Source organism: Sphingorhabdus rigui (assembly GCF_014196595.1).
Lineage (GTDB): Bacteria > Pseudomonadota > Alphaproteobacteria > Sphingomonadales > Sphingomonadaceae > Sphingorhabdus_B > Sphingorhabdus_B rigui.
The window spans coordinates 1,450,864-1,507,992 of the sequence record NZ_JACIEA010000001.1; the positions used below are offsets into that span (position 1 = coordinate 1,450,864).

Sequence of the window (57,129 nt, forward strand, 5' to 3'; positions counted from 1 at the left end):
GACACCACCGAGCGCCCGGAAGGCGTCACAGCGGGCACAGCCAAGCTAATCGGCACCGATAAAGACCGCATCATTGCCGAAATTTTCACGCTTTTAGACGATGATGCCGCTTATGCAGCCATGGCCCGTGCGCACAACCCATTTGGGGATGGTCAAGCCAGCAAGCGCATAGCGGAAATCATCGATCATACCCGTCGTCGAGCAGCCTGACATACGCGCGTTCGGCTGAACATGCCGACGCAAGACTTGTTCCTGTCATGATAAAGGCATAAGGCGCAAGCAATCGGCAGTCGCCTCCAAAAGGGTATCGTAATGAAAATCGCAATGATCGGTTCGGGCTATGTTGGCCTTGTATCTGGCGCATGTTTTGCAGATTTCGGGCATGAAGTTGTCTGCGTCGACAAGGATGAGGGCAAGATATCGCGCCTGAACGCCAATATCATGCCGATTTACGAACCGGGGCTTGATGCTTTGGTCAAGACCAATGTCGATGCCGGCCGTTTGAGCTTTTCAACCGATGTCATGCAATCGGTCAAAGGGTGCGGTGCGATCTTCATCGCCGTTGGCACACCGTCACGCCGCGGCGATGGCCATGCGGACTTGAGCTATGTCTATGCCGCAGCCGAAGAGCTGGCGCGTGCAATTGATCCCGGCACGGTTGTTGTGACGAAGTCCACGGTTCCTGTGGGCACCGGCGACGAGGTTGAGCGCATCATTCGGCAAACCAGCCCTGACCTTGAATTTGCCGTTGTTTCAAACCCGGAATTCCTGCGCGAAGGCGCAGCCATTGGCGACTTCAAACGCCCCGACCGCATTGTTGTGGGCAGCGATGTCGAATGGGCCCGCGATGTCATGCGTGCGATTTACCGTCCCTTGTTCCTGAATGAATCGCCCTTGCTGTTCACCAGCCGCCGTTCGTCAGAGCTGATCAAATATGCCGCAAACGCATTTCTCGCGACGAAGATCACTTTCATCAACGAAATGGCGGATTTGTGCGAGAAACTGGGTGCTGATGTGCAAGACGTCTCGCGCGGCATTGGCTTGGATAACCGCATTGGGCCAAAGTTCCTGCATGCGGGGCCGGGCTATGGCGGCAGCTGCTTTCCAAAAGACACGCTGGCCTTGCTCAAGACCGCACAGGACAATGAAACCCCGGTCCGCGTGGTTGAAGCCGTCGTTCAGGCCAATGACCTTCGAAAGCGAGCGATGGGCCGCAAGATCATCAATGCCTTGGGCGGTGATGTGCGCGGCATGAAGATCGGGTTGCTTGGTCTGACCTTCAAACCCAATACCGACGATATGCGCGATGCGCCGTCGATTGCGATTATCCAGACGCTACTGGATGCCGGGGCCATTGTGCACGCCCATGATCCCGAAGGCATGGAGGAAGCCGCAAAGATCTTGCCCGACGTGGTCATGACCGACAGCGCGTACAGCGCCGCGCAAGACGCGCATGCCGTTGCCTTGGTGACCGAGTGGGACGCCTATCGCGCGTTGGACCTCAAAAAGCTCCATGCCGCGATGGCAGGCGACGTGCTGGTCGACCTGCGCAACATCTATCGTCCGGAAGAAGCGCAGGCCGCAGGGTTCAATTATGTCAGTGTCGGCCGCTAAGCCAACGGACTTAATTTACCTGCCGGTCATATCCGGCCCAATAAGGTGCGCGTAAATCCTTACGCAAAATCTTGCCCGATGCGTTGCGCGGCAGGGCTTCGATGACATCCACCGAGCGCGGTACCTTGAACCCTGCGATACGTTCGCGGGCCCAGTTCATCACGCTCTCAACATCAATCTGCGTGCCGGGTTTGGGCACACAAACAGCTTTCACCGCCTCGCCCCATTTGGCATCGGGTACACCAATGACGGCGACTTCCAGAACATCGGGGTGGCCGTAAATCGCGCTCTCGACCTCAGCAGGGTAAACATTTTCGCCACCGGTGATGATCATGTCTTTGACGCGGTCGTGAATGTATAAATAGCCGTCTTCATCCAGATATCCGGCATCGCCCGTTTTAATCCAGCCGCCGTCGGCGACGGTGCCTTTGGTTGCATCGGGCAAATTCCAATAGCCGATCATATTGTTCGAAGACCGCGTCCACACTTCACCGACCGCTCCCACCGGCATGTCATTGCCCGCGCCATCAACAATGCGCAGATCAACGCCGGGCAACGGCTTTCCGGCCGAGCGCATCCGCTTGTTGCCATTGGGGTCATGGTCTTCGGGCGGCAGCATGCAGATTGTGCCTGTTGTTTCGGTCATGCCATAGACTTGAATGAACTGCGCGTTGAACACATCCATGGATTGTCGCAGCAGCTCGAGCGGAATCGGCGCCGCACCGTAGAGAATATATTTCAGGCGGCTGTAATCCACCGAGCGGCAACGCGGGTGATTGACCATCATTTGCAAGGCGGCAGGCACAATGAACAACCGCGTCGCGCCGCCTTTTTCAATCGCATCAAAAACCGCATCCGGCGAAAATTCAGCCTGAACCAACCCTGGCAAGCCAGACGCAAGCGCCATGATGCCGAGCCCCGTCCCGCCAATATGCGCGCAAGGCATGGCGATAAGGACGACTTCATCATCCTCCCATTTGGTATAGGCATGTTCGGAATCGGCAGAATGCTTGCGCAGGGCAAACAGGTTGCGGTTCGACAGCACGGCGCCCTTGGGATTACCCGTCGTCCCTGATGTGTAAAGCTGCAGCGCGGCATCATCGGCGCCAGCAGGTTCAAACGCAGCGCGTGGTGTCGCATCGATCATCCGTCGCGCATCATCTTCTGCGATAACATGCTCAACACCCGGAACGTCTTTGGCAAGTGCCTGAACGCCCGCGTCAAACCCCTGCCCCGCGAACAAAACGCGCGCGCCGGTGTCTTTCGCAATATATGCCCATTCGGCAGGAGCCAACCGCCAGCCAATCGGCACCATGACGATGCCAACGCGTGCCGCCCCGTAAAACAGCGAAAAATACAGGTCGCTATTTTTGCCAATCCACGCAATGCGGTCGCCTTTTTTAAGCCCCATAGCCATCAGCATCGACGCGATTTTCGCGGTGTGCTCTTCGAGCCCGGCATATGTAAAAGCGCGGTCATCTTGCGACAGAGCGGGCCCATCGGGGCGGTCCTTTGCCCAAAGGGTTAGAAAACCGTCAAAGGTCAATATGTCGAAGTCGGCCACCGCCATGTCATCTCTCCCAAGATCGGGCCGCGTTTGGCAGCAACCCTGATGTATTTTGTCGAGAGATTATAGCCAGTTGTCAACAAACTCATTATGTCTTGGTTTCCCCCTTTGAATGCGCGGATTAAGGAGAAGCCAAAGTTTATCGGCGACTTGACTGGCTAAGCCCGGAATAGCAGCAGCAGATTGTTGGCAGGCATTTCGACGATCTGGTCGAGGCGCAAGCCATTCTCGCTTGCGGTTTCGTTGATATTCTCCACCGACCGCAAACCCCATTCGGGGTTTTGTTGGCGCAATGACGCATCAAATGCAGCATTGCTCTCCGCAAGGGGAACACCGCGCTGACGGAATGGCCCATAGATGCACAGCGGTTCGGGCGGTCCAAGCGTTCGCGCTGCATTGCGCAGCAATCCGACGGTGGCCGCCCATGGGCTGATATGCACCATATTGATGCACAGCACCGCATTGGCATGCGTCATGGGCCAATCGGATGCCGCGTCCAGCAACATCGCAGGTAGGACATTCGCCGCATTCTCGTCCGCACGCCACGCGTCAATCGACGCCACCGCAATGGGATCGGGGTCGGTCGGCTGCCATGTCAAGGCGGGGAACAGCTTGGCAAAGTGCACCACATGTTCGCCCGTGCCGCTCGCGATTTCCAGCACGAGCCCGCGTTCAGGTAGCAGTTTGGCAAGTGCTTGCGCAATCGCATCGCGATTACGCACGGTCGCTGGCGCGTGCCGCTTTACCTCGGGGCCGCGTTCAAACACAAAAGGCTGCGGCGTGGTCACTCCGCCGCAACTGCCTGTTCGGGTTCGCGCCACACGAGCACGGGTTTACGCGCAGCTTGGGTTTCATCCAAGCGACGGCGTGGCGCGTGATGTGGCGCGGATTTCAGCATCGGGTCCCCTGCCTTCGCCCGTTGCACGACCGAGCGCATCGCACCAATAAACTGGTCAAGCGTGGCCTTGCTCTCGGTTTCGGTCGGCTCGATCAACATGGCACCATGCACGACGAGTGGGAAATAGACCGTCATCGGGTGATAGCCTTCGTCAATCAGGCCCTTGGCGATATCGAGCGTTGAAAAGCCCTCGGCTAAGCCATTGTCGCTAAACAATGCCTCATGCATGCACGGACCGCTATGCGCAAAGGGCGCCTCAAGCACATCCTCAAGACTGCGCAAGATATAATTGGCGTTCAACACTGCATCTTCGGCAACCTGACGCAAACCATCGGCACCATGCGACATGATGTAGGACAGCGCGCGCGTGAACATGCCCATTTGACCATGGAAGGCAACCATGCGGCCGAACGTGGACTCATGGTGCTCGCCAGCGGTCTCTTCCTCAACAAGGACATAACGCTCGCCGTCCTTGTCAACGAAAGGCAACGGCGCAAAAGGCGCTAGCGCTTCGGACAGCACAACGGGGCCGGAACCGGGTCCGCCACCACCGTGCGGCGTCGAGAATGTCTTGTGCAGGTTGATGTGCATGGCATCGACGCCCAAGTCACCGGGACGCACGCGGCCGACGATGGCGTTGAAGTTCGCGCCGTCGCAATAGACATAGCCGCCAGCAGCATGGACTGCGTCCGAAATCTCGCGCAAGTCGCGTTCGAACAGACCGCAGGTGTTGGGATTGGTAATCATCACGCCCGCAACATCTGGACCCAGCCGCGCCTTCAGCGCAGCCAAATCAACGCGGCCTTCCGACGTTGCCGGGATATTTTCGACCGCATAGCCAGCAAAGGCAGCGGTGGCCGGGTTGGTGCCATGCGCGCTTTCAGGGCAGAGGATGACCGAGCGGGCATCGCCACGCGCGGTCAAAGCAGCGCGGATGGCAAGGATACCGCACAATTCGCCATGCGCACCTGCCTTGGGTGACATCGCAACGGCTTTCATCCCCGTCAGCGTGACCAGCCAATGCGCCAGTTCGTGAATGACGCCCAATGCGCCCTGTACCGTTTCAACGGGCTGCAACGGGTGGACATCGGCAAAGCCCTCCATCCGCGCGACTTTTTCGTTGAGCCGCGGGTTATGCTTCATGGTGCAGCTGCCCAGCGGGAAGAAGCCCAGGTCGATGGCATAATTCTGACGGCTGAGGCGGGTGTAATGCCGCACCGTTTCGGGTTCCGACAGGCCGGGAAGGCCGATGTCGCGATGGCGGGCCAAATTGCCAAGGCGCGACGTGACCTTCGGCGCGTCGGCCAGATCAACGCCCGTTGTTCCGGTCGTGCCGATTTCGAAAATCAACGCCTCTTCTAGCATCAGCGCCTTGTTGCCGGTATATGTCGCGGGGCCGGTCTCGCCCGCACTGCCCATTTCGGGCTTCCAACCGCTTTGATTGATCGTACTCATGCCAAGACCTCCTGCAATGCGGCGGCAAATGTTTCCACATCCTCCATGGTCGCGGCTTCGGTCACCGCGACCACCAGACCATTGGCGAGCGCATCCACATCGGGATATAAGCGGCCTAAGGAAACACCGCCCAAGACTTTCCGGTCGGCCAATGCCCGCACGACGGGGCGTGCTTCCTTCGGCAGCTTCAACGTAAATTCGTTGAAAAATGTGTCGTTGATGCATTCAACGCCAGCGATTTGCGAAAGCCGGTCGGCGGCTTGGACGGCAAGACCGTGGTTGAGTTCCGCCAATCCGCGCAGCCCTTTTTCACCCAGCAATGTCAGATGAATGCTGAAGGCCAATGCGCAAAGACCTGAATTCGTACAAATATTTGACGTCGCCTTTTCGCGGCGAATATGCTGTTCACGCGTGGACAGCGTCAGCACGAAACCGCGCTTGCCCTCGGCATCCACAGTCTCACCACATAAGCGACCGGGCATTTGGCGAACGAATTTCTCCTTGCACGCAAACAGCCCGACATAAGGCCCGCCGAACTGAAGACCGACGCCAAGCGACTGCCCCTCACCCACAACAATGTCCGCGCCCATGTCCCCCGGCGCCTTGATGGCACCCAATGCGACGGGTTCGGTGACCACAGCAATCAACAGCGCGCCATTTTCATGCGCCTTGGCCGCAATCGCGGACAGATCTTCAATACGGCCAAGAATATCGGGATATTGCACAACAACGCAGCTTGTCTCGCCGTCGATGGCATTCAGCAAGCGTGCGCTATCGGTGGCAGGCGAAAGCTGCGGCAAGGCAGTGTCCAGCGTATCGCCGGTATATTGCGCCATCGTCTTTGCAACGCTGACATAATGCGGGTGCAGCCCCGACGAGAGTACCGCTTTGCTGCGCTTCGTGATGCGGCCCGCCATGCCAATGGCTTCCCAACATGCGGTCGAACCATCGTACATCGATGCGTTGGCCACATCGCAGCCAAACAGCCGCGCAACCTGCGTCTGGAATTCGAAGAGCATCTGCAGCGTGCCCTGCGCGATTTCGGGCTGATACGGCGTATAGGCCGTCAGGAATTCGCCGCGCTGGATGATATGGTCAACACTTGCCGGGACATGGTGCTTGTACGCGCCTGCCCCCAAAAAGAACGGCGTGTGCGACGCGGTCATATTTTGCCGGGCGAGATTGGAAAAATGCCGCTCAACCGCCATTTCGCTGGCGTGGTTGGGCAAGCCATGGATCGGCCCGTCCAGCTGCGCCTCCGCAGGCACATCGGCGAACAAATCATCAATCGATTTGGCCCCAATGACACCAAGCATGGCCTGACGGTCGGATGGGGTGAGCGGCAAATAACGCATGTCTGTCAGCTTTCTTTCTACTGGGTCATCCCCGACTTGATCGGGGATCCATGGTCTGAAGTGGCCGTTTAAACGCCTGTTGCAGGCCATGGATTCCCGCTTTCGCGGGAATGACAAATATCCCTACAGCCCGTCGACAAATGCCTTGTACGCGGCCGCGTCCATCAGGCTGTCGAGCTCGCTGGTGTCGCTGAGCGTGATCTTGAAGAACCAGCCTTCGCCTTCCGGGTCGCTGTTCACGAGTGCGGGGTCGCCTTCCAAGGCGTCATTGCCCTCAATCACGGTGCCGCTGACGGGTGCGTAGACATCCGACGCGGCCTTGACCGATTCCACAACCGCAGCATCGCCGCCTTTTTTCAGCGTCGCGCCAGTCGCGGGGACTTCAGCGAACACGATGTCGCCCAACTGGCTTTGTGCATAGTCCGTAATGCCAACAGTGGCGCTGTCGCCGTCGACTTCGATCCACTCATGATCTTCGGTGAAATAACGGGTCATGTCTGCGCTCCTTTGCGATGATAATGATGTGGGATGAAGGGTAAGGATGAAACCGTGACGGACACACGCTTGCCGCGCACCTCCGCCTCAAGCATGCTGCCGGTGGCGTTATGGCCAGCGTCAATATAGCCCATGGCAATCGGCGCGCCGACGCTTGGACCAAAGCCGCCCGACGTAATGACGCCAACCTGCGTATCGCCTGCAAAAACGGGTGCGCCTTCGCGCACGGGCATTTTGCCCTCGACCGAAAGCCCGACAAGCTTGCGTGCGGGGCCATTGGCCAAGCCATTTAGGATGCGATCCGACCCGAAAAACCCGCCCTCGGCACGGCGGCGCTTCGACACGGCGAATGCTGCGCTCGCCTCGACAGGGTCGATGTCGGGGTTCATGTCATGGCCGTACAGCGGCAAGCCTGCCTCAAGCCGCAAGGAATCGCGTGCGCCAAGGCCAATGGGCTTTACTTCAGGTTGCGCACAGATTTGGTCCGCAAGTGCCTTTGCATGGGCCGCAGGCACCGAAATTTCGAAGCCATCTTCGCCAGTGTACCCCGAACGGCTGATCCACAGCGGCTCCGGATCGGTCTTGGGTCCCCAGAAGAAGGAACCGGCCTCCATGAAATAGAGCGCGTCAACACCGGGCACCACGCGGACAAGCGCGTCCACGGCCTTTGGACCTTGTAACGCCAGCAATGCGCGGTCATCCATATGGTTGATGGTAATCTCATCGGGCAAATGCTCCCGCAAATAGCCCATATCGTCCCATTTCACCGCGCCATTGACGACCACATACAGCCCCATAGGCACGGCCGTAATCATCATGTCGTCCAGAATGCCGCCATCTTCACCCAGAAGCAGCGAGTAACGCATCTTGCCCTCTTTAAGCGCAGATATGTCACCGGGGACCATCGCCTCAAGCGCTTCGGCCGCGCCTTCACCGGTCAGCATCAGCTGCCCCATATGGCTGACATCGAACAGCCCCGCATTCTCGCGGGTCCAAATATGTTCGGCCATGATTCCTTCATATTGGATCGGCATGTGATAGCCGGCAAACTCGACCATACGCGCGCCCTTGTCGCGGTGCCATGCGTCGAGCGGCAGCTCCAATATTTCGATGGGTTCTAGTTCGAATTCGTCTTCTTCACTCATATCAGTCCGTTCAAGAGTCGCAGCGACCGACGCCGGTTGGCGCATAGTCTGCTGCCCCCTCTGTCACGGGTACCTGAGAGCTTTATCCGCCTTGGTTGCCATCAACGATGGCAAAGGCAGGTTACACCTTCGGTGGCATGTCGTTGCAAATGGCAAAGACATGCGCTTTCCAGAGTGTCGCAAAAGCCGAAGCGGTCCTTTTGCCTGAGAGATTCCGGGGCGGTTGCTCCTTCGGCGGCCCCTTAAAGGGACGCTCTCCCGCTTCGTCAGCGACGAATCCGCATTGGCCTTACCGCCTTGGAGAGTCAACCAGCCAGCGCGTTTATCGATTCATTTTCGTGGATAAACACGCCATCGTCGCCCGATTTTGCCAAGTTGGCGATGGCCTTTGCGACTTTGCCCGACGGCGTGGACGCAAATTTCCGCATCGGTCCAAACATCAAAATGTCCACAAATGGCGACAGCAATATGCCCAATGCCTCGCCCGGACGGCGGTCGTCACGCTGCCCACCCGTCAGCAGACTGGGCCGCATGATATCAAGGCGTTGGAAGCCGATGTTACGCAGCCCCTGCTCCATGTCCGCTTTCGTTCGCAAATAGAAATTGCTGCTCGCGGGCATCGCGCCGACGGATGATATCGTAATGAAATGCCGTGCGCCGGCATCATGGCTTTCCTGCGCAAAGGCGAGCACCAGATCATGGTCAACGGCCTTAAAGGCTTCGCGCGATCCGGCTGTGCGTATCGTCGTCCCCAAACCGGAAATGGCGACGTCCGGCTTTATGCTTGCCACAATCGCTGGCCAGTCGGCGGTTGGCGCGACATGCTCCTTTATGTCCGGAGCCAATGTGTGCGATGGGCGGCGCGACACGAGGTGGACCGCAAACCCGGCGCGCGCCAACATGTCCGCCGCCTGTTTGCCCACTAGGCCTGAACCGCCCGCGATGACTATCTTGCGGCTCATGCGATGGTTCCACAGATTTCGCGGTGCCGATCGGTTGCATAACGGTCGGTCATGCCCGCAAGAAAATCCCCGATATGGCGGCTGCGCTGCGGTTCTTCGCTGGGCAGGCTGTCACGCCATTCATCCGGCAATAATGCAGGATCGTCGCGGTAGGCGGCAAACAGTTCACGCACAATTTTGGTTGCCTCTTCTGCCGCCGCCAATTGCGTCGGATGGTGGTACAGCTTTTCATACATGAATGATTTAAGTTGCCGTTCGCGCGCCGCCATTTCTGCCGAAAACCCACCAATCATGATACCGGCTTTACGGACGTCATCAGCGGTTTTGATACCCGCCTGCGCGATTCTGGCGCGTGTTGATTCAATCACATCATTGACCATCACGCCAATCTGCTGGCGCGTCAGCTCACCGATCAGGCGGCGCTGCGGCACGTCTGGATAGCGGTCCAAAATCGCTTCCCAACGCTGTGCTACGAACGGCAGATCCAGCAGCTGTTCGATGTCCAGCAACCCTGCCCTGATGCCATCGTCAATGTCATGATTATCATATGCGATATCGTCGCTGATCGCCGCAATCTGCGCCTCAAGTGATGGCCAGTCGGTCAGGCTCAGGTCGAACTGCGCGTTGACTTCGGACAATGCCCAGCCCGGACGGGCAACGGGTCCATTATGCTTTGCCAGCCCTTCCAGCAATTCCCAGCTGAGGTTCAGGCCCGGCCATGACGGATAAGGCGATTCCAGCTGCGTCAGCGTGCGCAACGTCTGCGCATTATGGTCAAACCCGCCAAATGGCTTCATCGTCGCCTCAAGTGCGTCTTCGCCCGCATGGCCAAAGGGCGGATGCCCGATATCGTGCGCCAGACATAATGCCTCGGTCAGGTCTTCATTCAGGCCAAGCGCGCGGGCAATGGTGCGGCCAATTTGCGCGACTTCAAGGCTGTGCGTCAGGCGCACACGATAATGGTCGCCGTCGGGCGAGATGAACACCTGCGTTTTGTGGCGAAGCCGCCGGAACGCAATCGAATGAATGATGCGATCACGGTCACGCTGGAATATATCACGCGGGCCGCGAATATCGCGATCGGGCTCGGAATAAAATCGGCCGCGGCTGTGGCCGGGAAGTGATGCGTAGGAAGCCAGTTGCGACATGCAGCGCTTATGCAACCAAGGCGCCGCGACAGGAAGCTGCTATTTTACGTTTAAGGCATTCACTGGAACGCCAATCTCGCTTTTCCACATAAATGCGTCGCCGCCCGCTTTCTTGAACTCGCCTTCCCATTTTTTGGCGGCCTTCACATCCGGGAACGGGCCAACCAGCAGTCGTGCGGTCTTGCCCCATGGAGATGTCCACGGCTTCTGCGCCTTGAACAATATAGGGTTGTTCTTCGTCAATTTGCGATAGTCGAAACCAAGCCCACTGGCTTCGCCCGTTGCGATTTGCACCCAGATGCGCGCTGGATTTGCAGCCTCTAACTTGGCTTTGGCGGCAGCCTTCGGGTCAATTTTGGCGGCTTTGCTGGCGTCTGCCGCTGCCTTGGGTGTCACGGGTTTAAGCTTTTTCAAATCGACCGGAACTTCCGAAGGCCGTTGCTCACTCTCCGGAATTTCGATGGCGCCAACAATGGCATCCAGACTGAAGCCCGCCGAGGCAGTGGAAGCAGGTACAGCTGTTGGTGCCGCGATGATTTTAGCGGGAGCGGGTTGCGGGGGCGTTGCCGCCGCAAGCGATACCGGTTCTTGCGCGGTTGGCGTCGTCCCCGCGACCGTTGCTGCCAGATCAACCTTTGCAACAACAGGATCAGGCCGGGGCGTTGTTGGAACCGCGGCCTGAACTTCGGTACGTTCCTGCGTTTTTCGGTCCGGCTTGCTCTGTGGCTTTGCTTCGCTTTTTGCGTCGCGCGCTGCTGTCGGCTTTGTTCCCAGCGGCGCGCCTGATGGAATGAGGCGGTTTTGGTTGGGGGCGACGGCAGGCTGCTGCGCGGTTGCGGCGACACGGCGAACCTGTTCGCTGTCACGCCCGACCGATTGGCTGGTTGGAAAATGCCCCAGATGAATGGCGGCCGCCTGCTGCGCGCCGGTTAAATTTGGCATCAAGCGGAAGAACCGCTCCATCTTTTGCGCCGATGCTGCGTCCATGAAGCCCTGCGCAACCTTGTTGGATTCGCGCAAGTCACCACGCGCGGCCAACATAAAAGCCCGGGCGCGCCATGCCGTCGGACTGTTGCGCTGCAAGAGCGGCACAAGCATCGCGTCGGCCTGTTCCTTTTGCCCCGCAAGCGAGAGAGACACGGCCTGACGGATGATGATATCATCAGATGATGCCGCGGTCCGCGCCAGTTGATAATCCTGTTGTGCACGGCCGAAATTGCCCAGCAAATCAAACGCCAGCGCGCGGTCGGCGGCAATCGAACGTTCGTTCGCACCCAACCGAACGGCATCATCAAACAGGCGCAAAGCCTCAAACGGGTTTTCTGTCCGCACCGTTGCTATGGCCAGGCCGGACACGATCCGGCTGTTATTAGGGCGTATCGCATTGGCGCGCGTGAAGAAATTGAGCGCGGCATTGGCATCACCCAGCAACAAAGAGGCATTGCCGGCATCCGCCAAGGCATCTGCATCGCTTGGGTTAAAAGAAATGCGCCGCATCGCGGCCCGCAGTTCCACCGCGCCAGCGGGCTCGGCAACATTTGGCACGACCGCCGGCGTTTGCCGATCAAGCGCCTCCAGCGCGCTTTCATCAACGGCCTGTGCATGCACGGCAGGTGACAGACCACCTGCCGAAAATAGCAGCGCGCTGCCGAATCCAAGGCTACGTAATATTGTCACATCCATGTTTTTCTATGTAGCTGCCGACTGCCGAACACAAAGCGCATTCACGCTTTGGTCCGACAAACGGTTGCATAGAAACGACAAGATGACGGTGCGCTTGCCGCGCGTCTTATGAGTTGTTCTGACGGTCAAGAAAGCTTGGGAAGCCTATACCATTTGCACCTTCATTGCCCTTTTCCGCGTCGTCTTCGGAACGGGTGAGACCACGCGACAGGTTGGACATGCGTTCAAACAATGTACCGCCTGTTGGAATGCGGGGTGCAGCGCGTTCGGGTGGCTCAGTCACGTCGACCGGCGCCGCAGATGCGAAGCCTTCGGTCACAGGCGTATCGAGGTCAAGTGCGTCGGCATTCGCCCAAGAGTCCGTGGGGCTGGCATTATAATCAGCATGTGCTGCTGCCGCTTCTTCTTCAGCTTCGCCTGAATCCCTGACCGCAAAATCGCTACCAAGGACCAAGCTGTCATCGTCTGCTTCATTTTCGAATTCAGCTGGAGCCGTTTCTTCGGCTGTTGATGTGTCAGCTGCACTTTCAAACAATGAAGTTGCCGCAGGTGCGGCCTCGACAACAGGCTCAGCCGCAGGACGGCTGAACGAGAATGGCGTTCTTTGTGACGCCGTCGTCGGTGTAAAACCTTCGTTATCGATGCCTGTTGCGACAACCGAAACGCGAATTTTGCCGTTCAGATTTTCATTGAATGCCGAACCCCAGATGATGTTTGCATCGGGGTCAACCAGCTCACGGATATGGTTGGCAGCTTCGTCAACTTCCATCAGGCGCATATCTTCGCCACCGGTAATCGATACGATGACGCCCTTTGCGCCCTGCATCGACACGCCGTCGAGCAATGGGTTGGCAATGGCTTTTTCCGCAGCTTCGAGCGCGCGGCCGTCGCCTTCAGCTTCACCAGTGCCCATCATTGCCTTGCCCATTTCGTGCATGACTGAACGGACGTCGGCAAAATCGAGGTTGATGAGGCCAGGCATAACCATCAGGTCCGTTATGCCACGGACGCCCTGCTGCAACACTTCATCAGCAAGCTGGAACGCTTCCTTGAAAGTGGTGTTCGGGTTGGCCACCAGGAACAAATTCTGGTTCGGAATAACGATCAGCGTATCGACATGTTGCTGCAGTTCGATGATACCCGATTCTGCGGACCGCATGCGGCGCGAACCTTCAAACATGAACGGCTTGGTCACGACACCGACCGTCAAAATATTCATTTCGCGCGCGACCTTGGCGATAACCGGCGCAGCACCCGTTCCGGTGCCGCCGCCCATGCCAGCCGCGATGAAGCACATGTGGCAACCGGTCAGCGCCACTTTCACTTGCTCAAGCGTTTCTTCAGCCGCAGCACGGCCAACTTCGGGGCGTGAACCTGCACCAAGGCCCTGCGTGATTTCAGGTCCAAGCTGAATGCGATATTCGGCAGGCGACGCGTTCAGCGCCTGTGCGTCGGTGTTGGCAACAACGAAGTCGACGCCTTCTACCCTTGCGCTGATCATGTTAGCGACGGCGTTACCGCCTGCACCACCAACACCAATAACTGCAATTTTTGGCTTCAACTCGTCAACCATTGGTGGACCGATATTGATGCTCATAACTTTATCCCCCTAGCCTCTGTGGCTTGTTCGAAATTTTCACGCTTTTGACACAAAAGGACAAAGTGCACACTCAAAAATTACCGCTTTTGCACAGGTTTCTGTCAGAAATTCTCTCGTACCGCGCGTTTTATCCGTTCGATTAACCCCGGCATCGTCCCGGCCATCTGTTCGACACGCAAATCATAACCTGATTTCAGGTCAACACGTTCCGACGCGGCGTAATGAATCAATCCGACGAGCGTTGAAAATGCAGGTCCCGAATGTGCCTCGGGAATACTATTAAGGCCCGAAGGACGGCCAATGCGGACCGTGCGACCCAACGCGCCTTGCATATGTTCCGCCGCGCCCTTCAACTCGGCACCGCCGCCGGTCAACACCACCTGATGCCCAGATGGGCCGGAGAAACCCAAAGTTTTAAGCGCTTGTGCGATTTCGGTAACGATAGAGTCCACGCGCTGACAGACCACGGCATTCAACTGAGCCTTGGTGATGCGTGGTGCATTAGGGCCTGCTTCAATGCCGTTTTCATCAGGACCAATGTCGAGCACTTCCTGGTGATCGCGCGGGCTGGTTAAGGCAGAGCCGTGGAAGCATTTCAGCCGTTCGGCCTGTGCCCGGCGAATACCAAAGGCCGATGCGATGTCGTCGGTGATATCAGACGCGCCCTTTTGAATGGTTTCAAGCCCAACGAGCATGCCGCCGATGAAAACCGACACATTGGTCACCGCAGCGCCAAATTCGACAAGGGCGACACCAAGCTCACGTTCTTCCGCCGTCAGACATGCAAGGCCAGTGGCCACGGGACCAACGACGAGCGACTCAACATCAAGATGCGCCGCGCGTACCGTCATATCCATGTTCCGAACAGGCGACTGGTCCGCCAGAACGACATGGACATCGACCCCAAGGCGGTCGGCGTGCAGCCCAAGCGGATTCGCAACGCCGCCTACGCCATCCAGCGAATATAATGTTGGCTGAATATGAAGCGCAATTTTGCCGCCGGTCTGAATGTTCGCACGTCCAGCCTGCAGCAATTCGTCGACATCTTCCTGCGTGATGCGATCGCCACCCAGTTCAATTTCAACAGGCGCGAGCAAGCTATCAAGCCCGCCGGCCGACATGCCCACCCACACGCGGTCGATGTTCAGCCCGGCAATCCGCTCGGCCTGTTCAACGGCATGGCGCACGGACAATTCCGCTTGTTCGACATCCGCAATACAGCCGCGCGTGACGCCCCGGCTTTCGCGTTGGCCGGTACCCAACACCAACAGTTCGCCGCTATCGGTTTGCCCGACGATTAATGCCGAAACTTTCGAAGAGCCAATATCAATGGCCGAAATCAGTTTTTCAACGCGTGCAGCTTTCATACTTCTCTTCCACTCGTTGTCGACGTTATGCCGCCGCTCTCTACTTTAACAGGTTCGACCTTTGGCGCCTTGCGAAAATATGCACGTTCGGGATCGCGCAGGTCGAAATGGATCAAGTCGCGGCCAAGGAGCCGGTGGATACCATCCATCCGCGCAAAATTGAGCAACGCCTCGGCCGCTGCCTTTTCACCTTCGGGCAATGCCAATGTTTCACCGCTTTGAAACTGCAAATCCCAGCGGCGGTTGCCTACCCATGTTGCGCCAATGACTTGTGCTTTCAGTGCGGAGGCATTGTCGAGCAGGGTGTTGAGCGCGACAGCATGCCGGTTCGCATCAATGCCATTCAATGTCGGCAAATCGCCACCTTCGCCCGCCGCCACATTTTGCAGGACAATTCCGTTGGCATCGATCAGCGAATATTTGCCGTTGCGTTGCCAAATCGCCGCGGGTTTGCGTTCAACGATTTCGACCGCAAGCGTATCGGGCAAACGGCGCGCCACGCGGGCGTCTTTGATCCAGCCATATTTCAGTAAGTCTGCGCGGACCTTGTCGATGTCGACCAATGGCATCGCACGGTCTTTTTCGGCAAGGACAAGTTGATAGACCCGAACTTGGTCCACACGTTCCATACCGGTGACTTCAACGCGCTGCACCTGAAAGCCGGCCTTTGCGGCGAGCGCTGCATATTGCTGATACGCCGCGGCGGTGACGCCGGCATATTGGGCAATGGCAAATAGCAGCACCGCAAGCGCGGTTACAAAAATCCATGTGAGTGCGCGCTGCACATCTTCTTCCGAAATCGGCAGGATCCGCATGATCCGGTCAACCCAGGATATTTGCAGCACTTTTTTGCGCGGGTTCGGCGAAGCGGCCTTGCGCTTTGCAGCGGGTTTTCGTGCAGCGGCCGCCATTATGCCAACGCCTCTTTCACGATCATGTCGACCAATTGTTCATAGCTGATGCCAACGTGCCGCGCCTGTTCAGGCACGAGGCTCAACGGCGTCATTCCGGGCTGCGTGTTGGTTTCCAGCACGAACACGCCGTTTTTGCCCAATTCATCGTCCCAACGGAAATCGGTGCGCGATGCCCCTTTGCAGCCAAGTAACCGGTGCGCATCCAATGCGACATCCAACATATATTGCGCAATATCCTCGGGGATTTCAGCCGGACAAATATGCTCAGTCAGGCCATCGGTATATTTGGCATCAAAATCGTAAAAGCCACCCTTTGGCTTTAACTCGGTAACGCACAGCGCCTTGCCACCCAGCACCGCCACCGTCAGTTCGCGGCCCTTGATAAAGGGTTCGGCCAGCAATGTTGCAAATTCCTGCCAAGGCCCCTTGGCATCGCGCGAGATGGGGTTTCCGTAATTGCTGTTTTCGGTGACAATCGCCACGCCAACCGAGCTGCCTTCATTGACGGGCTTCAACACATAAGGCCGCGGCAATGGGTCGGCGGAGAACAGGCTTTCGCTATCCACCATCGTACCCTTTGGCATCGGAATGCCGGCGGGCACCAACCGCTGCTTCGTCAATTCCTTGTCGATGGCAATCACCGACGTCACCATGCCGCTATGGGTATATTTAATGCCCATCAGGTCGAGCATGCCCTGCACCGACCCATCTTCGCCCGGAACGCCATGCAGCGCGTTAAACACCACATCGGGGCGAAGCGCGGCCAGAACCTGCGCAACATTGCGGTCCATATCGACACGGCTGACCTTATAGCCCACTTTCTCAAGCGCATCGGCGACGCCATTGCCGCTCATCAACGACACAGGCCGTTCGTTTGACCAGCCACCCATCAGTACCGCTACGTGGATCTGCTCACTCATTTTGTTTCACCCACGCGTTGTATTTCCCAATGCAGGTCAATGCCTGACTTCGCCTTTACGCGCTGGCGAACTTCATCGCCCAACGCCTCAATATCGGCGCTTGTCGCATCGCCTGTGTTAATCAAAAAGTTGGTATGCTTTTCCGACACCTGCGCGCCGCCGATTTGCAATCCGCGGCATCCGGCTTCGTCAACCAACTGCCATGCTTTATGTCCATCTGGATTTTTGAATGTCGACCCACCCGTTTTTGAACGCAGCGGCTGCGATGCTTCGCGCGCGGCGCTGATCCGGTCCATCTCGGCCTGAATGGCGTCTGCGGCGCCCGGCACACCGCGAAAGCGCGCACCGACCACAATGGCACCATCGGGAAGCTGTGAATGGCGATAGCTATAATGCAGCTCATCAACCGACAGGGTCGCAAGCGCGCCATCGCGCATCACGACATCGCAATCGACCAATATATCCTTCACCTCGCCGCCATAAGCGCCGCCGTTCATGCGGACAAAGCCGCCGACTGTCCCGGGAATAGACCGCAGAAATTCAAGCCCCGAAATGCCATTGTCCCGCGCGGTTGACGATACCAATATGCCCGACGCCCCGGCCCCGCAATTCAGCGTGACGGCGTCAACGGATGTTACTTTGGCAAAGGCTTTGCCAAGGCGAACGACAACGCCTTTTACGCCGCCATCACGCACAATCAGGTTGGAGCCAAGGCCAAGCGCCATGACGGGCACATTTGGATCAAGCTGACGCAGAAATTCTTGCAGGTCGTTGATGTCTTTGGGTTCGAAAAGATATTGCGCGCTGCCGCCCGATTTGAACCACACCAATGGCGCAAGCGGCGCGTCAGGCGTCAACTTGCCTTCAACCTTTGGAAGGATGTTCACGCTCATGCACGGGCTGCCTTAATGGCGTCCGCAAGTCCCGCTGCCCATTTGGTGATGTCGCCCGCGCCAAGGCAGACAACCATGTCATTTTCCTGCACCGTTTCTGCAAGCTTCTCTGCAAGCGCCTGCGCATCGGCGATGGTCGCCGCCGAACGATGCCCGCGCGCCTTTATACCGTTCACGAGCGCGTCGGAATCGACGCCATCAATGGGCGCTTCGCCTGCTGCGTAGACGGGCGAAATGAAAACCATGTCGGCGTCGTTAAACGCCTGTTGGAAATCATCCATATGGTCGCGCAGGCGGGTGAAGCGATGCGGTTGCGCCACCGCAATCACGCGGCCCTGTGCACCTTCGCGTGCTGCAGACAGAACCGCGCGGATTTCAACGGGGTGATGACCATAATCGTCGATTATGGTCACACCATCGACTTCGCCAACCTTGGTAAAGCGTCGTTTGACACCACCGAATTTGTCAAAGCCGTGCGCGACCGCTTCATCGCTCATGCCCATTTCAAGGCCGACGGCGATGGCAGACAAAGCATTCTGCACATTATGCCGTCCGGGCATTGGCAAGATGACGCCCTCTATCGTGCGTTGCGATCCGTCGCGCGCGCGGACAACGACATCGAAGCGGTTGCCACCGGGGAACGGCGTAACATTTTCGCCGCGAATATCGGCCTGCGCCGAAAAACCGTAAGTGATAATCCGGCGATCGCGGATCTTGGGCAAAATTGCCTGAACCTCTGGATGGTCGAGGCACATGATTGCCGCGCCATAAAAAGGCACGTTTTCGACAAATTCGACAAAGGCCCGTTTGATGGCATCAAAATCGCCATAATGGTCAAGATGCTCTGGATCGATGTTGGTGACAACCGCCAGCGTCCCGTCGAGGCGCAGGAAGCTGCCGTCGCTTTCGTCGGCCTCAACCACCATCCAGTCACTCGCACCCAGACGCGCGTTTGAACCATAGCTGTTGATGATGCCGCCGTTAATCACGGTGGGGTCAATGCCGCCATGATCAAGCATCGCTGCAATCATAGACGTCGTCGTTGTCTTGCCATGCGTCCCTGCCACGGCAACAGTGTTCTTCAACCGCATCAGCTCGGCCAGCATTTCTGCGCGGCGCACCAGTGGAATGCGGCGTTCAAGCGCAGCATCGCGTTCGGGATTGCCTTTTTTGACCGCAGTCGACGTCACCACAACAGCCGCATCGCCAAGATTATCCGCGCTATGTCCGATCATCACCTTGATCCCGCGCTTGCGCAGGCCATCGACAACATAGCTGTCGGCAATGTCGCTGCCCTGCACCTGATAGCCAAGATTGTGCATGACCTCGGCAATGCCGGACATCCCGATGCCGCCAATGCCGACAAAGTGGACGATGCCAATATCCGTTGGGACGCCCTTCATGATATGCTCTTTCGTGCGAGTGCAGGTGCGGCACCGAATGATGCCGATGTTTCGGGCTTTGTGGTCAGACCGTGCATGATTGGCGCGCGGCCAAAGGATTCCACAAGGTCGGCCAAATCGGAAACCGCGTTGGGACGGCCACAGCTTTTGGCCGCCTTTGCCGCATTTTCGAGCGCGCCGGGTTCAAGCGCAATTTTCTGTATTTGCTTGGCGAGCTCAACCGCGGTGAAGGCGGGCTGCGCAATTGCGCGCGCGCCGCCGGCTGCGACCATTTCTTTGACGTTGTAGCTTTGGTGATTATCGGTCGCGCTTGGCAGTGGTACCAAAATTGCGGGACGTCCGGCGCAGGTCAGTTCGGACACCGTTGATGCCCCAGCACGCCCGATGACCATATGCGCCCAGCCCAAACGTTCGGGCAGGTCCGGCAGATAGGTTGCAAGCTCTGCCGGAATATCATGTGCGGCATATGCCTGACGGACCGTCTCAATATCTTCTTCGCGGCACTGCTGCGTTACCTGAAGACGGCGGCGCAAATTCAACGGCAATCGCGCAAGGCCATCGGGGACAATGTCGGACAATATGGTCGCGCCTTGGCTTCCCCCCGTCACAAGCACGCGAAAAATGCCATCGGCCAAAAGCGGGGGATAGGGCTCATCACGCAGCGCCAAGACTTCTTCGCGCACCGGATTTCCAACCAGATGCACCTTGCTGGCGTAACGCGGCGACAGGCGCAGCACGTCGGGATAGGCCGTCGCAATAGCGTTCACTTGCCGCGCGGTGAATCGGTTCACACGGCCGAGCACGGCATTTTGTTCGTGAATGATCGTGGGAATTTTTTCGGCAAATGCGCCCAACAAGGCCGGGAATGCCGGATATCCGCCAAAGCCAACAACAGCCGTTGGTTCAAAGCTGGCGTACAAGCGCCGCGCCATCGTGCGACCTTCCGCGATAGCCCGAATGCCGGGCAACCAGCTGCGCGGGCTTTTCGTGAGACGACCTGCGGGTAAAATGTGCGTCGCGATCTGTTCGGGGCAGCCCGGAATTTTCGCACCGCGCGCGTCGGTTATCAACGCAACATGGTGGCCTCTGTTCAGAAGCTCCTGACCCAGCGCGAACGCAGGGATAAGATGCCCCCCTGTCCCGCCAGCGGCCAACACATAATGCCGAGAAATCGTCATGGCCGCTATCCCTTCACCATATACAGCGACCGGTCAAGATATGGGTTTCGCTTCGTCAGCGCGAGGATAAGACCGCAGGTCATCGACAGCGCCAAAATGGACGATCCACCGTAACTGATAAATGGCAAGGTCATGCCCTTTGACGGGAAAACGCCAAGGTTCACGGCCATATTGATCATCGCCTGGCCAATGAATTGCGCGCCAAGCCCGGTGACGGCCAGAACCACAAACTGGTCCTTTTCATCGAGCAGGCGAATGATGATGCGGACCAATATGGCGAAATACAAAATCGCGATAACCATGCACGCCAGCAGACCGAATTCTTCACCGATGACCGAGAAGATATAATCGGTATGCCCTTCAGGCAGCGAATATTTCTTGATGCCAAGGCCGGGGCCAAGACCAAAGAAACCACCGTTGGTCAAAGTCGCCAACGCCATCTTGTCATGCGTCAGGCCTTCGGTTCCAAAAATCCACGCATCGATACGCTGCGTTGCGACCGGATAGAAATTATAGGCCAGCACGATAAACACCACGCCGCTGATGATTAACCCCCACAGCCGTGATGCCGGGACGCCGGACACCATCATCAACGCAAACCAAGTGCCCATGAACAAAATGGTCTGGCCAAGGTCAGGCTGCATCAACAAGAGGAAGCAGACGAAACCCGTCACGATGCTGCTTAAGACGAGCACCGGCAAGGATGGGTCTTTCAGACGCCAGCTGATAATCCATGCCATTGCAACGGCGTAAAAGGGTTTTAGAAATTCAGATGGTTGAAGCCCCGCAAAACCCGCACCAATCCAGCGTTGCGACCCGTTCACCTCGCGGCCCATGATCGGCACAAGCGCCAGCAGCACGAAGAATATGCAAAAGCCAAAGACCGCAAAGCGGCGCGCCTGTTCGCGCGGATACATCGACACGAGAAGCATCAACGGCACCCCGAAAATGACCCACATCAATTGCCGGTAAAAGAAGTGTAATGATGACAATTGCGTTGTAGACGACGACAGGCGCTGCGCACCCGCAGGCGACCCCGCGGCAACAGCCAACAACCCTATCGCGATCAACACCATCATGAGCGACAGCAGCACGCGGTCGAGTTCCCAGAACCATACACCAAGCGGCGATCGGTCGCCGCGGCCAAGGCGGTTCGCAAAACCGATTTTGCCGGTCTTTGCCGCCAGCACCCAAGGAACTTCTTTACGTTCGCCGTTCATAGCGCCTCAACAATCGCCCGGAACGCGTCACCGCGCGCCTCAAAATCTTTAAACTGGTCGAACGACGCGCAAGCGGGCGACAGCATGATGACATCGCCGGGTTGGGCTTGGGCAGCGGCGGAACAGACCGCCGTGCCCATCATTTCGCTACGCTCGACCGGCATGTGCGGTGACAGCAGCTCGTTAAACAATGGTCCGGCCTCACCAATGGTATAGGCTTTCACGACATGGCCGAAATTGGGAATACACTCATCCAGATTATCTGATTTCGGCAAACCGCCGACGATCCAGTGGACGCGTGGATAGGCCGCGAGCGCGGGTGCAGTCGATGCTGCATTGGTGGCTTTGCTGTCATTGACGAACAAGACGCCATTGCGTTCGGCAACGACCTCCATACGGTGCGCAAGACCCTGAAATGTCGCCATTGCCGGGCGCCATTGCGCCTCCGTCACACCAAGCGATTCCACAATCGCGATGGCGACGGCAATATTCTGAAGATTATGGGGGCCTTGCAACGAAGGCCAATCCGCTTGCCCCGCGACCAACGCCGGGTCTGCCAGATGGACCAATTCGGCGCCGCGCCGCGCCAGCACATCGCGATAGACCTGCTCGGTATCAGCATCGCCTTTACCAAAGACGGAATGTGTATTTCCGGTCTGCATGTCGAACAGCCGCGCCTTGGACGCGACATAGCCTGCATAACCATCATAGCGATCCAAATGATCGGGCGACAGATTAATCAGCGCGGCCGCATCGCACGACAGGGAACGCGTAATGTCAATCTGGTAGCTGGAAAGTTCCAACACATATACGCCGCCTGCTGGCAACGGCATCTGCGACAAAATTGGCAAGCCAATGTTTCCGCCCATGCGAACGGGCAGCCCAGCGCTTTCCAACACATGGTGAACCAAGGCCGTCGTCGTCGATTTCCCATTGGTGCCGGTAATGCCAACAACATGGTGCGGCGGCAGGCTTGCCCGCGCCATTGCGAATAATTCGATATCGCCGATTAACGGCAGCCCCTCGGCCTTTGCCTTGTCCGCTATGGGATGGCGGTTGATGGGCACGCCGGGCGACACAACAATCGCATCATAGCCCGAAAGGTCCGCCAACAATGGATCAGCAATATGTGCGATATCGGCGATTTTGGCGCGCGCGCCTTCGTCATTATCCCATGCAAGGATTTCCGCCCCGCCCGCAACAAGCGACCGCGCAGCCGCAAGGCCGGAGCGCGCAAGCCCCAGTATCGCAAACTTACGGTCTTTGAAGGCGGGGGTCGTAATCATCTGAGCTTGAGCGTTGATAGCCCTGCAAGCGCAAGCACGAAAGCGACAATCCAGAAACGGATAACAACGGTCGGCTCCGACCAGCCAAGCTGTTCAAAATGGTGGTGGATGGGCGCCATGCGGAAAATACGCTTTCCGGTGCGTTTGAACCAGAATACCTGAATGATGACCGACAGCGCCTCGATCACGAAAAGCCCGCCGATGATGGCGAGCACGAATTCATGATGTGCGACAACCGCGATCGCGCCCAATGTGCCGCCCAAGGCAAGGCTGCCGGTATCGCCCATGAACACCGCAGCAGGCGGCGCGTTGAACCACAGGAACGCCAAACCAGCGCCAACAATTGCGCCGCACAACATCGCAAGATCGCCAGCGCCCAAGTAAAAGGGGATGCCCAAATAGGCCGCATATTTAGCGTTACCCACCATATAGACGATCAGCATGAATGCGACTGACGCGATAATCACGGGCATAGTGGCCAAGCCGTCAAGCCCATCGGTCAGGTTCACCGCATTGCCAAAGGAGACGATGACAAACGCGCCAAACGGCACATACCACCAACCCAGATCGACAACGGGGCCATTGACGAAGGGCAGATATAACATACCGCCCGATTGCGAGACGATCAGAGATACCGCAACGCCCGCAATCGCAAACTCCATCAGCAGCCGGACCCTGCCCGAAACGCCCTTGTGACTGCGCTTTTTGACCTTGTCATAATCGTCGAGGAACCCGACGGTGCCAAAGCCTGCGGTGACCAACAGACACGCCCAAACATAGACATTGGTCAGGTCCATCCACAGCAGCATCGAGACACCGACCGACACCAAAATCATCAAGCCACCCATGGTCGGGGTGCCGACCTTGGCGAGGTGCGATTGCGGACCGTCGCTGCGAATGGGCTGGCCCTTGCCCTGACGGACACGCAGCATGCTGATGAAGCGCGGACCGATGAGCAGACCGATGACAAGCGCGGTGGCAACGGCTGCCCCCGAACGGAAACTGAGATAGCGGATAAGGTTCAAAATACCCGGGAAACCAAGATATTCAGCCAATATATACAGCATTAGTTTTTCCCACCCGTCAGCGCGCTGACGATGGAGGAAAGTCCCATGCTATTGGAACCTTTGACCAAAACCGTGTCTGATGCGCAAAGATAATTTTGCAGAAGGGCCAATGCCTCCTGCGCGGTCGCGCAATGCGCGAAATTGGCTGGTCCCTCAACCCCTGCTTTCAACTCTTCGGCGAGAATTTCCATCTCTTGACCGACAAGCAGTGCAAAATCCACCTTTGCGGCGGCCAAGGGTGCGGCGAGTGCGCTGTGATATTGCGCACTTTTTGCGCCGAGTTCCTTCATCGAGCCCAAAACAGCAATCCGGCGGCCACCGGATGCTTGTCCCAACTGGCCGATCGTCGCCAGCATCGATGCAGGGTTGGCGTTGTAGCTTTCGTCAATAAGATGGCCCGTACCGTCGCCAATGCGGATAACATGGCGCGCGCCGCGCCCGGCAAGGCCGCCCATTTCCGCCATGGCAAGGCCAGCCGAAGCCAGATCGCCGCCTGCTGCGCAAACCGCGGCCAAAACCGCCATGCTGTTGCCAATCCAATGCGCGCCGGGCTGCGACAGCGTGAAGGACAGCATATTCTCGCGCACTTTCGCGGTGATCAGCGTGCCGCCCTCTGCAGGCATATGGTCGACCACGCGGACATCGGCATCCCCGCTAAAGCCAAAGGATAGGATATTGCCGGTATATTTTTCCGCCGCGGCACGAAGCCGCGCATAATGCGGACTATCGGCGGGCAGGATGGCCGTGCCACCTTCGGCCAAGCCTTCAAATATCTCGGCCTTGGCATCTGCAATGGCGCCCTCGTCCTTGAAAAATTCGATATGCGCCGGGGCAATGGTGGTGATAATCGCGACGTCGGGACGCACAATTTTGCTGAGCGCCCGCATTTCACCGGCGTGGTTCATGCCCATCTCGAAAATACCGAAATCGCAGTCTGCGGGCATGCGCGCAAGGCTGAGCGGGACGCCGACATGGTTGTTATAGCTTTTGACCGACCGGTGCGCGCGCCCGCGTGAATAGCGGTCCAGTGCGGCATAGAGCGCCTCTTTCGTCCCCGTTTTACCCGCAGAACCCGTTACCCCGATAATCTTGGCCTTGGTACGTGCGCGTGACGCATGGCCGAGCGCCTCAAGCGCCTGCATCGTGTCGCTGACCAGAATATGCGGAAACGGCACAGGCTGCGACACAATCGCGCCGGCTGCACCATTGGCAAATGCTGTTTCGACAAACCGATGCCCGTCCGTTTCCGCACCCTTGAGCGCAAAGAACAAATCCCCTGCCCCGATTTCACGGGAGTCGAACGCAACGCCGTGGACATCAAAATGTCCGGCAGCGGTCCCGCCGGTCGCGGCCAGCAATTCTTCAAAAGTCCACAAGGGCGTCATGCTGCACATTCCCGCGCGACTTCGACATCGTCAAACGGCAACACGCGGCCCATGATGATTTGTCCTTGTTCGTGCCCCTTGCCCGCGATCAGGACGATATCATCAGGTTCGGCATGTTCGATGGCAAAGGCAATGGCATAGCGCCGGTCGCCAATTTCATGTGCCCCGGGCGCGCCCGCCATGATGTCCGCGCGAATAAGCGATGGATCTTCGCTGCGTGGATTATCGTCGGTCACGATCACGACGTCGGAATCCGCAACCGCAACCGCACCCATTTCCGGACGCTTGCCCGTATCGCGGTCACCACCTGCACCAAAGACGGTAATCAGCTTGCCCTTTGTATGCGGACGCAATGCCGCGATTGCGGCGCGCAGGCCATCGGGCGTGTGGGCATAATCGACATAAACGGGTGCACCGCTTTTGGTGATAACGGCGCGCTCCAGTCGGCCACGGACGGGCTGCAACCGCGCGAGATGCGACAGCAGGCTTTCCACGTCGCCGCCACTCGCCATCACGACGCCCGCGGCGACAAGCGCGTTTGCGGCTTGATACGCCCCAATCAGCGGCAGTTTCACTTTGTACACATCGCCCTGAATACGCAGCTCAAGCGTCTGGCCCAGCTGCGTGGCTTCGCGCGAGAGCAACTGCACACCCTTGCCCTTTTCGCCGACGGTAATCATCCGCAGGTCGCGTTTGCGCGCCCGTGCAATGACTTGGTCCGACCAGACATCATCTGCCCAGATAACGGCGCAGCCATTTTCATCGACAACCTCGTCAAACAAACGCATCTTCGCGTCGAAATAGCTTTCCATTGTGCCATGATAATCAAGATGATCGCGGCTCAAATTCGTGAATGCGGCGACCGAAACCCGAACGCCTTCGCTGCGATATTGCGACAGGCCGTGGCTGGATGCTTCAAATATCGCGTGGCTTATGCCTTCGCGGGCCAGACCGGACATGTTCGCAAGAAAGGTCACAATATCAGGCGTTGTCAGACCCGTTGTCGTTTGGTCCGACGCCGTTGTGATGCCCAATGTGCCGATCGACGCTGCATTATGCCCCGCCATCCGCCACAGCTGGCGGGTGAGTTCAGCGGTCGATGTCTTGCCATTTGTGCCCGTGACGGCGGCAATCTGTCCGGGAAAGGGACGGAAATAATTGGCGGCCAATTGCGCAAAGGCGCGGCGTGGTTCCGCATCGGCGATATGCAATGCGCCTGTGACCTGTGCCTCCGGACGCGCGACGACAGCCACCGCACCCGCGGCAATCGCGGCATCAATGAAATCTTCGCCATTGAAACTGGCACCCTGAAAGGCACCAAAAACCGTTCCGGGCGCAATCTTCCGATGGTCGATGGCAAAGCCGGTCACTGTTCTGTCGGCACATGCCGGATCGGCATCGCTTACCAATTGCCCGAGCTTCACTATTGCTCTCCCTTCGCCTTCCACAATAAAGGCATGAGTTCCGATACATCAACATCGCGTTTCACGTCAGGGATAATTCCCATCAATGGACCGATGCGTGTAATCGTCTTTCGCACCACCGGCGCTGCGGTAAAGCCTGCCGTCCGTTGAAAGCTGGATGCTTCGGTGCCCTGTGGCTCATCCAGCATCGCAAGCACAACATAACGCGGGTTATCCATCGGGAATGCAGAGGCAAAGGTAGAGACAACCAGATTGCGGCTATAACCGCCAACGCCGGGCTTTTCGGCCGAACCTGTCTTGCCGCCCACGCGATAGCCCAAGGCGTCGGCTTGGTTGCCCGTGCCGTCAACGACGATCATCCGCATCAATTGCCGCATCCGCGCGCTGGTCGCCGCGGTAAAGACGCGCTTGCCGGGAATCTTGGCATCCGATTTCATCTTGAACATCGTGGCCGGGCGGTAAATGCCGCCATTGACCATCGCCGCATAAGCGCTGGCCAAATGCATGGGTGTAACCGCGATACCATGTCCGAAACCAACGGTCATATTGGTCAGACGATCCCATGATTTGGGATAGAGCGGTCTTGCCTTTTCTGCGAGTTCGATGTCCGGACGCACGTCAAAATGCAAATTACGCAACATGGCATCCATTCGGGCCGCACCCAATGTGTCGGCAATTTGCGCGGTCACAATATTCGAACTGTGGATCAATGCCTCCGGCGTGTTCATCCAGCGGCCCGACGGATGCGAATCCCGGATCTTGAACCGCCCGAATTGAAGCGGCTTGGTCGCATCATACCGTACCGACAGGTCGCGCACTGTGCCTGCGTCCAACGCAGCAGCCACGGTCAGCGGCTTAAAGGTAGAGCCGAGTTCATACACGCGGTTGGTGACGTTGTTCGTTTGCCGCGAAATGGGGTAGCGGCCATCGACGATTGGTTGTCCAAGGTCGGGAATATTTGCGAACGACGGCCGGTTGGGGTTGAACGACGGCAATGTTGCCATGGCGATGACTTCACCCGTCGCAACATCCAATATGACGCCAGCGCCACCTTTTGCGTTCGTTGCAGCCATGCCCGAAGCAAGCTCGCTTTCAAGCGCGGCCTGCACGCGGACATCCAACGCCAAATTCAGCGGGGTCGACCGCTTCGAAGGGTCGCGCAGGTAATCGTTCATGACCCGCTCCATCCCCATCGCGCCGCGGCCATCGCGGTTTACGAAACCGAGGACGTGCGCCGCCATGTCGTGCTGCGGGTACAGACGCGTTGCCTCACGCGGGAATTCAATGGCAATCTCGCCAAGGTCGTGGACTTGCTTGACTTGCTCGGGCAGCGCGCGCTTGCGCAGATAGCCGGGCTTGTCCGCAGTCAACTTGGCATAAAATTCTGCCGCCGGTGTATCGGGGAAGATAGCAGCCAGCTGGTTGGCCAATTGCTTGCGGTCGCCCAATAGGTCAGCAGGCTTCACCCAAATGGCGTAGCCATAGATGCTGCGCGCCAAAGGAACGCCGTTGCGGTCAACAATATCGCCACGCTCGGGCACATATTCCGTGCTGGTTGCGCCATAAGCCCGCGAGCTTTCAAACAAGGCGAGCGTCGCCAAGCGCCCGATGAGCAAGACGACGAACATGCCAAAAGCGGCGAGTAAAACCAGCAGCCGCCAAAAACCGTGCGCTGCAAATGGAGGCGTACCGACGCCGCTTTTCCGGGTCGTGGTGCGGGCCGTTTGCGGCGTCATTAACGGCGGCGTTCTTTAGCAGCTTTTGCCGAAATATCGCGCAACAGGTCGTCGGACAAAAGCTTTTCATCCATCCGCGCCAAACGCTCGGTGCGGCTCTGCTCAACTTTCGGAGCCTCTACTTTCGCGGGCGCACGCTTTACTGGGTTGGCAAAGATTTTAACGTCGTTGGCCGCAAGTTTCGTGGCAGCAGCCTTAGTTGCCACGGCCTTGGTGGCCACGGCCTTTGGCGCGGCTTGCTTTGGCGCTTCAACAACAGCTTCCTTTACAACCTCAGGCTCGGCAACAACTTGTGGCGCCGGGACATCTGCCGCGGCCATCATGACTGGCTTAGCATCAGGAAGATCGCCGGTCAGGCTAGCAAGCGCGGCTTCGCCATTTACAAATTGTTCAGCCGATGGGGGCTGATAACCGTACAAAAGTTCGTTCCACTCTTCCAACTGCTGCAAGCTGGCGCGGGTGCGGATTTCCGCCTGAAGGAAGCTGATTTCACGCTTCGTATCCATTATTTCACGGTCAACCGCGACAAGGTCAGTGTGCATCGCCGCAACGTTGAGCGACAGAGGGTACAGCAGGATCGCAACCATGAATACCAGCGCAAGCCAGCCCAGGTTTCTAAGTCTTTTCATGGCGAGACTCATGCTGCCAGTCCTCCTGTTGCCCATGCGGGTGCGTGTGTACGGGTTGCCGATCGCAAGGTGGCGGAACGCGACCTTGGATTGCGGGTAAGTTCGGCTTCTGAAGGGCGAATGGCTTTATCCGCCTTTTCAAAGGTAGGTTGCGGTCCGGCGCTGCCGACCATCGGCACATGACGTGAGCCAGCGCTTTCTGCGCCACTGCGGCGACGCAAGAATTGCTTCACGATGCGATCTTCAAGGCTGTGAAAGGTGACGACAGCAAGACGACCGCCTGGCTTGAGCATCCGCTCGGCAGCTTCCAATCCGTCGGTCAATTCATCCAGCTCGCGGTTCACATGAATGCGGATCGCCTGAAAAGCCCGGGTGGCAGGGTCTTTTGGCGCGCCGGGCTTGTGACCAACTGCCTTACGAACGATGGCCGCGAGTTGCGCAGTGGTTTCAATGGGCCGTGCCGCAACAATCGCACGGGCGATGCGCCGCGAGCGGTGCTCTTCGCCATAGCGATAGATGATATCGGCAATGTCGGCTTCGTCGGCTTCGTTGACAAAGTCAGCGGCAGACATGCCGTCCTGTGCCATGCGCATATCGAGCGGGCCATCTTTTTGAAACGAAAAGCCACGCTCCGCGCGGTCGAGCTGCATCGACGACACACCGATGTCGAGAACGACGCCATCGACCGACATTATGTCGTCCGCCATCAAAACGTCGTCCATGATAGAAAAGCAGGCCGGGTAAAGACGCAAGGCGCCCCCACTGCGGCCTGCAAGGTCCGCACCTTCTGATAGTGCATCAGGATCGCGGTCAAACGCATAAACGCGCGCACCGCCAGCCAGTATCGCTTGGCTGTATCCGCCTGCACCAAAGGTACCATCCACGATCTCATCGCCAGGGGTGATGGCTAGAGAGTGAATCACTTCATCCAGTAAGACTGGAATATGGGGGGCCGGCGCGCTCATTTGTCGCGCTTGCCTTGGGACAGCCAATAATTGAGCTCGTCCTTGACGGGGTTGAATGCCGCTGGCGCTTCCTTCAGGAAAACGTCAGGGTTCCAAAGCATGAAATGCGTGGTTGCACCGAAGAAAAATGCGCGGTCGTCAATGCGGCCAAAATGCTTGAGCATCGGCGACAGCACGAAACGGCCGCTGGCTTCAAAAGCGGTTTCAAAGATGGAGGATGCAGATACGCCAGCCAGTTCGCGATCAAAGTCTGTGCCGCGGTTAACGGCGCTTTGCCATTGCGCCTCAATATCTGCGCGCAGCTTAAGACGTTCGGCGCTGCCAAAACCGATGAGGCAAGGAAGGCTGCTGTGGCGCGAAATGCATACGCTGTTGCTGCCGCTGGATTGCAATACGCTGTCGCGGATCTCGGCGGGTATAGTCGTGCGGCCCTTGGCGTCGACACCCGACACCCCCGAACCTGCATAGACCACCAACGCTGACACCGTCCGAAACACCCCTGTAAAAAAGGGCGCAGAACGACAATCATGGCAAAGCCCTTTGCCATGCGGACGCCGTAACGACCGATATTATCAGTTATCCACCCCTTGGATGACTTTGCATAGCAAGGGATTTTATGGATGAAAAGAGGGATTTTATGGGAAAATTAGGGTGTTAAATATTAATATACTGAAAACATTATATAATTTTTTTCCTCATATAAAAATAATGTGCGAAATGAACATAAATCCTTGGGCAGACATGGGTGTGCAGCATGGATTTTCCGCAGATTTCCGGTGCCAAGCCCATTTCTACCCCGAATGTCCCACAAAATCCCCGGATATGGAATCGCTTTCGTGCAATCGCGCCAGCAATGATTCCACCCACGCCAAATTGCCGAATTCATCGCCACCGGTCAGCACGCGCATGCCCCGTCCCTCCCAATAGACCGTATCGAGCAAATCGGCGTCCGCGACGAGCAAAGCGCGGCCTTTGCCAATCTTGCAATCCGCCAACAGGCCGCCCTCCTCTAACGCACATCGCGCTGAACCGCCGCGACCGATCTTTAGCCACTCGCCGGGCGTCTGCGTGCGGATGCTCAGCTGGCCAATCTTGCGGATAGCCATCGGCTCCGCATCGGCGATGGGCAGCACAAGCTCAAGCCCCCAATGCGCAAATAAGGGCGATAGCATCGATGTGAACAACGGCCTGCGCTTGTCGCCCAATGGATAAAGGCTCCCCCACTGCAGCGCAGGATCAGCGAGGATCAAAACACGCCCGCCCTTGCGCACCCAACTATCCAGTTGGACAAGTTCGGCCGGGCTAAATGCCCGCGGCTGCGCCAACAACAGCAGGCGCCGTTCTGCAAGGTCGCGCACATCATCGAGCGGCTGCACATCATAGCTTTGGCCAAGCCGCGCGAACGCGGGGTGCGGTTGCGCGTCGTCGGCAAGATCCGCCTCAACGCCGCCCTCGCTCCATTGCAGCGGCAACGTCGTCATCAATCCCAAACTGGGTTTCGGGCCATCGGGCGCAGGCTGGATAAAGGCATAAGCCAGCAGCGACGACATGAGCACCAGAACAACGGCGAGCAGCAGCAAAAGCGGGCGCCTTTTGCCGCCGAAATGCGCGCTCACGTTCGTCATAATGGCTACTGCGGTCGGCCGCGCGGTGGTGTGGCGCTCTTCGGCGGCGTCGCGCTTTCATTCTTGGCCACCGGGGTCACGCCCAGTTCAGCCAGCGGCTCATCCGGCGTTTGTTTCTTTATTTCGGTTATTGGGGTCGCCTCCATTGCACCCGGCACCTGCGCACTGTCGCTGACGCGATCAAGAACCATCGTCGCCAAGGTCACAAACAGGAGCACGACGACCAAGCCAACCACGCCGACCTGAATACGCTGAATTGCGGATTGCTTTTGCTCAACCAACTGCGATCTCCTGTAAACCGTCGTGCGCGTTATTGCGCCGCGCTGTCCATTTGCCAAGGCATAGGGTCTAGATTTTTGCTGCGCATCCATTCCGGATTGTAAATCGTCGACAGATAACGGAAACCCGTGTCGCACAAGATCGTCGCGATGCGCGCATGGGGGCCAAGCAGTTTGCCCAAGGCGACAGCACCGGCAACGTTAATGCCGGACGACAGTCCAAGGCAAAGCCCCTCCTCCGCCAACAAACGCCGGACCCATATCATGCCCTCTTCGTCCGATATGCGGAACTGCGTATCAATCGGCGCGCCATCCAGATTGGCGGTGATGCGTCCCTGCCCAATGCCTTCGGCAACCGACGTGCCTTCCGCGCTTAGTTCGCCATTGGCATAATAATTATACAATGATGCACCATGCGGGTCGGTCAAGGCGATGGTGACATTTTCATCCTTCGCCTTCAGGCCGAGCCCGACCCCAGCGATGGTGCCGCCGGTCCCAGCGGCACAGGTAAAGCCATCAACCCGGCCCTCCATTTGCGCCCAGATTTCTTCGGCCGTGGTTTCGATATGCGCGCGGCGGTTGGCGATATTATCAAACTGGTTCGCCCACACCGCATTGTCGGTCTCTTCGGCCAAACGGCGCGAGGTGTGCACGAAATGCCCGGGGTTCGAATACGGCGCAGCAGGGACAAGCACGAGCTCCGCGCCAAGCGCGCGCAACGTGTCTTTTTTCTCCTGGCTTTGCGTTTCGGGCATGACGATGATCGTTTTGTACCCCAGCGCATTGGCAACGAGCGCAAGGCCAATACCGGTATTGCCCGCCGTCCCTTCCACAATCGTGCCGCCGGGCTGCAACAGCCCCTGCCGTTCGGCATCGCGCACAATATATAATGCAGCGCGATCTTTTACCGACGCGCCGGGATTGGCAAATTCGCACTTGCCAAAAATGTCGCAACCCGCCGCATCGCTTGGGCCTTTCAGGCGAACGAGCGGTGTGTTGCCGATTAAATCCAATGTCGAAGTAAGCATGTTCATAGCCGAGATAGTTAGTCGCGTTGTTGGCCGTCCGCAACCCGGTGTCGCGTAAAGGGCAGTCTTCGGCGCGCCATTAAGACCACATGACATCGCGCGCGCCGCCGAACGAGAATTGGGTATTGATATATTATATCATATTGTGTAAGCAGTCGCTTCATTGTTTCATATCCGACAGGATGAACGTAATCTCATGAAAATCCCCCGCTTTCACGTTTTCGCCGCTAGCATGACAGCATTGTCGGTTGCGCTATCTGTGCCTGCTTATGCCCAGCAAACGGGCAGCACCGGCGCTTCAGAAGCCGCGCCGCAGACAGATGATTTTCACGGCAGTGAAGAAATCGTTGTCACCGCACCTTATGTTGAGCGGCTCGATATTCTGTCCGGAACCTCTGCGGTGACAGGGGACCTATTGGCTGAGAAAACCCGCGCGCAATTGGGTGACATCCTTTCCAGCCTGCCCGGCGTATCGGCCACCAGCTTTTCACCCGGCGCATCGCGGCCGGTGCTGCGCGGATATCAGGGCAACCGCGTCGCCGTGCTCACCGACGGCATTGGCAATATTGACGCGTCCAACACCTCTGCCGACCATGCAGTCACCATCGATACCCTGACCGTTGAGCGCATCGAAGTGCTCCGCGGTCCTGCGGTCCTTTTATTTGGTGGCCAAGCCGTTGGCGGCGCGGTCAACGCGCTCGACAAGCGCATTCCGCGTTCGATCCCCGATGAAGCCGTCCATGTCGATGCGCTTGCGGGCTATGGCAGCGCGGCGCGCGATTGGTCCGGCGGGGCATCGGTTGACGTGCCGCTGACCGACCGTGTCGTCGTCCATGCAGATGGCAGCTATCGCAACAGCGACGATCTGCGCACCGGCGGCAATATCCTTTCGCCTAGCTTGCGCGCCGAGGTGCTGGATTTCGCGGCGGAAGAAGCCAGTGAAGGCAATCTCGACGAGGCCGCCGAAGCACGCGCGCTGGCCGACCAACGCGGCCGCATTCCCAACAGCGCGGTGAAAAGCTGGACCGCAGCGGGCGGCATCGCCTTCATCGACGATGGCGGCAATATGGGCCTGTCCTACAGCATTTATGACACCAATTACGGCATCCCCGCCCGCCCCGGAACGGCGCATGCGCATGATGGCGGTGCAGAGGAAGTGCCCGTAACCATTGGCATGCGGCAATATCGGTTCGATTTCCGCGGCGAATTGGATTTAGGCGATGGCCTGTTTGAAAAGCTGCGCCTGCGGGCGGGCTATGCCAATTACAGCCACACCGAATTTGAAGGTGACGAGATTGGCACCATTTTCAACAGCAAGGGGATTGAAGCCCGCGCTGAGCTTATCCAAAATGACCGTGGCGGTTGGCGCGGCGCGAGCGGCGTGCAGTATCAATCCCGCAAACTGGACGCGATTGGTGCGGAAGCGTTCGTCCCGCCAAACAAGAGCCGGCAATTTGGATTGTTCACGCTGCAGGAATTTACCGTTGGAAATCTCGATGCCGAAGTCGCGCTGCGTTTTGACACCGCCGAACTGCGCGCGGATACGTTGGGCATCAGCCGGTCGTTCAACAATGTCTCGAGCGCGTTTGGCGTTGGGTACCATATCGGCGATTTGAAGATCGGCGCGAACCTGTCACGCACGGGCCGCGCGCCAGCGGTCGAGGAGTTGTTTTCCAACGGGCCGCACATCGCGACGCAGGCATTTGAAGTCGGCAACCCGTTGCTGAAGAGCGAGCGCGCGTGGAATGGCGAGCTGTACGGGCGTTATGATACGCCGGACACCGCATTCAACCTGACGCTGTATACCAACCGGTTCGACAATTTCATTTACGAAGCGGAAACAGGCGCCATTGAGGCCGACCTGCCCGTGTTCCAATATTTTCAGAATGATGCCAAGGTCTGGGGCGTCGAGTTTCAGGGATCGCAAAATGTCGCGCGCTTTGGCGATGTTGACCTGAAAGTCGATGCCGTGGCCGATTATACGCGGGCCAAAATCTCCGCTGGTGCTGGCAATATCCCGCGCATTCCACCCTTGCGTGTGTTGGGCGGCGTGGAGATGAACAGTGCGCGCCTGGACCTGCGTGGCGAAGTCGAATGGAGCGATGCCCAGACAAAAACAGCGCCGTTCGAAACCGCAACCGATGGCTTCACTTTGGTCAATGCGACCGCGACATGGCGTCCGTTTGGCAGCGATCGCAACATTGCGCTGATTGCATCTGCGAACAATATTTTCGATGTTGTCGCCCGCCGGTCGGCATCGTTCACGAAAGATTTTGTCCCGCTGTCCGGTCGCGATTTCCGTTTGTCCGCGCGTATCAGCTTTTAACGGTAAGCAACCATTCATGCATGCAGTGGCATCGGTTGGTTGCGAAACCAATCGGGAGACTATCATGCGCAAAGTGACTATATTCATCCTCATGTCGGCATCATTGCTGGTGTCGGCGTGCAACACTGTAAAGGGTCTTGGCCGCGATATTGAATCCGTCGGCGAAGCGGGCGACCGCGTTACCTGACGAAAGGATAATCTTTCCTACATCGGCAAGATTATTTCCTACAAAAAGTGAACGCGGGCATGCGGCGTGCAAAAAGGGGGACGGCCGGCGCGGAAGCGCTGGTGCGTGCTTCCGGCTGATGGTGTTGGTTGATTAAGGCCCGCTTGTTCCATCAGGCTATTGCCCCCGGGCCGCCTTTGCTGGCTGGCATGCTGTCCATCGGGGGTAAGGTTCGTAAACCCCCAAAGGCTGTCCGCAAAGACAGGACGGTTTCCCGCCACATCCAACCATGTTTGCGCTGTTCAGAGCTTGATGCAACAGGCCCTTTTTTTGGGCTGAAGCACGCACCCTATCGCGCCGACCGTGCCAACGGATTTCACCGCCAGCGTTCCCGTCATCCCGACCAACGTTCTAGACCGCCGCCTGCATGACGCGACTCGAATAACCCATATGGTTATTTGTAGGAAAGTGGTTTTTGCGTATGCCACCCAACCCCGTGTCGTCATGCTGAACTTGTTTCAGCATAACGGGCAGCCGTCGCTTGTTATCCTGAAACAACCTGTCGTCATGCTGAACTTGTTTCAGCATAACGAGCCACCGTCGCTTGTTATCCTGACGCAACCCGTCGTCATGCTGAACTTGGTTCAGCATAACGGGCAACGGTGGCTCGTTATCCTGAAACAAGTTCAGGATGACGAGGGAGGAGGAGGAGGAGGACGATGGGGAGAGACGATGGCGAAGCGGGCGGAAGATGACGTGTCGCGGCACCGCCGGAATTAAACCTACGTCACAGCCTCTTCAGCCGCTTCGGCTTTGGCGCGGCGGCGGCGGGTGAACCAGATGGCGACGAGCGCCATTTCAAACAATATGCACAAAGGAATGGCGAGCAGCAGTTGCGAGACAATATCCGGCGGCGTCAGGACCGCAGCGATCGCAAATGCGCCGACAATCGCATAGCGGCGCGCGCCCTTGAGCTGTTCCAGCGTGACAATCCCTGCGCGTTCCAACAGCATCAGCAGCACGGGCAACAGAAACGAAATGCCAAAGCCGAAAATGAACTTCATCACAAAGCTGAGATAATTGTCGACGCCCGGCAGCGCCTGTTGTTGAACGCCGCCGACATTTCCGCCAAAGCCCAACAGATATTCGAGCGCCACGGGTATCGCCATGAAATAGGCCATCGATGCGCCAAGGATAAACAACACCGGCGTTGCCAACAAAAACGGCAAAAACGCGCGCTTTTCCTTGTTATACAATCCCGGCGCGACAAACCGCCACAGCTGCGTTGCAAATACGGGGAATGAGAAGAAGCTGGCGGCGAAAAACGCGACCTTTATCTCGACGAAAAATGCCTCGAATATCGCGGTGTAAATCAGCGTCTTTTGACCGGACTCGAGCAATGGCTGCACCAGAAATCCGAAAATGGGCCGCGCAAAATACAGGCTGATGCCAAAGGCGATGGCGAGCGCCAGAAAGCTCCAGAGCAGACGGGTGCGCAGCTCAATCAAATGATCGAGCAACGGCATTTTGCTGTCATCAATTTCGTTCATGCTTTGGGTGCCGCTTCTGCAGGGGGCGGATCCATCGGCAATTCGGGCTGACCGTCGGTTGCGTCGGCAGGCGCGGCATCATCGCCAAGAACATCAGCGCGCGGATCGGCGGGGTGTTCGCGCATGATGCGCTCGTTTTCCGCTTTCCATTTTTTCTCTAATTCTTCGAGTTCGGACTGACGCACCATTTCGTCAAAGCCGGAACGGAAATGCGCCGCAACACCGCGTGCCTTGCCCACCCATTTGCCAACGACGCGCAACGCCTTTGGCAAATCCTTTGGACCAATGACCAGCAACGCCACAAGGACGACAAGCAACAGTTCGGAAGACGCGACGTCAAACATTCAATTGGCCAATCCGGTGGACGGACACGGCACCACCCTGAACGAACGGCGACATGTCATCACGATTGTTACTGCCCCAAGATTATTGGGTTTTATCGGTCTGCTTTTCGGCGTCGACAACGGTCGTGGAACCGATTTGTGGGGGAGCCTTTGGCGCGTCGTCGTCTTCGCTCATGCCTTTTTTGAAGCTTTTAATGCCCTTGGCAACGTCGCCCATCATGTCGGAGAAACGTCCTTTGCCGAACAAGAGCAAAACCAGAATGCCCACAATCAGCCAATGCCAGATGCTAAAACCGCCCATTTCAAACTCCTACCGGGATATGTCCCGAAAATTGCGACCGTGGTCGCGCAGCTATCCCACCCTATCTAGGCGTTGTTTTCATCAATTTCCAGTTCGCTGTCACTTTCTTCGCCCGCAAAATGCATATCGCCCATTGCGGTGTCGATCGGATCGAGCAGGCCAGCGGCTTTCAAATCGTCAATTCCCGGTAAATCCTTGCGACTGGAGAGGCCGAAATGCGCCAGAAATCCGGCGGTTGTGGCGTAAATCAATGGGCGGCCGGGCACATCGCGGCGCCCTGCTGGCCGGACCCAGCCCGCCTCCATCAACACATCCAGCGTGCCTTTCGAAATCTGGACGCCGCGAATGGCCTCAATCTCCGCGCGGCTGACTGGTTCGTGATAGGCGATAATCGCCAATGTCTCGACAGCGGCTCGGCTGAGCTTGCGGCTTTCTTCGCGTTCGCGGCGCAAAACATAGGCCAGATCGGCTGCAGTCTGGAAATGCCACGATTTGCCACGCCGGACCAATTCGATCCCGCGTCCGGCATAATGCGCCTCCAGCTGCGCCAGCGCATCGGCGATATCGACGTCGTCGCCGACATATCCGCGAATCTGTTCAACGGTCATGGGCTGGTCACTGGCGAACAAGGTTGCCTCGACCGCGCGCACATGGGGATCGCTTATTATCGTCATGCTTTCACCCTTAACAGCAATGGCGCAAATGTCGCCTCTTGCTGCAAATCAACAGCGCCACGTTTGGCAAGCTCCAGCGCGGCCACGAAACTGGAGGCGAGCGCGGATTTGCGCAGTGCAGGTTCGGCAGCGATGGGCAGAAACGCCTCAATCGACGTCCAATCGACCGCGCGGCCAATCATCGCCGATACGCGCTCCAGCGCTTCTTCCAGTGTCATGACTTGCCGTTTTTTCACGACATGCATCACTGGCTGCGTACGCGCCTTGACCTGACCATAAGCGGTGATGAGTTCGAAATAATCGCATTCCCACGCCCGCGCCTTGACCACGCGCAAGCCTTCGGGATTGCCGCGCAAAAAGATATCGCGCCCCACCCGGTCCCGCGCCATCAACCGCGCGCCGCTCTCGCGCATCGCGTTCAACCGTTCCAGCCGCAGCTGCAGGCGCAGCGCAAGCTCCTCTGGCGATGGATCAATCGTCGGGTCCTTGGGCAGCAGCAGTGCGGATTTAAGATAGGCGAGCCACGCCGCCATCACCAGATAATCCGCCGCCAGCTCCAGCTTCAGCGCGCGGGCCTCATCAATGAAGACAAGATATTGTTCGACCAAGGCGAGGATCGATAGCTGGCGCAAATCGACCTTTTGGTTGCGCGCGAGTGCCAGCAAAAGGTCAAGCGGACCTTCCCATCCGTCAATATCGATGGTCAGGACATTGGGTTCGGGAACGCTCTCGGTGCGGAGCGCATCTTGCTCTTCATCAAAGAGCAATTGCCCGGTCATGCCGCGCCCGTTGCTCCGCCGGTCAGCTTCGCATTTGTGTCCGCAAGTGCAAGCAGCTGATCCCGCTTGTCGAGCAGATAAGCCAGTCGGTCGGCATCAAATGCGGGGACAGGCAAGGCCATCGCGCGGTCAAGCCGCGTCCGCGCCGCTGCGGTGATTTCGGGTAACATGTCGGCAATCGCACGCATTTCGTCCAACCGGCCCCAGCAGTTGAGCGCGATATCGCATCCCGCCTCAACACAGCGCAGCGCGCGTGTCGCAACGTCCCCTTGAAGCGCGTTCATATCGAGATCATCGCTCATCAACAGGCCGTCAAAGCCGATATTTGCACGGATGATATCATTCAGGACATAAGGAGACATGGTTGCCGTGTGCTGATCGTCCCACACATCGTAAACCACATGCCCGGTCATGCCCATTGCGGCGTTGTTCAGCGTGCGAAATGGCGCGAGGTCTTGTTCCAGCTCCGCCGCGCTTGCGGTGACATGCGGCAGGTCATGATGGGTATCGACGCTGGCGCGGCCCTGCCCCGGCATATGTTTGACAACGCCAATGACGCCGCCTTTTGCAAGGCCGTCCAATATCGCACGGCCAAGCGCGGCAACGCGCATCGGGTCGCTGCCCAGCGCACGGTCACCGATGGCCGAATGCGTTTCGGGCACGCGGACATCGAGCACGGGCAAGCAATCGACGTTAATGCCCACTTCGTTCAGCGACAGCGCGATGGCTTCGGCATTGCAACGCGCCGCCTCAATCGCGGTCATCGGTGCCACATCGTACAGCGCGTCAAACGCCCCGCCCGCGGGAAAGTCAGGCCAGACGGGCGGACGCATACGCGCAACGCGGCCGCCTTCCTGATCAATCAGGACAGGCACATCATCGCGGCCATGTAAGGTCCGCAAGCTGTCGGTCAGCGCGCGCACCTGTGCGCGGTCCTCAATATTGCGTTTGAACAGGATGTAGCCCGCCGGTTCGACATCGCGAAACAGGCGTTTTTCATCATCGGTCAGGGTCAGGCCCGAAAGGCCAAATATCACGGGCTTCATAGCGCGCAAGCTAGGGCCGCCGTGCCCCCAAGGCAAGCATGGAGCAGCGGCGCTTTGGCCCAAAGCTGTGTATAATTAACGGATTGCCCCAAGGAAATCGAGCTTGCCCACAGGCACGCCCTTCATCCGCAGCAACGCATAGGCCATGCTGAGGTGGAAGAAGAAATTGGGAATGGCAAAGCCGTGGACGTAGCTGTTGCCCGTGAAGGGTATGTCACCGCTTGGCGTGGTGAGCACAACTTTCGCGTCTTCACGGCCTTCAAAACCATCGGGCGATGCGGCTTCCAGAAACGCAATCGCCTTGGCCACGCGGCCCTGCACATCGGCGTAGCTGACTTCATCATCCGCCCATGGCTGATTTTCCACTTGGCCGACGCGCACAGCGACAAACTTTGCGGTATCGGTCACCATTTGCACCTGCCGCGTGAGCGGTGCCATGTCGTCGATCAAGCGCGCATCGAGCAAGTCGGACAGGGGCATGCCCTGCTCCGCGGCAAAGGCGCTGCCCTTTTCCAGCATGTTCGACAGGTTTTTCAGACCGCGGATGAAAGCGGGAATAGCGACGTCATATAATGCAGGCATGTTCTTCTCCTAAAAAGCGTGCGGGCGGCATGTGCTGCCACGGTCCTTTGCCCCCGCAAAAATGTTGATTAGCGCACGATCAGGCAGTTTTCGCCCGCGACCTTCAGCTTTGCGCATAATTGCTGCGCTTCGGATGAATTTGCGGTTACCGCCTGAAGCCGGAAAACCTTGCGGCCGCCTTCGACATTGGCTTCCGCGACTTTGCGGTTCATTCCGGCCAAAAAGCCAAAGCGTTTGTTCAAAGCAGCCCAAGCTGCGTCGGCCTTCGCAGAATCGCCGAACGCGCCGAGTTGCACCATGACTGCGCCCGCAGATGGTGCCGCAGACGGTGCGGCTGGTGCTGCTGCTGGAGCCGATGCCATGGCGGCAGGTGGCGCGGCGGCTGCGACTTTCGCGGCGGGAACCAATGTCGCGCCGGTTTTGGTGCCTTCGCTCGCGGCAAAAGCCGAATCGCCCTCACCTTCAAATCTTTTGCCACCGGCGTCCTGAGGCTTGACCTTATAGGCGCCTACGGGCGCGGCAATCAGTTCGCCATTGCCATTCGCGCCGCCCGTCCGGTTATGCTGCAGCCAATAGACCACGCCGACAACCGCTGCGAGCAAAGCAAGCCCAGCAAGCACCATCGCCACGACCTTTAGCGGGGATGCACCATCATCATATTCGTAACCGTCAGCGGTTTCCAACCAGGGCAGACGATCAGGATCGTTCAGATTCAGTCCATTGTTGTTGGTGTTGTTCATGCCGGTTCCCCAATTGCTACATATTGTAAGCGGCCTCGACGCCCATCAGGCGCAAACCATTGCGTAGAACTTGCCCGATATTGGTCGCCATGAAAAGCCTTGCACCCGTTAGCGCCGGGTCCTGGGCCAATATGAAGCGCTTGTCCGGTTGGTCATTGCCAAGGTTCCAATAAGCATGGAACGCGGCCGCCAAGTCATTGAGGTAAAAGGCAATACGGTGTGGCTCGCCCGATTTGGCGGACGCTTCGACAATGCGCGGGAAGTTGGCGGCTTCGCGAATAAGGCCGATTTCAGCGTCGCCGAGCAACGCGAGTTCCGATCCGTCGACGCCCAAGCCCTCGCCCTCTGCCTTGCGCAATGTGGAGGCGATACGCGCATGCGCATATTGCACATAAAATACCGGATTGTCCTTCGACGCTTCGACCACCTTGGCAAAGTCAAAGTCCATCTGCGCATCGGATTTGCGGGTCAGCATTGTGAAGCGGACGACATCCTTGCCGACTTCTTCAATCACATCGGCGAGCGTGACAAAGCTGCCCGACCGCTTGGACATTTTCACGGGCTCACCACCGCGCAGCAGGCGCACCATTTGCACAAGCTTGATATCGAAATCGACTTTGCCATCGGTCAGCGCGTTGACCGCCGCCTTGATGCGCTTGACGGTACCCGCATGATCCGCGCCCCAGATGTCGATCATGGCATCAACGCCCTGACTTTTCTGGAAATGATAGGCAAGATCAGCGCCGAAATAGGTCCAGCTGCCGTTGGATTTCTTGATCGGCCTATCTTGGTCATCACCAAATTGCGTGGACCGGAAAAGCGGAAGCGTAACCGGCTCCCAATCTTCGATTTCCTTGCCCTTTGGCTTTTCCAATTCGCCGTCATAGACAAGGCCACGCGCGCGCAATTCGCGCTCCGCAATGTCCGCCTTGCCCGCTTCATGCAGCTCGGCTTCGGATGAAAACAGGTCATGATGGATGCCAAGCAAGGCAAGGTCGGCCTTGATCATTTCCATCATCTCGGCAACCGCAGCTTTGCGGAACAGCGCAAGCCATTCTGCCTCTGGCAGGGCAACATATTGGTCGCCAAAACGCTCGGCGAGACGCTGACCGACCGGGATCAGATAGTCACCGGGGTAAAGCCCTTCGGCGATTTCTATGGTCTCGCCCAATGCCTCGCGATACCGCAAATGCGCGGACCGGGCCAAAACATCGACCTGCCCACCGGCGTCGTTGATATAATATTCGCGCACGACACGGTAGCCTGCGAACTCCATCAATGCGGCAAGCGCATCGCCCACCACAGCGCCGCGGCAATGCCCCATATGCATTGGCCCAGTGGGGTTGGCGGAGACATATTCGATATTTACCGATTTGCCGTCACCACGGTGCGACCGCCCATAATCATCGCCAGCCTGCGCAATCGCGCGCAGTTCATCGATCCATGCCGATGCATCCAACCGCAAATTTAGAAAGCCCGGCCCCGCGATTTCGACAGCCGTGACGCCGGAAACCTTTGCCAGCTCCGCCGACAAGGCTTCGGCCAATTGGCGCGGATTAAGCCCTGCAGGTTTGGCAAGCACCATCGCGGCGTTGGTCGATATGTCGCCATGCGATGGATCGCGTGGCGGTTCGACCGTCACATGAGAGCGATCAATGCCCGATGGCAGCGTCTTGCTGGCAACAAGTGCGTCCAACGCATGATCGACATGCGCTGCATATTGTTCAAAAAGGGTCATCTTCGTGCCTTGAAAAAAGCGCGTATCAACGCGTTACATTATACCGCAGCTGATCTTCGGTCAGCTGGAAACCGACAAGCATTTCAAAGCTTGATCGGACGACCGCCGCACGCACTTCAGGGTCCGCCATGGGGTCAAGCGCCGCATCGGGGTCACCGGGCTTGCGCTTCTTGGTAATTTTTTGAACGATTTCGGCCGGCAAGCTGGCCGATGCCTTGTCGATATAGCTTGCGGCTTGCGCGCTGGCGGATGCCCGCTGCTGGCCATCGGCAAATTGCAACGTCACTTGGCCCACGCGCTTGGCGATAACGGCGCTGTTGCCCTGCACCACGGTGGTGAAATAGGGCAAAGTCACTGTCCGGCTGCCTTGCGTATCGCTGCGCCGCGCCTGAACATCAAAACTTGCTTGTGAAAAAATCTTGTCGCCACTGTCGTTGCACGTTGGGCGGACATTGGTGATCGATGCGACGACGTCGATTGCGCTCGCGTCCTGGCTGCTGGCCGGGTTGAACAAGGTTATGTCGCCCGTGCCATCAGGAACCGCGACCGCCGGGCAGCCCGACCGTGTGACGTTCACGCCTACACCGGCGCCGATATCAAGGTCGCCTTCGCGCGAACAACCGGCCAAGGTTGCTGCAACAATGCCGAAGGTCAGGACTTTGGCGGCAAATTTCATATAGGCTATCCTTGGCATAACAGTGCGTGGGTTGCGGGTACGTCGCTGGCATTGGTCCTTATCCGCCCATCGCCTGACGTGCAACAGGGGAAAGGCCTTGGCGGATGCGGCCTGTTTAACTAAAGGACATTGCCGATGACTGAACAAACGATCTCCAAGAAACCCCTCACGCTGCTTCTGGCGGCACCACGCGGTTTTTGCGCTGGTGTTGACCGCGCTATCAAGATTGTCGAGCTCGCGCTCGAACAACATGGCGCGCCGGTATATGTGCGCCATGAAATTGTGCACAACCGCTTTGTCGTCGACAGTTTGAAGGCCAAGGGCGCGATATTTGTCGAGGAACTGGATGAAGTGCCCGATGACGCGCATGTCGTATTTTCGGCGCATGGTGTTCCTAAATCGGTCCCCGCAAATGCGCAGCAACGCGGCCTTGCCTATTTCGATGCCACCTGCCCGTTGGTGTCAAAGGTGCACAAACAGGCCGAACGGCAGGTTCAAGCCGGCCGGCACATCATTTTCGTTGGCCATGCAGGCCACCCCGAAGTCATCGGTACATTCGGCCAAGTCCCCGCAGGCGCGATGACATTGGTGGAAACCGCCGAGGACGCACGCAATCTTCAGCCTGCGGATGCAGACAATCTCGCTTTCCTGACGCAGACGACTTTGTCGGTCGACGATACGTCGGAAATCGTCTCCATTCTTGAATCACGCTTCCCGAACATTGTCGGGCCAAAGGGTGAGGATATTTGTTACGCGACATCGAACCGGCAAGAGGCGGTAAAGGCGATTGCGGGTAAATGCGAACTCGTCATCGTCATTGGCGCGCCAAACAGTTCAAATTCGCTGCGCTTGGTCGAAGTCGCCGCGCGTTCGGGTGCGAAAGCGCATCTTGTGCAGCGCGCCGACGATATCAGCATGAACTGGTTTGACGGTGTGGACACGCTTGGCCTGACCGCAGGTGCATCGGCCCCTGAAATATTGGTCCGCGAAATCATCGATGCGCTTGCCGCGCATTTTGACATCGATGAACAGCAGGTCACAACCGCGCAAGAAAGCATCACCTTTAAATTGCCACGCGAACTGGCCGGCGCGGCGGCTTGATTTGGCCGTTTATACGCAATTAGGGCCTGAACAGGTCGGTGCCTTTCTGGCGCTTTACGATGTCGGTGAACTGGTTTCGCTCAAGGGCATTGCCGAGGGTGTTGAAAACAGCAATTTCTTTGTCGAAACAACGCAAAGCCGGTTCATTCTGACCATTTATGAAAACCGCGTAAACCCAGAGGATCTGCCGTTTTTCTATGCCCTGCTAAAGCATTTGCACGAAGCGGGGTGCAAGGTTCCGCGCTTCATGTCGGACCGCAACGGCAATTGGCTGCAGACCATCGCGGGAAAGCCTGCCTGCCTGATCGAATTTCTCAATGGCGTATCGGTCACCGAACCATCGGCGGCACAGGCGCACTCCACCGGCGCAGCACTGGGGCAAATGCACCAGGCGCTGGCGGACTTCACGCTGTCGCGGCCCAACAGCCTTGGCATCTCTGCATTCCGGCCGCTCGCCATGCGCTGCACTGCGCAAGGTCTCGACGCCATTGCCGAAGGCCTATCTGCGCGGATATTTGCGGAATGCGATTATCTTGAGGCGCATTGGCCGACCAATCTTCCCGTGGCCGCCATCCATGCGGACCTGTTTCCGGACAATGTCCTGATGCTTGGCGACAATGTCACTGGGCTGATCGATTTCTATTTCGCTTGCTCCGAAATTCGCGCTTATGACCTTGCGGTCACCCACAGCGCATGGTGTTTTTCGGGCGATGGCAAAGTCTTTGATGCGGATGTGAGTGCGGCCATGTTGTCGGGCTACACCCAAGCTGTGCCGATGGATGCCGCAACGCGCGACGCATTGCCGATATTGCTGCGCGGTGCCTGTTTGCGGTTTACATTAACGCGGTGTTACGACTGGATTAACACGCCGGCCGATGCGCTGGTCACGCGCAAAGACCCCTTGGCGTTTCTGCGGCGGCTGGAATTCTACAGCGACCCAAGTCAGGTTGAAGCTTTATTGGCCCAGTTGCCATGAAACAGATTGAAATTTTCACCGACGGCGCGTGCAAGGGCAATCCCGGGCCGGGCGGCTGGGGCGCGATCATCCGTTATGGCAAGCATGAAAAAGAAATTGCGGGCGGCGATCCGGACACCACCAACAACCGCATGGAAATGAGCGCGGTCATTCAGGCGCTGAACGCCCTTGTCGAACCGTGCAGCGTCAAACTGCACACCGACAGCAAATATGTCATCGACGGCATCACAAAATGGATCTTTGGCTGGCAACGCAATGGTTGGAAAAACGCGTCAAAACAGCCGGTGCGCAATTCCGACCTATGGCGTGAGATGGTCGCAGCGATGGCGCGGCATCAGGTGGAATGGATTTGGGTCAAAGGGCATAATGGCCACCCCGAAAACGAACGCGCAGACCGGCTGGCCAGCGATGCGGCCGACGCTGCCAGCAACAAAATTGGGTAAACTGGTTTAAAAACGCCCGGGCGCATATAGCGCGGCATGGACGCGGTCGGGCGCTATTATGGCATCGTTCAGTAACGACGCCGCCAGCTGCGCCGCGGCAGGCGCCGTCTGAATGCCAAAGCCGCCCTGCCCTGCAAACCAGAAGAACGCATCATGCGCCGCATCGCGGCCAATGACCGGCAGCCGGTCAGGCGCAAAGCTGCGCAATCCAGCCCATTTGCGTTCAACCCGGCGGATATCCCAATCAACAACCTGCTGCAGCCGATCAATGGCAAGCGCGATATCATATTCTTCGGGCGCGGCATCGCATGGCGGTGTTGCGGTCTCATCATGCGGGCTCAGCCACAAACGTCCGCCCGCATCGGGCTTGAAATAGAAACTGCCATCCAAGCCAATGACGAGCGGCAGGGCCGCAGGCACATCGGGTGCAACCGCCAATTGCGCAATCGTACGGCGATAGGGTTGAATGCCCAAGGGAGCAACGCCCGCCATCTGCGCCACATTATCGGCCCATGCCCCGGCGGCGTTGACGATGATATCGGCGGTACAGTTCAGGCTGCCCGCTTGAATATGCCACATGCCGTCGCGCCATTGCGCACGTTCCAGCCGGCTGTTGCAATGCGGCTGTACGCCCTGCTTGCGCGCTTGGCGCAGATAGGCCGCGTGGAGCGCGGCGACGTCAATATCCGCACAGGCCGCTTCCCATAGCCCCGTTGTCCATCCGCTGCGCAGACCGGGCACATGTCGTTCCAAATCCTCACGATCGCTGCGTTCAATATGCACGCCGCTTGAGGCAAACTCCGCCAGCATCGCATCCGCCAAAGGCTGCTGCCCGGCCGTGCCGATATGCAGCCCGCCGCGCGGGGACATCAATGGGCCGTCATGGAAATCCTTGGGTGGGTTCGCCAGAAACGGGCCCGACGCCGTTGTCAGCGGTTGAACGTCCGGGCCACCATAGCATTCAACCCAGAACGCGGCGGACCGGCCCGTGGAATGATATCCCGGATGTGCCTCCGCCTCAATCAGGACAACCGACTGATAAGCGGACAGCTGCGCGGCCAGACTTGCCCCGGCGATTCCCGCACCGATTATGGCAATGCTAAAATCGCTCATGGCCGGGGCGCGTGCTGGTCCAGAAAGGCGTCAATGCGTTGCAGGCACTGGTCGCGCACGCCATCTGCTTCGCGCAGCAGCTCATGTGCGGCCTCTTCGCCGAAAATCAGCGTTTCGGCATGTGGCAGCCGCTTGCTGTCTGCGATGACCCGCTTTGTGCTGACCAGCTGATCCGCCGTCGTTGCAAGCAACAGAATTGGCGTTTGCACCGCCTCCAGCGCGCCGGGGCGTTCCAGCAAGCGGATCGACGCCATGGCGCGCTCCACCCAATGCCAGCTTGGCGGCCCAAGCTTCACCTCAGGACGCAGCGCCCACCACGCAACCTCGTCTTCATAACGGTCGTCGTCATGCGTCAGCATTTTGCCGCGCATGCTCATCGGCGACAATGGCTTTTCACTGACTTTCCATGCGGCTTGTTTGCCCTTGCCCAATGCCACAATCAATTTGGCAACGGCATGGTTGAGCGCAAGCGGCAGGCCGCCGGTTTGAATACCCAGCATCGGCGCGCTCAGCGCCACCGCGTCGGGATCCATCGCCTTTTCCACCAAAGCGCGCATCGCCAGTTGCCCGCCCATGCTGTGTGCGAGCACAACATGCGGCGCTGGCGTTGCGCGTTTCCATGCGTCCCAAAATGTGCGCAAATCGGCAATCCAAGTGGCGAAATCGTCAATATGGCCGACTTGCGGATCATCCAGCAACCGGCCCGAAGCACCCTGCCCGCGCCAGTCGATGGCGGTAACATGCCATCCGGCATCGGCATAATAAGCCAATGTTTCCAGATATTTTTCATAATGATCGCCGCGACCGGGCAAGAATAACAAGGATCCACGCGGCGGGGTCGACGCCTGCCAATCAATCCGCCGGATCGGCCAACCATCGGCGGCGTACCACATCGTTTCTGTGGCATTGGCCGGAATTGCGCGGCGGTTCATCGGTGTTTTCGGTGCGTGCATGGTTACTTTTTGGTAATCTTTCATAGTTAATGCTGTGCAGATGACCAGTGAAACTCTCGCTTACGCAACCCTTGGCGGCTTGGCAATTGCGCTGTTGATATCAATCTACACCGACATCAGATACCGCCTTATTTTCAACAAGATAACCATCGCGATTGCGCTCGGTGCGCCATTATTCTGGCTGGCGAGTGGCGGGTTTACGCTCACCGACATCAGCGTGCACCTGCTCACCGCAGCGATTACGTTCATTGTCTTTGCGACCGCGTTCCATTTCGGGGCCATGGGTGGCGGCGATGTGAAGCTTTTTGCGGTGTTGGCATTATGGTTCCACTGGGTCGAGGTCATCCGCCTCATCTTATACGCATCGATCATCGGCGCGGTGGTCACCATTATCTTTCTTGCGATCCACAAATGGAAACGCGGCGAGGGCCGTGCGCGGATTCCCTATGGTGTGGCGATCGCGCTGTCCGGGCTTTGGATCACTGGTGAACGGATTTTTAACCATTTTACATGAAATAGCATGGTTCGATCAGGGGACCTTTCAGGGAACAATACGTCATGGATAGGAAAAAAGTCATATTGCTGGTGGCTGCGCTTTTAATCGCGGCAGTGACCGCCCTTATGGCACGCAGCATGTTCACCGGTGCGTCGGCACCCCCAGCGGCGGCAGCCGTCGCACCGGCCCCCGTGCCGACCGGACCCAAAGTCCTCGTCGCGACGAAGGCGTTGCCCGTTGGCACGATCATCACCGCTGACAGCGTGCGCTATCAACCATGGCCGAAAGAACTGATCGAAGCCGCCTATTTCCAAGAAGGGGACGGGGGCGCATCGATTGACAGCCTTGTGGGCACCGTCGTTCGCAACGCCGTGACCGCTGGCCAGCCACTGACCCAAGGCTCGATCGTTAAGCCCGGGGACCGCGGTTTTCTCGCCGCTGCGCTTGGACCCGGCATGCGCGCCGTAACGGTGCCAGTGTCGGCATTGACCGGTGTTGCAGGCTTTGTCTTCCCCGGTGACCGTGTTGACCTTGTGCTCACACAAAATGTCGAAGCAAGCGCTGGCCCGCCATTGAAGGTGTCCGAAACCATCGTCCGCAACCTGCGTGTGTTGGCGACCGACCAACGTTCAACCCCGTCTGTCGATGACAAGGGCAATAGCGTCGTCTCTGAATATAAATTGGTGACGATTGAAGCGACCCCGCGCATCGCCGAGAAGATTACGGTTGCGCAGTCGATCGGCACCATCAGCCTTTCCCTGCGTTCGCTGGCCGACAACGCCGCCGAACTGGAACAAGCGCTGGCCTCGGGCGATATCAACATCCCCGAAGGTGCAACCGCGGATCAGGAACGCGCCATCATGCGCCAGCTGACACAGCGGCCATCCGCAAGCAAAAGCAGCTATGCAACCGGCGGCGACGTCTCGCGCTTCCAACGCAGCAGCATGCCCGAACAAATGCCATTGGCGGTCGCAGCCGAACAGGCCCGCACGCAAAAGCAAGTCGAGAAAATTATGAAGGGTCCAGTGGTCCGTGTGTCGCGTGGCGGCAATGTGACCGAAATCGACATTAGCCGGAGATAATAACAACATGGCACGTTTCACCACATTCAAATCGGGCCTTGCCGCCGCGGCTATGACCGCAGCCATCGGCACGGGCACGTTGGTCGGCGCGTTGGTCGGGATGCCAACAGCAGCGTCGGCGCAATCCGCAAAAGATGGCAAGTTGCTCATCTTGTCCATCGGACGCGGGCAACAGGTCAATCTGGGTTCAAACATCACCGACGTGGTGGTCGCGGACCCCAATATCGCCGATGTCGAGGTGAAAACCGGACGCCAGATCTACATTCTGGGCAAAGGCCCCGGCGAAACCACCGTCTACGCAACCGATGCAGCGGGCCACACAGTGTATCAGGCAACCGTCCGCGTCGGCAGCAATATGGACTCGGTCTCGCAAATGCTGGCGCTGGCGATGCCCGATTCAAAGATCATTGTTACCACGATGAATGGCACCATCCTGCTGACAGGCACCGTCAACCAACCCGAAGAAGCGGCGGAAGCCGAAGCTTTGGTAAAGGCGTTCACCGGCGGAAATACGCAAGTCTTAACCCGGCTGAAAAACGCAACGCCGCTGCAAATCAATTTGCAGGTCCGCATCGCGGAAGTCAGCCGGTCGCTGATGAAAGAAATTTCGGGCAACCTTAAAACCCGCGATCATGGCGGGACCGGAATTCTTGGCGGCGTGTATCAAGGACGTGATATCGCCGACATCAGTTCGGTCACGAACGTGGACAACCTTCCGGTTATCGATGCGTCGTCGGCATTTGGCCTGCCCGCAAAATCAATATCGCTGCCGTTCAATCCAGCGACCGGACAATTTATAACAAGCCCATATACGCAGTATAAATTTAACGTTCCTGCGGGCACAAATGTGCTGGCAGCGGCTGGCCGCTTGTTTGGCATGGATGTAGCCGCTGCCTTCGATCTATCGGAAAAGGCCGGCCTCAGTTCAACCTTGGCGAACCCCAATCTGACAACGGTATCCGGCGAAACTGCGGAGTTTTTGGCAGGCGGCGCGTTCCCGGTGGTGACATCGTCGAACAATGGCACCAACGTCGAATATAAGAATTACGGCGTCAACCTGACCTACACGCCAACGGTGTTGTCGGATGGCCGCATTTCGCTGCGGGTGCGTTCGGAGGTCTCGGATATTTCATCGCAAGGCGCAGTGCGCTTCGGCGGCCTTGAAGTGCCGGCGACTTCGACACGGATGGCCGAAACGACGGTTGAGCTTGGTTCCGGTCAAAGCATGATGATCGCTGGATTGTTAAGCAACACAATGGGCAGCTCGGTCGACAAAATGCCTGGTGCGGGTGACCTTCCCGTGCTTGGGGCGCTTTTCAAATCCAACGGTTGGCGGCGTAACGAAACCGAACTTATGATCGTCGTCACGCCCTATCTGGTGAAGCCCGTATCCGAAAGTCAGATTGTTTTACCGACGGATGGATTGCATTCGCCAAATGACCTTGAACGCATTTTGCTGGGCAAGGTGACAAGCGACAAGGGCGAAAAAACCCGCCCAATGCCAACGATTGCGCCAATCGTGTCCAATGGCCCCGAACTGGGATCCGTGACCGACGCACCCGCGCCGTTGGCCAAGAAAGTCAAATCGCAAGCCTCCGCGACCGGGCCAAGCGGCCCCGGTTTCAGCTTCGACAATTGACGGTCCGTTCAAGGAGACAAGATATGCAAAAGGTAACATTCCTGATCGCTGTAAGCCTTGGCTTGGCCGGTTGCGGCACATTGCCAACCAACACATCGATGTATTCGGTGCACCAGCCCGTGGTCGAGCGCACCAATTATGCGATTGACCTTGCCTCCAACGGCGATGGCATCGCCGTTGCCGACCAGAAACGATTGAACGAATGGTTTGACGTGCTGGATCTTCGCTATGGTGACCGCATTTCCATCGATAGTGATGACAGCGATGGCAACGAAGATGCTGCGCGCGACGTGCGCGCAGTAGCGGCAGATCGCGGTATCATAGTCACGCAGGGCGCGCCGGCAACGGCCGGCGTCATCGCCCCTGGCAACATTCGCGTTGTTGTAACGCGATCCCAAGCGTCGGTGCCGTCCTGCCCCGATCATCGCACGACGCAAAGCCAAAATTTCAATGCAGGTAACAACAGCAATTACGGCTGCGCCATGAATTCCAACCTTGCTGCCATGGTCGCCGACCCCGAAGATCTGGTGCGTGGACGCGATAACAAGCGGCTCGACAGCAACAGCGGAAAAGCAGCGGTGAACGCTTACAAGACCAAGACCGGAGGCAATTGATGAACGCTCCATGGAAATCCGGTGTCGCCGGAACACGTGACCCGATTAGTGCTTATGTATGCGACGACCTCACGCTTGATGCCGTACGCCGCGTGTGTGAGGAAATGGGTTGGAACCCCGACAAAGCCTATAAAGGCGGCCTGCGTAACGCCATTCAATCACTATCTGTTTCGGCAAGCCCGCAAACATTGCTGGTCGACTTGTCGGAATCGGGCGACCCAATCAGCGATATCAACAGCCTTGCTGAAGTGTGCGAGCCCGGAACAATCGTGATTGCGGTTGGTCAGGTGAACGACGTTCGCCTGTACCGCGATTTGCTGATGTCGGGACTGCAGGATTATCTGTTGAAGCCAGTTAGTCCAGATGCACTGCGCGATGCATTCGCAAATGCTCAGGCCGCGTTGAACGCACCGAAGGCGGATGACGGCAATGTTGATCGACCACATGTGTCGACCGCAGTCATTGGTACCCGCGGTGGTTCAGGCGCGTCGACCATTGCCGCATCGCTGGCATGGACATTCTCGCAAGTGCAGGGCCATCAAACAGGCTTGCTCGACCTTGATGTCCACTTTGGCACAGCCGCGCTCGCGATGGATCTGGAACCCGGCCGCGGGTTGACGGACGCCATCGATAACCCAAGCCGCATCGACGGGCTGTTTATCGAACGCGCCATGATCAAAGCCAATGAACGTCTATCCATCTTGTCCGCAGAAGCGCCGATGAACAGCCCGATGTTGACCGATGGATCGGCCTTTCTCCAGCTGCAGGAAGAATTCCGCGCAGCATTCGAAAACACCGTCATCGATATGCCACGCAGCATGCTGATTGCTTATCCGCACCTCATGCATGACGTGAACATTGCGGTTGTCACCACTGAATTGACGCTGGCTTCAGCGCGCGACAGCATCCGCGTTTTGGCATGGCTGAAACAGAACGCGCCACATTGCAAAGTGCTGGTTGTCGCCAACAATGTTCAATCCGCGGTCGTTGAAATCACCCGCAAGGATTTTGAAAGCACGATCGAACGCAAGATCGACCTGCTCTTGCCAGCCGATCCCAAGTCACTGACGCAAGCAGCTAAGCTGGGGCAGCCGGTTATCGAAGCCGTGCGTGGAAGCAAGTTTTCCGCTGGCATCGTAACTTTGGCCGATATGGTCGCTGGTAGCTTCGCAGAAGCCGCCGACATGGCGCCTGCAAATAGCAAAAGCAAGGCGAAGCAGAGCGCTTTTGCTGGTTTCAAGTCGATGTTGAAAAAGAAGTAACTCCGGCATGCGTCCACCCTAGGCATAGGTAACAGAGCGAATGACATTGCAGACTTTGATAATCGCCGTTGGAACAATATTGTTCTTTGTTCTGGTGGCACTCGCCTTCGCAGGACCCAATACCGGCAAGGCGACGACACGCCGTCTTGGCGCTGTCAAAATACGCCATTCGGACAGTGCCGATGCGCGCGTGGAGCAGCAAATGCGCAAGGTGGTTGCTGCGCGCCGTCCGCTCATTTTCGTCGATGGCCAGCATATAAACTACATCGACAAGCTTCGCCTGCGACTGGCGCAAACCGGTAAGAAATGGACGTTGCAGCAATATCTATACGCCTCAGGCGGACTTGCTTTTGTCATTATGGCTATTCTCTTACTTAAAGGCGTATCTTTTCTTGTCGGCGTTTTTAGCGGGCTACTGATCGGCGCAGGTTTGCCACATATGGTCATCAATTTCCTGATGGCGCGGCGCATCAAAAACTTCAGCACGAACTTTCCAGACGCCATCGAACTTTTGGTGCGTGGCTTGAAGTCAGGCATGCCCGTGAGCGAAACGCTAAGCGTGATCGCAAAGGAAATTGCTGGCCCCGTAGGCGAAGAATTCAAGCTGGTCGTCGAGAAAATCAAAATCGGCAAAAGCATGGAAGATGCTCTGCAGGAAACGGCGGAGCGGCTTGGCACCCCGGAATTCCAATTTTTCGTGATTACCTTGGCCATCCAGCGTGAGACAGGCGGCAACTTGGCCGAAACACTCGCCAGCCTTGCGGATGTTTTGCGAAAGCGTGCGCAGATGAAGCTCAAAATTCGCGCAATGTCATCTGAGTCTAAGGCATCAGCCTATATCGTTGGTTCTTTGCCGTTTTTCGTGTTCGGCATGGTCTGGATGATTAACCAAGAATATCTCGCAGGCTTCTTTTACGAACCACGTTTGATGATCGCCGGTGTCGTCGGTGCCGTGTGGATGGCAATCGGCGCCTTCATAATGGCCAAAATGGTCAATTTCGAAATTTAAGTTGAAGGCAGGATAGCAAAAATGACCAATCCGGGTGGACCTCAACTTTTGGGCATGGACGCCGTATGGGTCGCGACATTTCTCTCCGTCGTGGCGTGCATGGCGGTCATAATTGCCATATACTCGGCAGCCACCGTCCGCGACCCCATGGGCAAGCGCGTGAAGGCATTGAACGAGCGTCGGGAGCAGCTAAAAGCCGGCATCACCGCGACAACATCGAAAAAGCGCGCCAAGCTTGTCCGCAAGACCGAAACTACGGACAGAATGCGCCAGCTACTGTCAAAGCTTCAGGTTTTGCAGGAAGATCAGGTCAAGGCTATCCAGCAACGGCTCGCACAAGCGGGCATCCGCCGTAAAGAACTCGCCGTGACCGTTATCTTTAGCCGCATGGTGCTGCCGATCATTTTCGGTGGTGGAGTCGGCCTTTGGATTTATGTTCTGGGCGGCGTGCCCGACTGGAGCGCGATGAAGAAATTTGGTGCGTTCGCAGCGGCGACGATTTTGAGTTACAAGGCCGCTGACCTTTACCTGACGAACTTGGTGACGAAACGCACCGATGCCATCCGCAAAGGTCTTCCCGACGCGCTCGACTTGCTCGTCATTTGCGCAGAGGCTGGCTTGACCGTCGATACCGCGTTCAACCGCGTGGCAAAGGAGCTGGGCCGGGGCTATCCCGAATTGGGCGATGAATTTGCGCTCACCGCAATTGAGCTGGGTTTTTTAACCGAACGCCGCACCGCGTTCGAAAATCTGGCGTACCGTGTCAATTTGGACTCGATCCGGGGCGTTGTCACAACCATGATTCAGACCGAAAAATATGGTACGCCATTGGCATCGGCATTGCGCGTATTGTCTGCCGAATTCCGGAACGACCGCATGATGCGCGCCGAAGAAAAAGCCGCACGTTTGCCCGCTATTATGACGGTGCCGCTGATCCTTTTCATTCTTCCGACGCTGTTCATCGTTATCATAGGGCCAGCCGCCTGCAGACTTGGCGACGCGTTTTCGAAACAGTGAACGGGGCGGCGTGGCGCCGTCCCCTTCAGCCCAAGCGAACGGTCTGTTCGATGGCACCGAATATACTGTGACCAGCGTCGTCGCGGACTTCGATGCGGACAATGTCCCCATCTTGCAAGAATGGCGTGGTCATTTCGCCCGTCGCGATTTTTTCGACCATGCGCACTTCGGCAAGACAGCTGTAGCCAAGCCCGCCGTCGGCGACGGGACGACCAGGGCCACCATCGGCATCGCGGTTGGACACTGTGCCTGAACCGATAATCGACCCTGCCCCCAAATTGCGCGTCTTTGCCAGATGCGCAATCAAGACACCGAAATCGAATGTGCAGTCATCCGACGCCACGGCCCGGCCAAATGGCGCGCCGTTCAGATCGACATTCAATGTCCGGTGCAGCTTACCGCCCTGCCAATAGGCCCCAAGGCTGTCAGGCGTTACAAACACCGGCGACAAAGCGCTGGCGGGTTTAGACTGCACAAAGCCAAAGCCTTTTTCCAGTTCGGCAGGGATCAGATTGCGCAGCGACACGTCGTTCACAAGTCCAACAAGCTTGATATGCGCCAGTGCGTCTGCCGCCTGCGTGCCCTTTGGCACATCGCCGGTGACGACAACGATTTCGGCCTCCAAATCGCAACCCCATGCCGGATCAGCGAGCAGGATATCATCGCGCGCACCCATAAATTCGTCGGACCCGCCCTGATACATCAACGGATCATGCCAAAAGCTTTCGGGCAAGGCCGCGCCGCGCGCCTTTCGGACCAGTTCGACATGATTGACATAGGCCGAACCGTCGGCCCACTGATATGCGCGCGGCAGCGGGGCGGCGGCGTCATGTTCGTGGAAGCGTTCGCGCGGAATGACGGCATGTTCCAGATCGGTCGCCAATGCCTCAAGCCGCGGCGCAATATGGTCCCAGTCATCCAGCGCGGCCTGCAATGTCGGCGCGATATGCGCTGCGTCGGCGTACCAAGCGAGATCATTGGAAACGACAACAAGATGACCGTCACGACCCGACTTTAATGATGCAAGTTTCATAATCGCTCTCCTGCTTTTGACCATCATGCAACGATATTACTGTTGCGGCAACCGCGCCTGTGCGTTTAGACATAGGCGCATGGGATTGGGGCTCGCCAAAATGCGAATGTTTCAAGCAAGTGCCTTGGCGCTTTCCCTGTTTGTCTCCGGATCAGCGTTCAGCCAGCAGCAGACCTTTAGCACCGCCGAGGCCGGGAAAAATGGCTGGGCGATGGAGCAAAACCGTTCT

At 57.7% G+C, this 57,129-nt stretch carries 57 protein-coding genes and 1 riboswitch (2 of these 58 cut by a window edge); of the genes, 16 read left to right on the plus strand and 41 right to left on the minus strand.

The window, feature by feature from the left end; genetic code table 11:
• Together wecB and GGR91_RS06650 are read left to right on the plus strand one after the other, a co-directional pair.
• Positions 1–210: the 3' portion of a non-hydrolyzing UDP-N-acetylglucosamine 2-epimerase gene (gene wecB / locus GGR91_RS06645; protein WP_183941236.1), read on the plus strand. Its footprint begins 921 nt before the window's first position; the window shows 210 of its 1,131 coding nt (coding positions 922–1,131); its start codon lies off the left edge, out of view; it ends in the stop codon at positions 208–210.
• 102 nt (positions 211–312) lie between these two features.
• The gene (locus GGR91_RS06650) at positions 313–1,614 is read left to right on the plus strand and encodes a UDP-glucose dehydrogenase family protein (protein ID WP_183941238.1); all 1,302 of its coding nucleotides are present in this window, start codon (positions 313–315) and stop codon (positions 1,612–1,614) included.
• Between the two features lie 10 nt (positions 1,615–1,624).
• On the opposite strand, the gene GGR91_RS06655 is transcribed toward GGR91_RS06650, so the two are convergent.
• From GGR91_RS06655 to GGR91_RS06790, 28 genes are all read right to left on the minus strand, one after another.
• The gene (locus GGR91_RS06655; RefSeq protein WP_183941240.1) at positions 1,625–3,184 is read right to left on the minus strand and encodes a fatty acid--CoA ligase; all 1,560 of its coding nucleotides are present in this window, start codon (positions 3,182–3,184) and stop codon (positions 1,625–1,627) included.
• Positions 3,185–3,339: 155 nt separating this feature from the next.
• On the minus strand, positions 3,340–3,969 hold the full coding sequence (locus GGR91_RS06660; protein ID WP_183941242.1) for a DUF938 domain-containing protein: 630 nt from the start codon (positions 3,967–3,969) through the stop codon (positions 3,340–3,342).
• Positions 3,966–5,534 (minus strand): aminomethyl-transferring glycine dehydrogenase subunit GcvPB, encoded by a 1,569-nt coding sequence (gene gcvPB, locus GGR91_RS06665; protein WP_183941244.1) that lies wholly within the window; start codon positions 5,532–5,534, stop codon positions 3,966–3,968. Before gcvPB ends, GGR91_RS06660 begins: the two co-directional genes overlap by 4 nt.
• Positions 5,531–6,889: an aminomethyl-transferring glycine dehydrogenase subunit GcvPA gene (gcvPA, locus tag GGR91_RS06670; RefSeq protein WP_183941246.1), complete on the minus strand. Its 1,359-nt coding sequence runs from the start codon at positions 6,887–6,889 to the stop codon at positions 5,531–5,533. The genes gcvPB and gcvPA overlap by 4 nt, the downstream gene beginning before the upstream one ends.
• 123 nt (positions 6,890–7,012) lie before the next feature.
• Positions 7,013–7,384, minus strand: a complete 372-nt coding sequence (gene gcvH, locus GGR91_RS06675) for a glycine cleavage system protein GcvH (RefSeq protein ID WP_183941248.1) — start codon at positions 7,382–7,384, stop codon at positions 7,013–7,015.
• The gene (gene gcvT / locus GGR91_RS06680) at positions 7,381–8,529 is read right to left on the minus strand and encodes a glycine cleavage system aminomethyltransferase GcvT (RefSeq protein ID WP_183941250.1); all 1,149 of its coding nucleotides are present in this window, start codon (positions 8,527–8,529) and stop codon (positions 7,381–7,383) included. Before gcvT ends, gcvH begins: the two co-directional genes overlap by 4 nt.
• Before the next feature lie 182 nt (positions 8,530–8,711).
• Positions 8,712–8,800: riboswitch (glycine riboswitch) on the minus strand.
• A gap of 34 nt (positions 8,801–8,834) precedes the next feature.
• Positions 8,835–9,491, minus strand: coding sequence for an NAD-dependent epimerase/dehydratase family protein (locus tag GGR91_RS06685; protein WP_183941252.1), 657 nt, complete (start codon positions 9,489–9,491; stop codon positions 8,835–8,837).
• Positions 9,488–10,639 (minus strand): deoxyguanosinetriphosphate triphosphohydrolase, encoded by a 1,152-nt coding sequence (locus GGR91_RS06690; RefSeq protein WP_183941254.1) that lies wholly within the window; start codon positions 10,637–10,639, stop codon positions 9,488–9,490. Before GGR91_RS06690 ends, GGR91_RS06685 begins: the two co-directional genes overlap by 4 nt.
• 39 nt (positions 10,640–10,678) lie before the next feature.
• Positions 10,679–12,316, minus strand: coding sequence for a tetratricopeptide repeat protein (locus tag GGR91_RS06695; RefSeq protein ID WP_183941256.1), 1,638 nt, complete (start codon positions 12,314–12,316; stop codon positions 10,679–10,681).
• A 112-nt stretch (positions 12,317–12,428) separates the two neighbouring features.
• Positions 12,429–13,919 (minus strand): cell division protein FtsZ, encoded by a 1,491-nt coding sequence (gene ftsZ, locus GGR91_RS06700; RefSeq protein WP_183941258.1) that lies wholly within the window; start codon positions 13,917–13,919, stop codon positions 12,429–12,431.
• A 104-nt stretch (positions 13,920–14,023) separates the two neighbouring features.
• A complete protein-coding gene (gene ftsA / locus GGR91_RS06705; protein ID WP_183941260.1) occupies positions 14,024–15,289 on the minus strand; it encodes a cell division protein FtsA in 1,266 nt (421 codons plus the stop codon).
• Entirely contained in the window at positions 15,286–16,200 is a 915-nt protein-coding gene (locus GGR91_RS06710; protein WP_183941262.1) for a cell division protein FtsQ/DivIB, read from the minus strand. The genes ftsA and GGR91_RS06710 overlap by 4 nt, the downstream gene beginning before the upstream one ends.
• Positions 16,200–17,123, minus strand: coding sequence for a D-alanine--D-alanine ligase (locus GGR91_RS06715; protein ID WP_183941264.1), 924 nt, complete (start codon positions 17,121–17,123; stop codon positions 16,200–16,202). The genes GGR91_RS06710 and GGR91_RS06715 overlap by 1 nt, the downstream gene beginning before the upstream one ends.
• The gene (murB, locus tag GGR91_RS06720; protein ID WP_183941266.1) at positions 17,120–18,016 is read right to left on the minus strand and encodes a UDP-N-acetylmuramate dehydrogenase; all 897 of its coding nucleotides are present in this window, start codon (positions 18,014–18,016) and stop codon (positions 17,120–17,122) included. The genes GGR91_RS06715 and murB overlap by 4 nt, the downstream gene beginning before the upstream one ends.
• A complete protein-coding gene (gene murC / locus GGR91_RS06725) occupies positions 18,013–19,419 on the minus strand; it encodes a UDP-N-acetylmuramate--L-alanine ligase (protein WP_183941268.1) in 1,407 nt (468 codons plus the stop codon). Before murC ends, murB begins: the two co-directional genes overlap by 4 nt.
• Complete coding sequence (murG, locus tag GGR91_RS06730) at positions 19,416–20,597, minus strand: undecaprenyldiphospho-muramoylpentapeptide beta-N-acetylglucosaminyltransferase (protein WP_183941270.1); 1,182 nt, start codon at positions 20,595–20,597, stop codon at positions 19,416–19,418. The genes murC and murG overlap by 4 nt, the downstream gene beginning before the upstream one ends.
• 5 nt (positions 20,598–20,602) lie before the next feature.
• Complete coding sequence (locus GGR91_RS06735; RefSeq protein ID WP_183941272.1) at positions 20,603–21,817, minus strand: FtsW/RodA/SpoVE family cell cycle protein; 1,215 nt, start codon at positions 21,815–21,817, stop codon at positions 20,603–20,605.
• Positions 21,814–23,103, minus strand: a complete 1,290-nt coding sequence (gene murD, locus GGR91_RS06740; protein ID WP_183941274.1) for a UDP-N-acetylmuramoyl-L-alanine--D-glutamate ligase — start codon at positions 23,101–23,103, stop codon at positions 21,814–21,816. The genes GGR91_RS06735 and murD overlap by 4 nt, the downstream gene beginning before the upstream one ends.
• Positions 23,100–24,170, minus strand: coding sequence for a phospho-N-acetylmuramoyl-pentapeptide-transferase (mraY, locus tag GGR91_RS06745; RefSeq protein ID WP_183941276.1), 1,071 nt, complete (start codon positions 24,168–24,170; stop codon positions 23,100–23,102). Before mraY ends, murD begins: the two co-directional genes overlap by 4 nt.
• Positions 24,170–25,555 (minus strand): UDP-N-acetylmuramoyl-tripeptide--D-alanyl-D-alanine ligase, encoded by a 1,386-nt coding sequence (locus GGR91_RS06750; protein ID WP_183941278.1) that lies wholly within the window; start codon positions 25,553–25,555, stop codon positions 24,170–24,172. The genes mraY and GGR91_RS06750 overlap by 1 nt, the downstream gene beginning before the upstream one ends.
• Positions 25,552–26,979, minus strand: coding sequence for a UDP-N-acetylmuramoyl-L-alanyl-D-glutamate--2,6-diaminopimelate ligase (locus GGR91_RS06755; protein ID WP_183941280.1), 1,428 nt, complete (start codon positions 26,977–26,979; stop codon positions 25,552–25,554). Before GGR91_RS06755 ends, GGR91_RS06750 begins: the two co-directional genes overlap by 4 nt.
• A complete protein-coding gene (locus tag GGR91_RS06760; protein WP_183941282.1) occupies positions 26,979–28,715 on the minus strand; it encodes a peptidoglycan D,D-transpeptidase FtsI family protein in 1,737 nt (578 codons plus the stop codon). Before GGR91_RS06760 ends, GGR91_RS06755 begins: the two co-directional genes overlap by 1 nt.
• Positions 28,715–29,344 carry a hypothetical protein gene (locus GGR91_RS06765; protein WP_183941284.1) on the minus strand — a complete coding sequence of 210 codons (630 nt, stop codon included), beginning with the start codon at positions 29,342–29,344 and terminating at the stop codon, positions 28,715–28,717. The genes GGR91_RS06760 and GGR91_RS06765 overlap by 1 nt, the downstream gene beginning before the upstream one ends.
• Positions 29,345–29,352: 8 nt before the next feature.
• On the minus strand, positions 29,353–30,309 hold the full coding sequence (gene rsmH / locus GGR91_RS06770; RefSeq protein ID WP_183941286.1) for a 16S rRNA (cytosine(1402)-N(4))-methyltransferase RsmH: 957 nt from the start codon (positions 30,307–30,309) through the stop codon (positions 29,353–29,355).
• Positions 30,306–30,794: a division/cell wall cluster transcriptional repressor MraZ gene (locus tag GGR91_RS06775; protein ID WP_183941288.1), complete on the minus strand. Its 489-nt coding sequence runs from the start codon at positions 30,792–30,794 to the stop codon at positions 30,306–30,308. The genes rsmH and GGR91_RS06775 overlap by 4 nt, the downstream gene beginning before the upstream one ends.
• A gap of 306 nt (positions 30,795–31,100) precedes the next feature.
• A complete protein-coding gene (locus tag GGR91_RS06780; protein ID WP_183941290.1) occupies positions 31,101–31,934 on the minus strand; it encodes a Gldg family protein in 834 nt (277 codons plus the stop codon).
• A gap of 5 nt (positions 31,935–31,939) precedes the next feature.
• Positions 31,940–32,215 (minus strand): hypothetical protein, encoded by a 276-nt coding sequence (locus GGR91_RS06785; protein WP_183941291.1) that lies wholly within the window; start codon positions 32,213–32,215, stop codon positions 31,940–31,942.
• 29 nt (positions 32,216–32,244) lie between these two features.
• The gene (locus GGR91_RS06790) at positions 32,245–33,246 is read right to left on the minus strand and encodes a cysteine synthase A (RefSeq protein WP_183941293.1); all 1,002 of its coding nucleotides are present in this window, start codon (positions 33,244–33,246) and stop codon (positions 32,245–32,247) included.
• A gap of 226 nt (positions 33,247–33,472) precedes the next feature.
• On the opposite strand from GGR91_RS06790, the gene GGR91_RS06795 reads away from it, so the two are divergent.
• The 3 genes from GGR91_RS06795 to GGR91_RS11535 all read left to right on the plus strand — a co-directional run bounded on the left by GGR91_RS06795 (position 33,473) and on the right by GGR91_RS11535 (position 36,512).
• Positions 33,473–35,566 (plus strand): TonB-dependent receptor, encoded by a 2,094-nt coding sequence (locus GGR91_RS06795; protein ID WP_246337059.1) that lies wholly within the window; start codon positions 33,473–33,475, stop codon positions 35,564–35,566.
• Between the two features lie 91 nt (positions 35,567–35,657).
• Positions 35,658–35,753: an entericidin A/B family lipoprotein gene (locus GGR91_RS06800; protein WP_407698404.1), complete on the plus strand. Its 96-nt coding sequence runs from the start codon at positions 35,658–35,660 to the stop codon at positions 35,751–35,753.
• A gap of 546 nt (positions 35,754–36,299) precedes the next feature.
• Positions 36,300–36,512, plus strand: coding sequence for a hypothetical protein (locus GGR91_RS11535; protein WP_221204222.1), 213 nt, complete (start codon positions 36,300–36,302; stop codon positions 36,510–36,512).
• 2 nt (positions 36,513–36,514) lie between these two features.
• Here GGR91_RS11535 and tatC read toward each other — a convergent pair whose 3' ends face one another.
• From tatC to GGR91_RS06855, 10 genes are all read right to left on the minus strand, one after another.
• Complete coding sequence (gene tatC / locus GGR91_RS06810; protein WP_183941301.1) at positions 36,515–37,282, minus strand: twin-arginine translocase subunit TatC; 768 nt, start codon at positions 37,280–37,282, stop codon at positions 36,515–36,517.
• On the minus strand, positions 37,279–37,626 hold the full coding sequence (gene tatB, locus GGR91_RS06815) for a Sec-independent protein translocase protein TatB (protein WP_183941303.1): 348 nt from the start codon (positions 37,624–37,626) through the stop codon (positions 37,279–37,281). The genes tatC and tatB overlap by 4 nt, the downstream gene beginning before the upstream one ends.
• A gap of 82 nt (positions 37,627–37,708) precedes the next feature.
• Positions 37,709–37,927 carry a twin-arginine translocase TatA/TatE family subunit gene (locus GGR91_RS06820; protein WP_183941305.1) on the minus strand — a complete coding sequence of 73 codons (219 nt, stop codon included), beginning with the start codon at positions 37,925–37,927 and terminating at the stop codon, positions 37,709–37,711.
• A gap of 65 nt (positions 37,928–37,992) precedes the next feature.
• Positions 37,993–38,601: an SMC-Scp complex subunit ScpB gene (scpB, locus tag GGR91_RS06825; RefSeq protein WP_183941307.1), complete on the minus strand. Its 609-nt coding sequence runs from the start codon at positions 38,599–38,601 to the stop codon at positions 37,993–37,995.
• Positions 38,598–39,380, minus strand: a complete 783-nt coding sequence (locus GGR91_RS06830; protein WP_183941309.1) for a segregation and condensation protein A — start codon at positions 39,378–39,380, stop codon at positions 38,598–38,600. The genes scpB and GGR91_RS06830 overlap by 4 nt, the downstream gene beginning before the upstream one ends.
• Complete coding sequence (gene nagZ, locus GGR91_RS06835; RefSeq protein ID WP_183941311.1) at positions 39,377–40,426, minus strand: beta-N-acetylhexosaminidase; 1,050 nt, start codon at positions 40,424–40,426, stop codon at positions 39,377–39,379. Before nagZ ends, GGR91_RS06830 begins: the two co-directional genes overlap by 4 nt.
• 75 nt (positions 40,427–40,501) lie before the next feature.
• Positions 40,502–41,008, minus strand: coding sequence for a DUF1993 domain-containing protein (locus tag GGR91_RS06840; RefSeq protein ID WP_183941313.1), 507 nt, complete (start codon positions 41,006–41,008; stop codon positions 40,502–40,504).
• A 68-nt stretch (positions 41,009–41,076) separates the two neighbouring features.
• Positions 41,077–41,748 (minus strand): SPOR domain-containing protein, encoded by a 672-nt coding sequence (locus tag GGR91_RS06845; RefSeq protein ID WP_183941315.1) that lies wholly within the window; start codon positions 41,746–41,748, stop codon positions 41,077–41,079.
• A 16-nt stretch (positions 41,749–41,764) separates the two neighbouring features.
• Positions 41,765–43,486 carry an arginine--tRNA ligase gene (gene argS, locus GGR91_RS06850; RefSeq protein ID WP_183941317.1) on the minus strand — a complete coding sequence of 574 codons (1,722 nt, stop codon included), beginning with the start codon at positions 43,484–43,486 and terminating at the stop codon, positions 41,765–41,767.
• 25 nt (positions 43,487–43,511) lie between these two features.
• Entirely contained in the window at positions 43,512–44,162 is a 651-nt protein-coding gene (locus GGR91_RS06855) for a hypothetical protein (protein ID WP_183941319.1), read from the minus strand.
• Positions 44,163–44,297: 135 nt separating this feature from the next.
• Here GGR91_RS06855 and ispH point away from each other — a divergent pair, with 135 nt between their 5' ends.
• Genes ispH through rnhA form a run of 3 tightly spaced genes read left to right on the plus strand, consistent with a single transcriptional unit; the run spans position 44,298 to position 46,682 of the window.
• A complete protein-coding gene (gene ispH / locus GGR91_RS06860) occupies positions 44,298–45,263 on the plus strand; it encodes a 4-hydroxy-3-methylbut-2-enyl diphosphate reductase (protein WP_183941321.1) in 966 nt (321 codons plus the stop codon).
• Between the two features lies 1 nt (position 45,264).
• Positions 45,265–46,239: a homoserine kinase gene (gene thrB / locus GGR91_RS06865; RefSeq protein WP_183941323.1), complete on the plus strand. Its 975-nt coding sequence runs from the start codon at positions 45,265–45,267 to the stop codon at positions 46,237–46,239.
• Entirely contained in the window at positions 46,236–46,682 is a 447-nt protein-coding gene (gene rnhA / locus GGR91_RS06870) for a ribonuclease HI (protein WP_183941325.1), read from the plus strand. Before thrB ends, rnhA begins: the two co-directional genes overlap by 4 nt.
• A 6-nt stretch (positions 46,683–46,688) precedes the next feature.
• Here the strand turns inward: rnhA and GGR91_RS06875 are convergent, their stop codons facing one another.
• Entirely contained in the window at positions 46,689–47,795 is a 1,107-nt protein-coding gene (locus tag GGR91_RS06875) for an NAD(P)/FAD-dependent oxidoreductase (protein WP_183941327.1), read from the minus strand.
• Positions 47,792–48,772, minus strand: a complete 981-nt coding sequence (locus GGR91_RS06880; protein WP_246337060.1) for an alpha/beta fold hydrolase — start codon at positions 48,770–48,772, stop codon at positions 47,792–47,794. Before GGR91_RS06880 ends, GGR91_RS06875 begins: the two co-directional genes overlap by 4 nt.
• Before the next feature lie 16 nt (positions 48,773–48,788).
• Between GGR91_RS06880 and GGR91_RS06885 the strand changes: the two genes are divergently transcribed.
• The 7 genes from GGR91_RS06885 to GGR91_RS06915 are packed head-to-tail and all read left to right on the plus strand — an operon-like array spanning position 48,789 to position 55,867.
• Complete coding sequence (locus GGR91_RS06885) at positions 48,789–49,262, plus strand: A24 family peptidase (RefSeq protein WP_183941329.1); 474 nt, start codon at positions 48,789–48,791, stop codon at positions 49,260–49,262.
• Between the two features lie 44 nt (positions 49,263–49,306).
• Complete coding sequence (gene cpaB / locus GGR91_RS06890; RefSeq protein ID WP_183941331.1) at positions 49,307–50,326, plus strand: Flp pilus assembly protein CpaB; 1,020 nt, start codon at positions 49,307–49,309, stop codon at positions 50,324–50,326.
• Between the two features lie 7 nt (positions 50,327–50,333).
• Entirely contained in the window at positions 50,334–51,965 is a 1,632-nt protein-coding gene (locus GGR91_RS06895; RefSeq protein WP_183941333.1) for a type II and III secretion system protein family protein, read from the plus strand.
• Positions 51,966–51,988: 23 nt separating this feature from the next.
• Positions 51,989–52,579, plus strand: a complete 591-nt coding sequence (locus GGR91_RS06900; RefSeq protein ID WP_183941335.1) for a CpaD family pilus assembly protein — start codon at positions 51,989–51,991, stop codon at positions 52,577–52,579.
• Positions 52,579–53,841 (plus strand): P-loop NTPase family protein, encoded by a 1,263-nt coding sequence (locus GGR91_RS06905; protein WP_183941337.1) that lies wholly within the window; start codon positions 52,579–52,581, stop codon positions 53,839–53,841. The genes GGR91_RS06900 and GGR91_RS06905 overlap by 1 nt, the downstream gene beginning before the upstream one ends.
• Positions 53,842–53,881: 40 nt before the next feature.
• On the plus strand, positions 53,882–54,850 hold the full coding sequence (locus GGR91_RS06910; RefSeq protein ID WP_183941339.1) for a type II secretion system F family protein: 969 nt from the start codon (positions 53,882–53,884) through the stop codon (positions 54,848–54,850).
• Positions 54,851–54,871: 21 nt separating this feature from the next.
• Complete coding sequence (locus tag GGR91_RS06915) at positions 54,872–55,867, plus strand: type II secretion system F family protein (protein ID WP_183941341.1); 996 nt, start codon at positions 54,872–54,874, stop codon at positions 55,865–55,867.
• Between the two features lie 25 nt (positions 55,868–55,892).
• Here the strand turns inward: GGR91_RS06915 and GGR91_RS06920 are convergent, their stop codons facing one another.
• Positions 55,893–56,900 carry a fumarylacetoacetate hydrolase family protein gene (locus GGR91_RS06920; RefSeq protein WP_183941342.1) on the minus strand — a complete coding sequence of 336 codons (1,008 nt, stop codon included), beginning with the start codon at positions 56,898–56,900 and terminating at the stop codon, positions 55,893–55,895.
• A 100-nt stretch (positions 56,901–57,000) separates the two neighbouring features.
• Between GGR91_RS06920 and GGR91_RS06925 the strand changes: the two genes are divergently transcribed.
• A protein-coding gene (locus GGR91_RS06925) for a C13 family peptidase (RefSeq protein WP_183941344.1) crosses the window boundary here: on the plus strand, positions 57,001–57,129 show its start. Its footprint extends 831 nt past the window's final position; the window shows 129 of its 960 coding nt (coding positions 1–129); its start codon is at positions 57,001–57,003; its stop codon lies off the right edge, out of view.

Coding starts and splice junctions, on each gene's coding strand:
- murG (WP_183941270.1), bottom strand. CDS start 20,597: ATGACGATTTCTCGGCATTATGTGTTGGCCGCTGGCGGGACAGGGGGG.
- GGR91_RS06915 (WP_183941341.1), top strand. CDS start 54,872: ATGACCAATCCGGGTGGACCTCAACTTTTGGGCATGGACGCCGTATGG.
- murD (WP_183941274.1), bottom strand. CDS start 23,103: ATGATTACGACCCCCGCCTTCAAAGACCGTAAGTTTGCGATACTGGGG.
- rnhA (WP_183941325.1), top strand. CDS start 46,236: ATGAAACAGATTGAAATTTTCACCGACGGCGCGTGCAAGGGCAATCCC.
- GGR91_RS06885 (WP_183941329.1), top strand. CDS start 48,789: ATGACCAGTGAAACTCTCGCTTACGCAACCCTTGGCGGCTTGGCAATT.
- tatB (WP_183941303.1), bottom strand. CDS start 37,626: ATGTTTGACGTCGCGTCTTCCGAACTGTTGCTTGTCGTCCTTGTGGCG.
- GGR91_RS06880 (WP_246337060.1), bottom strand. CDS start 48,772: ATGAAAGATTACCAAAAAGTAACCATGCACGCACCGAAAACACCGATG.
- scpB (WP_183941307.1), bottom strand. CDS start 38,601: ATGACGATAATAAGCGATCCCCATGTGCGCGCGGTCGAGGCAACCTTG.
- GGR91_RS06905 (WP_183941337.1), top strand. CDS start 52,579: ATGAACGCTCCATGGAAATCCGGTGTCGCCGGAACACGTGACCCGATT.
- GGR91_RS06650 (WP_183941238.1), top strand. CDS start 313: ATGAAAATCGCAATGATCGGTTCGGGCTATGTTGGCCTTGTATCTGGC.
- ftsA (WP_183941260.1), bottom strand. CDS start 15,289: ATGAAAGCTGCACGCGTTGAAAAACTGATTTCGGCCATTGATATTGGC.
- gcvH (WP_183941248.1), bottom strand. CDS start 7,384: ATGACCCGTTATTTCACCGAAGATCATGAGTGGATCGAAGTCGACGGC.
- tatC (WP_183941301.1), bottom strand. CDS start 37,282: ATGAACGAAATTGATGACAGCAAAATGCCGTTGCTCGATCATTTGATT.
- GGR91_RS06875 (WP_183941327.1), bottom strand. CDS start 47,795: ATGAGCGATTTTAGCATTGCCATAATCGGTGCGGGAATCGCCGGGGCA.
- GGR91_RS06920 (WP_183941342.1), bottom strand. CDS start 56,900: ATGAAACTTGCATCATTAAAGTCGGGTCGTGACGGTCATCTTGTTGTC.
- GGR91_RS06765 (WP_183941284.1), bottom strand. CDS start 29,344: ATGAAAAGACTTAGAAACCTGGGCTGGCTTGCGCTGGTATTCATGGTT.
- GGR91_RS06790 (WP_183941293.1), bottom strand. CDS start 33,246: ATGAACATGCTTACTTCGACATTGGATTTAATCGGCAACACACCGCTC.
- GGR91_RS06840 (WP_183941313.1), bottom strand. CDS start 41,008: ATGCCTGCATTATATGACGTCGCTATTCCCGCTTTCATCCGCGGTCTG.
- GGR91_RS06845 (WP_183941315.1), bottom strand. CDS start 41,748: ATGAACAACACCAACAACAATGGACTGAATCTGAACGATCCTGATCGT.
- GGR91_RS06715 (WP_183941264.1), bottom strand. CDS start 17,123: ATGAGTGAGCAGATCCACGTAGCGGTACTGATGGGTGGCTGGTCAAAC.
- GGR91_RS06655 (WP_183941240.1), bottom strand. CDS start 3,184: ATGGCGGTGGCCGACTTCGACATATTGACCTTTGACGGTTTTCTAACC.
- GGR91_RS06820 (WP_183941305.1), bottom strand. CDS start 37,927: ATGGGCGGTTTTAGCATCTGGCATTGGCTGATTGTGGGCATTCTGGTT.
- GGR91_RS06685 (WP_183941252.1), bottom strand. CDS start 9,491: ATGAGCCGCAAGATAGTCATCGCGGGCGGTTCAGGCCTAGTGGGCAAA.
- GGR91_RS06855 (WP_183941319.1), bottom strand. CDS start 44,162: ATGAAATTTGCCGCCAAAGTCCTGACCTTCGGCATTGTTGCAGCAACC.
- cpaB (WP_183941331.1), top strand. CDS start 49,307: ATGGATAGGAAAAAAGTCATATTGCTGGTGGCTGCGCTTTTAATCGCG.
- rsmH (WP_183941286.1), bottom strand. CDS start 30,309: ATGAGCGCGCCGGCCCCCCATATTCCAGTCTTACTGGATGAAGTGATT.
- gcvPB (WP_183941244.1), bottom strand. CDS start 5,534: ATGAGTACGATCAATCAAAGCGGTTGGAAGCCCGAAATGGGCAGTGCG.
- GGR91_RS06750 (WP_183941278.1), bottom strand. CDS start 25,555: ATGACGCCCTTGTGGACTTTTGAAGAATTGCTGGCCGCGACCGGCGGG.
- GGR91_RS06910 (WP_183941339.1), top strand. CDS start 53,882: ATGACATTGCAGACTTTGATAATCGCCGTTGGAACAATATTGTTCTTT.
- murC (WP_183941268.1), bottom strand. CDS start 19,419: ATGAAGGGCGTCCCAACGGATATTGGCATCGTCCACTTTGTCGGCATT.
- GGR91_RS06795 (WP_246337059.1), top strand. CDS start 33,473: ATGACAGCATTGTCGGTTGCGCTATCTGTGCCTGCTTATGCCCAGCAA.
- GGR91_RS06800 (WP_407698404.1), top strand. CDS start 35,658: ATGTCGGCATCATTGCTGGTGTCGGCGTGCAACACTGTAAAGGGTCTT.
- ispH (WP_183941321.1), top strand. CDS start 44,298: ATGACTGAACAAACGATCTCCAAGAAACCCCTCACGCTGCTTCTGGCG.
- GGR91_RS06710 (WP_183941262.1), bottom strand. CDS start 16,200: ATGGCGGCCGCTGCACGAAAACCCGCTGCAAAGCGCAAGGCCGCTTCG.
- nagZ (WP_183941311.1), bottom strand. CDS start 40,426: ATGAAGCCCGTGATATTTGGCCTTTCGGGCCTGACCCTGACCGATGAT.
- GGR91_RS06895 (WP_183941333.1), top strand. CDS start 50,334: ATGGCACGTTTCACCACATTCAAATCGGGCCTTGCCGCCGCGGCTATG.
- GGR91_RS06760 (WP_183941282.1), bottom strand. CDS start 28,715: ATGACGCCGCAAACGGCCCGCACCACGACCCGGAAAAGCGGCGTCGGT.
- GGR91_RS11535 (WP_221204222.1), top strand. CDS start 36,300: ATGCTGAACTTGTTTCAGCATAACGAGCCACCGTCGCTTGTTATCCTG.
- GGR91_RS06780 (WP_183941290.1), bottom strand. CDS start 31,934: ATGACGAACGTGAGCGCGCATTTCGGCGGCAAAAGGCGCCCGCTTTTG.
- GGR91_RS06830 (WP_183941309.1), bottom strand. CDS start 39,380: ATGACCGGGCAATTGCTCTTTGATGAAGAGCAAGATGCGCTCCGCACC.
- ftsZ (WP_183941258.1), bottom strand. CDS start 13,919: ATGAGCATCAATATCGGTCCACCAATGGTTGACGAGTTGAAGCCAAAA.
- mraY (WP_183941276.1), bottom strand. CDS start 24,170: ATGCTGTATATATTGGCTGAATATCTTGGTTTCCCGGGTATTTTGAAC.
- argS (WP_183941317.1), bottom strand. CDS start 43,486: ATGACCCTTTTTGAACAATATGCAGCGCATGTCGATCATGCGTTGGAC.
- gcvPA (WP_183941246.1), bottom strand. CDS start 6,889: ATGCGTTATTTGCCGCTCACCCCATCCGACCGTCAGGCCATGCTTGGT.
- GGR91_RS06735 (WP_183941272.1), bottom strand. CDS start 21,817: ATGAACGGCGAACGTAAAGAAGTTCCTTGGGTGCTGGCGGCAAAGACC.
- gcvT (WP_183941250.1), bottom strand. CDS start 8,529: ATGAGTGAAGAAGACGAATTCGAACTAGAACCCATCGAAATATTGGAG.
- GGR91_RS06690 (WP_183941254.1), bottom strand. CDS start 10,639: ATGTCGCAACTGGCTTCCTACGCATCACTTCCCGGCCACAGCCGCGGC.
- murB (WP_183941266.1), bottom strand. CDS start 18,016: ATGAGCGTGAACATCCTTCCAAAGGTTGAAGGCAAGTTGACGCCTGAC.
- GGR91_RS06900 (WP_183941335.1), top strand. CDS start 51,989: ATGCAAAAGGTAACATTCCTGATCGCTGTAAGCCTTGGCTTGGCCGGT.